The sequence below is a fragment of the Variovorax ginsengisoli genome (assembly GCF_030811835.1).
Classification (GTDB): domain Bacteria; phylum Pseudomonadota; class Gammaproteobacteria; order Burkholderiales; family Burkholderiaceae_C; genus Variovorax; species Variovorax ginsengisoli_C.
The window spans coordinates 169,477-225,863 of record NZ_JAUSRO010000003.1 but is presented as its reverse complement, the minus strand read 5'-3'; the positions used below and the strand labels follow the sequence as shown (position 1 = coordinate 225,863).

General features: G+C 66.2%; 54 protein-coding genes and 1 riboswitch (2 of these 55 only partly in view). Of the genes, 24 read left to right on the top strand and 30 right to left on the bottom strand.

The features are described 5' to 3' along the window. From J2W36_RS05340 to J2W36_RS05325, 4 genes are all read left to right on the top strand, one after another. Window positions 1-2,512: the 3' portion of a [protein-PII] uridylyltransferase gene (locus tag J2W36_RS05340; RefSeq protein ID WP_307688642.1), read on the top strand. It extends 95 nt beyond the left edge of the window; the window shows 2,512 of its 2,607 coding nt (coding positions 96-2,607); its start codon lies beyond the left edge, outside the window; the stop codon is at window positions 2,510-2,512. 46 nt (window positions 2,513-2,558) lie between these two features. Further along, window positions 2,559-3,263 carry an HAD family hydrolase gene (locus J2W36_RS05335; protein WP_307688641.1) on the top strand — a complete coding sequence of 235 codons (705 nt, stop codon included), beginning with the start codon at window positions 2,559-2,561 and terminating at the stop codon, window positions 3,261-3,263. After that, window positions 3,260-4,912: a phosphoglucomutase (alpha-D-glucose-1,6-bisphosphate-dependent) gene (pgm, locus tag J2W36_RS05330; RefSeq protein ID WP_307688640.1), complete on the top strand. Its 1,653-nt coding sequence runs from the start codon at window positions 3,260-3,262 to the stop codon at window positions 4,910-4,912. The genes J2W36_RS05335 and pgm overlap by 4 nt, the downstream gene beginning before the upstream one ends. A 95-nt stretch (window positions 4,913-5,007) precedes the next feature. Then, window positions 5,008-5,412, top strand: coding sequence for a DoxX family protein (locus J2W36_RS05325; RefSeq protein ID WP_307688639.1), 405 nt, complete (start codon window positions 5,008-5,010; stop codon window positions 5,410-5,412). Between the two features lie 21 nt (window positions 5,413-5,433). On the opposite strand, the gene def is transcribed toward J2W36_RS05325, so the two are convergent. From def to smc, 5 genes are all read right to left on the bottom strand, one after another. Beyond that, a complete protein-coding gene (gene def, locus J2W36_RS05320) occupies window positions 5,434-5,973 on the bottom strand; it encodes a peptide deformylase (RefSeq protein WP_307688638.1) in 540 nt (179 codons plus the stop codon). Between the two features lie 58 nt (window positions 5,974-6,031). Next, complete coding sequence (locus J2W36_RS05315) at window positions 6,032-6,442, bottom strand: hypothetical protein (protein WP_307688637.1); 411 nt, start codon at window positions 6,440-6,442, stop codon at window positions 6,032-6,034. 118 nt (window positions 6,443-6,560) lie between these two features. After that, window positions 6,561-8,642, bottom strand: a complete 2,082-nt coding sequence (gene ligA / locus J2W36_RS05310; RefSeq protein ID WP_307688636.1) for an NAD-dependent DNA ligase LigA — start codon at window positions 8,640-8,642, stop codon at window positions 6,561-6,563. A 6-nt stretch (window positions 8,643-8,648) separates the two neighbouring features. Next, window positions 8,649-9,743 (bottom strand): cell division protein ZipA C-terminal FtsZ-binding domain-containing protein, encoded by a 1,095-nt coding sequence (locus J2W36_RS05305; protein WP_307688635.1) that lies wholly within the window; start codon window positions 9,741-9,743, stop codon window positions 8,649-8,651. A gap of 13 nt (window positions 9,744-9,756) precedes the next feature. Beyond that, the gene (gene smc, locus J2W36_RS05300; protein WP_307688634.1) at window positions 9,757-13,269 is read right to left on the bottom strand and encodes a chromosome segregation protein SMC; all 3,513 of its coding nucleotides are present in this window, start codon (window positions 13,267-13,269) and stop codon (window positions 9,757-9,759) included. A gap of 215 nt (window positions 13,270-13,484) precedes the next feature. Between smc and J2W36_RS05295 the strand changes: the two genes are divergently transcribed. From J2W36_RS05295 to bla, 3 genes are all read left to right on the top strand, one after another. Further along, window positions 13,485-13,922 carry a hypothetical protein gene (locus tag J2W36_RS05295; RefSeq protein ID WP_307688633.1) on the top strand — a complete coding sequence of 146 codons (438 nt, stop codon included), beginning with the start codon at window positions 13,485-13,487 and terminating at the stop codon, window positions 13,920-13,922. A 108-nt stretch (window positions 13,923-14,030) separates the two neighbouring features. Beyond that, on the top strand, window positions 14,031-14,723 hold the full coding sequence (locus tag J2W36_RS05290; RefSeq protein WP_307688632.1) for a P-loop NTPase family protein: 693 nt from the start codon (window positions 14,031-14,033) through the stop codon (window positions 14,721-14,723). Between the two features lie 69 nt (window positions 14,724-14,792). Next, window positions 14,793-15,659 (top strand): class A beta-lactamase, encoded by an 867-nt coding sequence (gene bla, locus J2W36_RS05285; protein WP_307688631.1) that lies wholly within the window; start codon window positions 14,793-14,795, stop codon window positions 15,657-15,659. A gap of 22 nt (window positions 15,660-15,681) precedes the next feature. Here bla and J2W36_RS05280 read toward each other — a convergent pair whose 3' ends face one another. The 8 genes from J2W36_RS05280 to J2W36_RS05245 form a co-directional block, all read right to left on the bottom strand. Continuing rightward, window positions 15,682-16,179 carry a disulfide bond formation protein B gene (locus tag J2W36_RS05280; protein WP_307688630.1) on the bottom strand — a complete coding sequence of 166 codons (498 nt, stop codon included), beginning with the start codon at window positions 16,177-16,179 and terminating at the stop codon, window positions 15,682-15,684. Next, entirely contained in the window at window positions 16,176-17,270 is a 1,095-nt protein-coding gene (locus tag J2W36_RS05275; protein WP_307688629.1) for a sulfate/molybdate ABC transporter ATP-binding protein, read from the bottom strand. The genes J2W36_RS05280 and J2W36_RS05275 overlap by 4 nt, the downstream gene beginning before the upstream one ends. Before the next feature lie 16 nt (window positions 17,271-17,286). Beyond that, a complete protein-coding gene (gene cysW, locus J2W36_RS05270) occupies window positions 17,287-18,192 on the bottom strand; it encodes a sulfate ABC transporter permease subunit CysW (protein WP_307688628.1) in 906 nt (301 codons plus the stop codon). Continuing rightward, a complete protein-coding gene (gene cysT, locus J2W36_RS05265) occupies window positions 18,192-19,082 on the bottom strand; it encodes a sulfate ABC transporter permease subunit CysT (RefSeq protein WP_307688627.1) in 891 nt (296 codons plus the stop codon). The genes cysW and cysT overlap by 1 nt, the downstream gene beginning before the upstream one ends. Window positions 19,083-19,200: 118 nt before the next feature. Next, window positions 19,201-20,205, bottom strand: coding sequence for a sulfate ABC transporter substrate-binding protein (locus J2W36_RS05260; protein ID WP_307688626.1), 1,005 nt, complete (start codon window positions 20,203-20,205; stop codon window positions 19,201-19,203). Next, window positions 20,202-20,789, bottom strand: a complete 588-nt coding sequence (locus J2W36_RS05255; RefSeq protein WP_307688625.1) for an RBBP9/YdeN family alpha/beta hydrolase — start codon at window positions 20,787-20,789, stop codon at window positions 20,202-20,204. The genes J2W36_RS05260 and J2W36_RS05255 overlap by 4 nt, the downstream gene beginning before the upstream one ends. Then, window positions 20,786-21,427: a peroxiredoxin gene (locus J2W36_RS05250; protein WP_307688624.1), complete on the bottom strand. Its 642-nt coding sequence runs from the start codon at window positions 21,425-21,427 to the stop codon at window positions 20,786-20,788. The genes J2W36_RS05255 and J2W36_RS05250 overlap by 4 nt, the downstream gene beginning before the upstream one ends. A 108-nt stretch (window positions 21,428-21,535) precedes the next feature. Beyond that, window positions 21,536-22,480, bottom strand: coding sequence for a LysR substrate-binding domain-containing protein (locus J2W36_RS05245; protein WP_307688623.1), 945 nt, complete (start codon window positions 22,478-22,480; stop codon window positions 21,536-21,538). Between the two features lie 160 nt (window positions 22,481-22,640). On the opposite strand from J2W36_RS05245, the gene J2W36_RS05240 reads away from it, so the two are divergent. Continuing rightward, a complete protein-coding gene (locus J2W36_RS05240) occupies window positions 22,641-23,276 on the top strand; it encodes an FMN-dependent NADH-azoreductase (protein WP_307688622.1) in 636 nt (211 codons plus the stop codon). 24 nt (window positions 23,277-23,300) lie between these two features. On the opposite strand, the gene J2W36_RS05235 is transcribed toward J2W36_RS05240, so the two are convergent. From J2W36_RS05235 to J2W36_RS05215, 5 genes are all read right to left on the bottom strand, one after another. Then, window positions 23,301-23,855 carry an NADPH-dependent FMN reductase gene (locus tag J2W36_RS05235; protein ID WP_307688621.1) on the bottom strand — a complete coding sequence of 185 codons (555 nt, stop codon included), beginning with the start codon at window positions 23,853-23,855 and terminating at the stop codon, window positions 23,301-23,303. Between the two features lie 128 nt (window positions 23,856-23,983). After that, window positions 23,984-24,919, bottom strand: coding sequence for a serine O-acetyltransferase EpsC (gene epsC, locus J2W36_RS05230; RefSeq protein ID WP_307688620.1), 936 nt, complete (start codon window positions 24,917-24,919; stop codon window positions 23,984-23,986). Between the two features lie 143 nt (window positions 24,920-25,062). Next, window positions 25,063-25,890, bottom strand: coding sequence for a MetQ/NlpA family ABC transporter substrate-binding protein (locus J2W36_RS05225; RefSeq protein WP_307688619.1), 828 nt, complete (start codon window positions 25,888-25,890; stop codon window positions 25,063-25,065). Window positions 25,891-25,923: 33 nt separating this feature from the next. Continuing rightward, the gene (locus J2W36_RS05220) at window positions 25,924-26,586 is read right to left on the bottom strand and encodes a methionine ABC transporter permease (RefSeq protein WP_307688618.1); all 663 of its coding nucleotides are present in this window, start codon (window positions 26,584-26,586) and stop codon (window positions 25,924-25,926) included. Beyond that, entirely contained in the window at window positions 26,579-27,442 is an 864-nt protein-coding gene (locus J2W36_RS05215) for a methionine ABC transporter ATP-binding protein (RefSeq protein ID WP_307688617.1), read from the bottom strand. Before J2W36_RS05215 ends, J2W36_RS05220 begins: the two co-directional genes overlap by 8 nt. Window positions 27,443-27,672: 230 nt before the next feature. Between J2W36_RS05215 and J2W36_RS05210 the strand changes: the two genes are divergently transcribed. Continuing rightward, window positions 27,673-28,482: a MetQ/NlpA family ABC transporter substrate-binding protein gene (locus tag J2W36_RS05210; protein ID WP_307688616.1), complete on the top strand. Its 810-nt coding sequence runs from the start codon at window positions 27,673-27,675 to the stop codon at window positions 28,480-28,482. A 21-nt stretch (window positions 28,483-28,503) separates the two neighbouring features. Here the strand turns inward: J2W36_RS05210 and J2W36_RS05205 are convergent, their stop codons facing one another. The 9 genes from J2W36_RS05205 to J2W36_RS05165 all read right to left on the bottom strand — a co-directional run bounded on the left by J2W36_RS05205 (window position 28,504) and on the right by J2W36_RS05165 (window position 36,924). Beyond that, complete coding sequence (locus tag J2W36_RS05205; protein ID WP_307688615.1) at window positions 28,504-29,847, bottom strand: LLM class flavin-dependent oxidoreductase; 1,344 nt, start codon at window positions 29,845-29,847, stop codon at window positions 28,504-28,506. 194 nt (window positions 29,848-30,041) lie between these two features. Then, entirely contained in the window at window positions 30,042-30,257 is a 216-nt protein-coding gene (locus J2W36_RS05200; RefSeq protein WP_183026473.1) for a TOBE domain-containing protein, read from the bottom strand. Between the two features lie 35 nt (window positions 30,258-30,292). Next, on the bottom strand, window positions 30,293-31,129 hold the full coding sequence (locus J2W36_RS05195; protein ID WP_307688614.1) for an ATP-binding cassette domain-containing protein: 837 nt from the start codon (window positions 31,127-31,129) through the stop codon (window positions 30,293-30,295). Further along, a complete protein-coding gene (locus J2W36_RS05190) occupies window positions 31,126-32,091 on the bottom strand; it encodes an aliphatic sulfonate ABC transporter substrate-binding protein (RefSeq protein ID WP_307688613.1) in 966 nt (321 codons plus the stop codon). Before J2W36_RS05190 ends, J2W36_RS05195 begins: the two co-directional genes overlap by 4 nt. A 17-nt stretch (window positions 32,092-32,108) precedes the next feature. Continuing rightward, window positions 32,109-32,984 carry an aliphatic sulfonate ABC transporter permease SsuC gene (ssuC, locus tag J2W36_RS05185; protein ID WP_307688612.1) on the bottom strand — a complete coding sequence of 292 codons (876 nt, stop codon included), beginning with the start codon at window positions 32,982-32,984 and terminating at the stop codon, window positions 32,109-32,111. Window positions 32,985-32,986: 2 nt separating this feature from the next. Next, window positions 32,987-34,156, bottom strand: coding sequence for an FMNH2-dependent alkanesulfonate monooxygenase (ssuD, locus tag J2W36_RS05180; protein ID WP_307688611.1), 1,170 nt, complete (start codon window positions 34,154-34,156; stop codon window positions 32,987-32,989). A gap of 17 nt (window positions 34,157-34,173) precedes the next feature. Next, on the bottom strand, window positions 34,174-35,130 hold the full coding sequence (locus J2W36_RS05175; RefSeq protein WP_307688824.1) for a sulfonate ABC transporter substrate-binding protein: 957 nt from the start codon (window positions 35,128-35,130) through the stop codon (window positions 34,174-34,176). A gap of 150 nt (window positions 35,131-35,280) precedes the next feature. Beyond that, window positions 35,281-35,865 carry an NADPH-dependent FMN reductase gene (gene ssuE, locus J2W36_RS05170; RefSeq protein ID WP_307688610.1) on the bottom strand — a complete coding sequence of 195 codons (585 nt, stop codon included), beginning with the start codon at window positions 35,863-35,865 and terminating at the stop codon, window positions 35,281-35,283. A gap of 36 nt (window positions 35,866-35,901) precedes the next feature. Then, the gene (locus J2W36_RS05165) at window positions 35,902-36,924 is read right to left on the bottom strand and encodes a sulfate ABC transporter substrate-binding protein (RefSeq protein WP_307688609.1); all 1,023 of its coding nucleotides are present in this window, start codon (window positions 36,922-36,924) and stop codon (window positions 35,902-35,904) included. Between the two features lie 151 nt (window positions 36,925-37,075). On the opposite strand from J2W36_RS05165, the gene J2W36_RS05160 reads away from it, so the two are divergent. The 3 genes from J2W36_RS05160 to J2W36_RS05150 all read left to right on the top strand — a co-directional run bounded on the left by J2W36_RS05160 (window position 37,076) and on the right by J2W36_RS05150 (window position 40,120). Beyond that, window positions 37,076-37,351 (top strand): oxidative damage protection protein, encoded by a 276-nt coding sequence (locus J2W36_RS05160; protein WP_307688608.1) that lies wholly within the window; start codon window positions 37,076-37,078, stop codon window positions 37,349-37,351. Between the two features lie 20 nt (window positions 37,352-37,371). Next, window positions 37,372-39,114: an FAD-dependent 5-carboxymethylaminomethyl-2-thiouridine(34) oxidoreductase MnmC1 gene (gene mnmC1, locus J2W36_RS05155; protein ID WP_307688607.1), complete on the top strand. Its 1,743-nt coding sequence runs from the start codon at window positions 37,372-37,374 to the stop codon at window positions 39,112-39,114. A 112-nt stretch (window positions 39,115-39,226) separates the two neighbouring features. Further along, window positions 39,227-40,120 carry a transglutaminase family protein gene (locus J2W36_RS05150; protein ID WP_307688606.1) on the top strand — a complete coding sequence of 298 codons (894 nt, stop codon included), beginning with the start codon at window positions 39,227-39,229 and terminating at the stop codon, window positions 40,118-40,120. A 62-nt stretch (window positions 40,121-40,182) separates the two neighbouring features. Here J2W36_RS05150 and J2W36_RS05145 read toward each other — a convergent pair whose 3' ends face one another. Beyond that, window positions 40,183-40,617 carry a DUF4174 domain-containing protein gene (locus J2W36_RS05145; protein WP_307688605.1) on the bottom strand — a complete coding sequence of 145 codons (435 nt, stop codon included), beginning with the start codon at window positions 40,615-40,617 and terminating at the stop codon, window positions 40,183-40,185. A gap of 168 nt (window positions 40,618-40,785) precedes the next feature. Between J2W36_RS05145 and J2W36_RS05140 the strand changes: the two genes are divergently transcribed. From J2W36_RS05140 to J2W36_RS05130, 3 genes are all read left to right on the top strand, one after another. Further along, on the top strand, window positions 40,786-41,577 hold the full coding sequence (locus J2W36_RS05140; RefSeq protein WP_307688604.1) for an extensin-like domain-containing protein: 792 nt from the start codon (window positions 40,786-40,788) through the stop codon (window positions 41,575-41,577). A gap of 242 nt (window positions 41,578-41,819) precedes the next feature. Then, window positions 41,820-43,613 (top strand): nitrite/sulfite reductase, encoded by a 1,794-nt coding sequence (locus tag J2W36_RS05135; protein WP_307688603.1) that lies wholly within the window; start codon window positions 41,820-41,822, stop codon window positions 43,611-43,613. A 55-nt stretch (window positions 43,614-43,668) separates the two neighbouring features. Then, window positions 43,669-44,070, top strand: coding sequence for a DUF934 domain-containing protein (locus J2W36_RS05130; protein WP_307688602.1), 402 nt, complete (start codon window positions 43,669-43,671; stop codon window positions 44,068-44,070). A 13-nt stretch (window positions 44,071-44,083) separates the two neighbouring features. On the opposite strand, the gene J2W36_RS05125 is transcribed toward J2W36_RS05130, so the two are convergent. Continuing rightward, on the bottom strand, window positions 44,084-44,908 hold the full coding sequence (locus J2W36_RS05125; protein ID WP_307688601.1) for a DUF7822 domain-containing protein: 825 nt from the start codon (window positions 44,906-44,908) through the stop codon (window positions 44,084-44,086). Window positions 44,909-45,127: 219 nt separating this feature from the next. Here J2W36_RS05125 and J2W36_RS05120 point away from each other — a divergent pair, with 219 nt between their 5' ends. The 9 genes from J2W36_RS05120 to J2W36_RS05080 all read left to right on the top strand — a co-directional run bounded on the left by J2W36_RS05120 (window position 45,128) and on the right by J2W36_RS05080 (window position 56,340). Further along, window positions 45,128-45,748: a phosphoadenosine phosphosulfate reductase domain-containing protein gene (locus J2W36_RS05120; protein WP_307688600.1), complete on the top strand. Its 621-nt coding sequence runs from the start codon at window positions 45,128-45,130 to the stop codon at window positions 45,746-45,748. Window positions 45,749-45,775: 27 nt separating this feature from the next. Then, on the top strand, window positions 45,776-46,729 hold the full coding sequence (gene cysD, locus J2W36_RS05115) for a sulfate adenylyltransferase subunit CysD (protein ID WP_307688599.1): 954 nt from the start codon (window positions 45,776-45,778) through the stop codon (window positions 46,727-46,729). After that, on the top strand, window positions 46,729-48,048 hold the full coding sequence (locus J2W36_RS05110; protein ID WP_307688598.1) for a sulfate adenylyltransferase subunit 1: 1,320 nt from the start codon (window positions 46,729-46,731) through the stop codon (window positions 48,046-48,048). Before cysD ends, J2W36_RS05110 begins: the two co-directional genes overlap by 1 nt. A 66-nt stretch (window positions 48,049-48,114) precedes the next feature. Next, entirely contained in the window at window positions 48,115-48,444 is a 330-nt protein-coding gene (gene fdxA, locus J2W36_RS05105) for a ferredoxin FdxA (RefSeq protein ID WP_307688597.1), read from the top strand. After that, complete coding sequence (locus tag J2W36_RS05100; protein ID WP_307688596.1) at window positions 48,402-49,466, top strand: NAD(P)/FAD-dependent oxidoreductase; 1,065 nt, start codon at window positions 48,402-48,404, stop codon at window positions 49,464-49,466. Before fdxA ends, J2W36_RS05100 begins: the two co-directional genes overlap by 43 nt. 89 nt (window positions 49,467-49,555) lie before the next feature. Further along, entirely contained in the window at window positions 49,556-49,939 is a 384-nt protein-coding gene (locus tag J2W36_RS05095) for a hypothetical protein (protein ID WP_307688595.1), read from the top strand. A gap of 377 nt (window positions 49,940-50,316) precedes the next feature. Next, window positions 50,317-51,999: a ShlB/FhaC/HecB family hemolysin secretion/activation protein gene (locus tag J2W36_RS05090; protein ID WP_307688823.1), complete on the top strand. Its 1,683-nt coding sequence runs from the start codon at window positions 50,317-50,319 to the stop codon at window positions 51,997-51,999. Between the two features lie 22 nt (window positions 52,000-52,021). After that, window positions 52,022-54,820, top strand: a complete 2,799-nt coding sequence (locus J2W36_RS05085) for a two-partner secretion domain-containing protein (RefSeq protein ID WP_307688594.1) — start codon at window positions 52,022-52,024, stop codon at window positions 54,818-54,820. Window positions 54,821-54,824: 4 nt separating this feature from the next. Next, a riboswitch (TPP riboswitch) is annotated at window positions 54,825-54,927 on the top strand. A gap of 84 nt (window positions 54,928-55,011) precedes the next feature. Next, window positions 55,012-56,340: a purine-cytosine permease family protein gene (locus J2W36_RS05080; RefSeq protein WP_307688593.1), complete on the top strand. Its 1,329-nt coding sequence runs from the start codon at window positions 55,012-55,014 to the stop codon at window positions 56,338-56,340. Here J2W36_RS05080 and thiD read toward each other — a convergent pair. Then, window positions 56,282-56,387, bottom strand: the 3' portion of a protein-coding gene (thiD, locus tag J2W36_RS05075; protein ID WP_307688592.1) for a bifunctional hydroxymethylpyrimidine kinase/phosphomethylpyrimidine kinase. 755 nt of this gene lie beyond the right edge of the window; the window shows 106 of its 861 coding nt (coding positions 756-861); its start codon lies off the right edge, out of view; it ends in the stop codon at window positions 56,282-56,284. The two genes, J2W36_RS05080 and thiD, sit on opposite strands and share 59 nt — an antisense overlap.

The following is a 56,387-nucleotide window of genomic DNA, read 5'->3' as shown; positions in this document are numbered from 1 at the left end:
GCATTCGGTGCTGCGCCAACTCGCAGCGCTGGCGGACGAAACGCTCCATGCCCTGTGGGCGGACGCAGGTTTTGGCACCGAACTGGCCCTGGTGGCCGTGGGTGGCTTCGGCCGCGGCGAGCTGTTCCCCTATTCCGACGTCGACGTGCTGCTGCTGCTGCCCGACGGCCATGCGCAGGCCATCGACCCTGCACGGCTCGAAGCCTTCATCGGCCAGTGCTGGGATGCGGGCCTGGAAATCGGATCGAGTGTGCGCACGGTCGAGGAATGCCTCGCGGAAGCCGAAAAAGACCTGACTGTGCAGACCTCGCTGCTCGAATCGCGCCTGGTGGTCGGCGACAAGAAGCTGCATACGGCTTTCTGCAAGCGCTTCTACGCCAGCATCGATCCGAAGGCCTTCTTCGCGGCCAAGTCGCAGGAACTGCGCCACCGCCACCAGAAGTTCGACGACACCCCGTACGCGCTCGAACCCAACTGCAAGGAATCCCCCGGGGGCCTGCGCGACCTGCAGACCATCCTCTGGATGAGCAAGGCCGCGGGCTTCGGCAAGCGCTGGGACGACCTGTCCAAGAGCGGCCTGGCCACACCGTTCGAGGTGCAGCAGATCAAACACAACGAGGCGTTGCTCAGCCTGATCCGCGCGCGCCTGCATGTGACGGCTAACCGGCGCGAAGACCGGCTGGTGTTCGACCTGCAAACCGCCGTGGCGGCGACCTTCGGCTATGAGGGCCACGCGGAGGGAGGGCGGCGCAAGGCCAGCGAAGCGCTGATGCGACGCTACTACTGGGCGGCCAAGGCGGTCACGCAGCTCAACCAGATCCTGTTACTCAACATCGCCGAGCGGCTGAAACCCGAAGCGGAAGTGCCCACGCCCATCAACGAGCGCTTCTTCGAAAAAGCCGGGCTCATCGAGGTGGCCAGCGACGACCTGTACCTGCGCGATCCGCACGCGATCCTGGAGACCTTCCTGCTCTACCAGAAGACCATCGGCGTGAACGGCCTGTCGGCCCGCACGCTGCGCGCGCTCTACAACGCGCGCTCGGTCATGGACAGCAAGTTCCGCAACGACCCGGCCAACCATGCGATGTTCATGCGCATCATGCACGAGCCGCGTGGCATCACGCACGCCTTCCGGCTGATGAACCAGACCTCCGTGCTCGGGCGTTATCTGCGTGTCTTTCGCAGCATCGTGGGCCAGATGCAGCACGACCTGTTCCACGTCTACACGGTCGACCAGCACATCCTGATGGTGCTGCGCAACGTGCGGCGCTTCTTCATTGCCGAGCATGCGCACGAGTACCCGTTCTGCTCGCAGCTCGCCGGCGGCTGGGACAAGCCATGGATCCTCTACGTGGCCGCGCTGTTCCACGACATTGCCAAGGGCCGGGGCGGCGACCATTCCACACTGGGCGCGCGCGACGTGCGACGCTTCTGCCGCCCGCATGGCATCGACCGCGAAGACAGCCGGCTCATCGAGTTCCTGGTGTCCGAGCACCTGACCATGAGCACGGTCGCACAGAAGCAGGACCTGAGCGATCCCGAAGTCATCGCTGCCTTCGCCAAGCGCGTGGGCACCGAGCGCTACCTGACCGCGCTCTATCTGCTGACCATTGCCGACATCCGCGGCACCTCGCCCCGCGTCTGGAATGCGTGGAAAGGCAAGCTGCTCGAAGACCTCTACCGCGCCACCTCGCGGGCACTGGGTGGGCACATGCCCGACCCCGATGCCGAAGTCGAGGCGCGCAAGCGCGAGGCGCTGGTCAAGCTGGCCCTGCATGCCGTGCCCTTCGAGTCGCACAAGGCGCTCTGGGAAACGCTCGACGTGAGCTATTTCATGCGCCACGATGCCTCCGAGATCGCCTGGCACACCAAACAGCTGTCGCGCTATGTGCCGGCGCGCGGCGTACCGATCGGCCCCTCGTCGCCCTCGCTGGTGCGCGCACGCCTGTCGCCCGTGGGCGAAGGCCTCCAGGTGGCCGTGTACACCCCTGACCAGCGCGACCTGTTCGCCCGCATCTGCGGCTACTTCGACCAGGCATCCTTCAGCATTCTCGACGCCAAGGTGCACACCACGAGCAACGGCTATGCCTTGGACACCTTCCAGGTCGTGACCACCTTCGAGCCCGAACACTACCGCGACCTGATCAGCATGGTCGAGACCGGCCTCACCAAGACGCTCGCCGAAGCCGGCGCGCTGCCACCACCCAGCAAGGGCCGGGTGTCGCGCCGCGTCCGCAGCTTTCCGATCCAGCCGCGCATCAGCCTGGTGCCCGACGACAAGGCACAGCGCTGGTTGCTGAGCATCTCGGCCAGCGACCGCGCCGGCCTGCTGTATTCCGTGGCACGGGTGCTGGCGCGCCATCAGCTCAACCTGCAGCTCGCCAAGGTCACGACATTGGGCGAGCGCGTGGAAGACACCTTTTTGATCAATGGCCCCGAGTTGCAGGGGCAGCGTGCGCAACTGGCCATCGAGACCGAGCTGCGGGACGCGCTGAGTGCCGCCGTGGCATGAGTCCTGCATCACAGCCACAACCCTCTCCCGGAAGACAGCGACACCGATGAATCCACCTGCCGAGAACGTCGTTTTTCTGGTCGACGTTGACAACACGCTGCTCGACAACGACCGCGTCATTGCCGACCTCTACACGCATCTGGGCAACACGCTTGGTGCCACGGCGGCCGAACGCTATCGCACCATCCTCGAGACGCTGCGCGAAGAATTGGGCTACGTCGACTATCTCGGCGCCTTGCAACGCTATCGCCTGCAGGAGGCCCCCCTCGGCATGAGTTCGCCGTGCCTGCTGCAGGCCTCTCGCTTTCTGATCGACTACCCGTTTGCCGACCGCCTGTATCCGGGCGCGCTCGATGGGCTGCAACGGCTGCGCAGCCGCGGGCGCACGGTGATCCTGTCCGACGGCGACGTGGTGTTCCAGCCGCGCAAGGTGGAACGCTCGGGCCTCTGGGATGCCACCGAGGGCGAGGTGCTGATCTACGTGCACAAGGAACTGGTGCTCGATGCGGTGGCGCAGCTTTACCCGGCGCGCCACTACGTCATGATCGACGACAAGCTGCGCATCCTGAGCGCGATGAAGGCCACCTGGGGCGACCGCCTCACCACCGTTTTCGTGCGCCAGGGCCACTACGCGATGGACACGCAAGCCATCGCCGCCTATCCCGACGCGGACATGACCATCGACCGCATCGGCGATCTCGTTTCCATGGAATGGCCTCAGGGCCTTTTTGACGCCGGAGCTTCGACATGAGCCAAAACATCCACCCACTCGCCGGCCAACCGGCCCCCTACGAACAACTGGTCAACGTGCCGCGCCTGGTCTCGGCCTACTACAGCGGGCAGCCTGATCCCGGCGTTGCCAGCCAGCGCGTGGCCTTCGGTACGTCCGGCCATCGGGGGTCGTCTTTCGACCATTCGTTCAATGAATGGCATGTGCTGGCCGTCACGCAGGCGATTTGCGATTACCGGCGCGACAAGGGCATCGATGGCCCGCTGTTCCTGGGCATCGACACCCATGCGCTGTCCACGCCCGCCGGCAGCAGCGCCATCGAAGTGCTCGCCGCCAACGGCGTGGAATTGATGCTGTCCAAGGACGACGAATACACCCCGACACCCGCCGTCTCGCACGCGATCCTGGTCTACAACCGGGGCCGCACTGGCGGCCTGGCCGACGGCATCGTGATCACGCCCTCGCACAATCCGCCCGAAAGCGGCGGCTTCAAATACAACCCGCCCAACGGCGGACCGGCGGGCACCGACATCACCTCGGCGGTCGAAGCAGCGGCCAACAGGATGCTGGCCAACGGTCTCGAAGGCGTCAAGCGGCTGCCGCTGGCCCGGGCACTCGCGCTGCCGACCACCCATCGCCACGATTACCTCAACGCCTATGTCGAGGATCTGGCCCAGGTCATCGACATGGATGCGATCCGTGGCGCCAGCATCGAACTGGGCGTCGACCCGCTGGGCGGCGCCGGCGTCGCCTACTGGCCCGCCATTGCCGACCGCTACAAGCTGAACCTGACGGTGCTCAACCGCGAGGTCGATCCGACCTTCCGCTTCATGTCGCTCGACTGGGACGGCCGCATCCGCATGGACCCGTCGTCGCCCTATGCGATGCACAGCCTGATCGCGCTGAAGGACCGTTTTCCGATCGCCTTCGCGTGCGACACCGACCACGACCGCCACGGCATCATCACGCGCAGCACCGGCCTGATGCAGCCCAACAGCTACCTGGCCGTGATGGTCGACTACCTTTTCACCCACCGCCCCCAATGGCAGGCGAACGCCGCCGTGGGCAAGACGCTGGTCAGCAGCCAACTCATCGACCGCGTGGCGACGAGCCTCGGGCGGCGCCTGCATGAGGTACCGGTGGGCTTCAAGTGGTTCGTCGATGGGCTGGTCGACGGCTCGCTGGGCTTTGGCGGCGAAGAAAGCGCCGGCGCCACCTTCCTGCGGCGCGACGGCACGGTGTGGACCACCGACAAGGACGGCATTGCCGCCGCGCTGCTGTCCGGCGAAATCCGCGCCCGCACCGGCCGCGATCCGGGCGAGCGCTATGACGAGATCACCGAGGCGCTGGGCCGTCCGGTGTCTGACCGCGTCGATGCGGCCGCCACACCCGCCCAGAAAAAGCGCCTGTCGACGCTGTCGCCAGAACAAATCACATCGACCGAACTGGCGGGCGAAAAAGTGCTGCAGGTGCTCAGCCATGCGCCAGGCAACGGTGCGGCCGTGGGTGGCGTCAAGGTGGTGACCGCCAACGGCTGGTTCGCCGCACGCCCCTCGGGCACGGAAGATATCTACAAGATCTACGGTGAGAGCTTTCTCGGCGCCGACCACCTCCAGCGCATCCTCGGGGAGGCGCAAGGTGTCGTCGACCAGGCACTCGGCACGGCCTGAAGGTGCGCGCCCAATTGAAAGCCGAAAGCGGGCATGCCTGGCTGGCGATTCATGGCTGACAATCGCGCGTCTTCTTCACACAAAGGATTGAAACCATGACCCGCTCCGACGACACCGGCAAACTGATTCTGCGCCTCGCCCTGGGCATCCTGATCCTGCTCCACGGCATCGCCAAGCTCAGCTCCGGCGTGGGCTTCGTCTCGGGGATGCTGGCCTCGCATGGCCTGCCGAGCGCGCTGGCCTATCTGGTCTACGTCGGTGAGATCGTCGCGCCGGTGCTGGTGATCGTTGGCGTTTTCACGCGACCGGCTGCTTTGGTGATCGCAATCAACATGCTGTTCGCCTTCTGGCTGGTGCACATGAAAGACCTGTTGGTCATCGGCAAGACCGGCGGCTGGGCGCTGGAATTGCAGGGGATTTTCCTGTTCACGGCCATCGCCGTGGCTTTCCTGGGTGCTGGCCGGCTGAGCCTGGGCGGCACCTCAGGCAAATACAACTGAGCGACTGAGCCGCTACCGCCCTCAGTCGTCAGCCGATGCGTCCAAGCCCGGAAACAGGACCTCGGTGAAACCAAAGCGCGAGAAATCGCGCACCCGCATCGGGTAGAGCACGCCCAGCAGGTGATCGACCTCGTGCTGCACCACCCGGGCATGAAAGCCGCTGACCGTGCGGTCGATCGGGTCACCGTAGAGGTCGAAGCCGGTGTAGCGCACATTCGCAAAGCGCGGCACCACGCCACGCAGGCCGGGCACCGACAGACAACCTTCCCAGCCCTCTTCCTCGTCTGGGCCGATGGGCGTGATCACCGGATTCAGCAGCACGGTGCGCGGCACCACCGGGGCGTCGGGATAACGGGGGTTGGGCGCATCGGTGCCGAAGATGACCAGCTGCAGGTCCACCCCGATCTGCGGTGCGGCCAACCCGGCACCGTTGACCGCATGCATGGTCTCGAACATGTCGCGCACGAGCAGGTGCAGCGCGTCGGTGTCGAAGGCATCCACCGGCTGCGCCACGCGCAGCAACCGCGGATCGCCCATCTTCAGGATTTCACGAATCGTCATGCGGCGATTATCGCGAGATGGCGGGAACCAAGCAGTGCCCTGAACGCACGCAGCGCACTCAGCGCACTGGCACCATCGAGTTGGGCGGCTGCACGTAGCCTTCGGGGCGCGGCGATGGACGAGGCGCCGGAGCCGGAGGGCCGCCGCCGGGGCGGCCACCGTTGTAGCCGGGACGACCACCACCGTTGTCGGGTCGCCAGCCCGGGCGTGGACCATAGCCGGGACGCGGGCCGCCGTAGTAGCCCGGACGACCGTAGTAACCGGGGCGTTCGCGGTAATAGCCGCCGTCGTAGTAGTCCCCATGGATGTAAACCGCCGGTGGCGGCGCAATCACCGTCGGGCCGGAAGAATAGTAGGGGTCGGCATAGACCGGGCCGCTGTCGTAGACACCGGGGTAAGCCACGCAACCGCTCAGGACGGCCAGGCCGCCCGCGGCGATGCAGGTACCGAGCAATCGAATCTTGTTCATGGTCATGGGACTCCTGGAGGCATGTGTCAGTTCAACGTCTTTACAGAGCGCGCGGACTGACTGCGGGGATGTGAAGTACGGTAACGCGCGGTAAGCGTGCGCACCGGGCTCCCTCCTCTCAAAGGCCGTTTTCCAGGATTTCCCGCATGCGCGCCTCGTCGATCACAGCCACGCCCAGCGCCTGGGCCTTGTCCAGCTTGCTGCCTGCATCGGCGCCCGCCACCAAGAAATCGGTCTTCTTGCTGACCGATCCGGCCACCTTGGCACCCGCGGCCTCCAGCTGCTCCTTGGCATCGTCGCGACCCATGGTCGGCAAGGTGCCGGTGATGACGAAGGTCTTGCCGGCGAGCGGACGTGGCGCGCGCACCGCCGGTTCACCCTCTTCCCAGCGCAACCCACAGGCACGCAGTTGCTCCACCACCTCGCGGTTGTGCGGCTGGTCGAAGAAGGTGCGCAGGCTCTTTGCAACGATCGGCCCCACGTCGTTGACTTCGATCAACTGCTCCTCGCTCGCATCCATGATGGCGTCGAGCGTGCCGAAATGCCTGGCCAGGTCCTTGGCCGTGCTTTCGCCCACATTGCGGATGCCCAGCCCGAACAGGAAGCGCGGCAACGTCGTCTCCTTGGACTTTTCCAGCGCCTCGATGAGGTTGGCGGCCGATTTATCGGCCATGCGCTCGAGCCCGGCCAGCGTGGTGAAGCCGAGCTTGTAGAGGTCAGGCAGCGTACGGATGAGCTGAGCGTCCACCAGCTGCTCGACCAGCTTGTCGCCGAGTCCATCGATGTCGACCGCGCGCCGCGCGGCGAAATGCAGGATCGCCTCCTTGCGCTGCGCCGCACAAAACAGCCCACCCGTGCAGCGGTGATTGGCTTCGCCCTCCTCGCGCACCGCGTCGGAGCCGCAGACCGGGCAGTGCGTCGGCATGGTGAAGACCGGGCCGCGCGCCTCGGGCGGCCTGGCTGCACTCTCCGGCACCACACCCACCACCTCGGGGATCACGTCGCCCGCGCGCCGGACGATCACGGTGTCGCCCACGCGGACATCCTTGCGACGTGCTTCGTCCTCGTTGTGCAGCGTCGCATTGGTCACCGTCACGCCACCGACGAACACCGGTGCCAGCTTGGCGACCGGCGTCAGTTTGCCGGTGCGGCCGACCTGCACCTCGATGGCCAGCACCTGCGTCAGCTGTTCCTGCGCCGGGTATTTGTGGGCGACGGCCCAGCGAGGCTCGCGCGAGACAAAGCCAAGCTGGCGCTGCAACGCGACGCTGTCCACCTTGTAGACCACGCCGTCGATGTCATAGGGCAAGGCGTCGCGCTGCGCCCCCATCGCCAAGTGGAATGCCACCAGTGCATCGGCGCCCGATGCGCGCTGCGTTTGGGCGGCCACTGGAAAACCCCAGGCCAGGAACTGTTGGAGCCAGTCGAACTGCGTGGCGCAATCCGGGCCACCCTGCTCAGGCGGACTCACCTCACCCAGGCCGTACGCAAAGAAGCTCAGCGGACGGCTTGCGGCAATGGCCGGGTCCAGCTGGCGTACGGCTCCCGCAGCCGCGTTGCGCGGATTGACGAACACCTTCTCGTTCTTCTGGCCCGCCGCGATCTTCTCGCGCTGGCGTTCATTGAGCGCATCGAACTGGTCGCGACGCATGTAGACCTCGCCGCGCACCTCGACCACGGGCGGCAGCGTCTCGCCATGCAGGCGCAATGGAATCTGACGCTGGGTGCGCACATTCTGCGTCACGTCCTCGCCGACTTCGCCGTCGCCGCGCGTGGCCGCCTGCACGAGCACGCCGTGCTCGTAGCGCAGGTTGATGGCCAGGCCGTCGAACTTGAGCTCGCACACGTAGTCGATCGGGGGCGCATCGGCCGACAGGCCCAGCTCGCGGCGGATGCGTGCATCGAAGGCACGGGCACCTTCCTCGGTGATGTCGGTCTCGGTGCGGATGGACAGCATCGGTACCCGATGGCGCACCTTCACGAACCCCTCGCGCACGGCACCGCCCACGCGCTGGGTCGGCGAATCGGCCGTGCGCAGCTCGGGATACGCGGCCTCCAGCGCCTGCAGGCGCTGGAAGAGCTTGTCGTACTCGGCGTCCGGCAGGGTTGGCTGGTCGAGCACGTAATAGAGGTGCGCGTGATGGCGCAGTTGCGCACTCAGTGCCGCGACTTCGCGCGACGCGTTTTCAAGGGAATCCATGGCTGTCTAGCTGAACAAGCGTCGCGCGAGAGGAGAACCCGCCGGCAGATCGCGCAGGTCGAGCGTGTCATAGAGCTGTTCGAGGTCGCCGCCGATCACATCCATGGTCTCCTCGCGCAGCAACTGGCCATCGCCATCGGTCACCACGCCGTCCATCTCGCGCGCCAGCGTGGCGGCGGTTTCGCGCATGCGCTCGAACGGGCGCTCGTTGCGGTCGACCTGGGGCACGTCCAGGCTCAGGGTGAGTTCGCGGATGGCGGACTGGGCCGGATCGTCGGCCAGCGCAGCCTGCGTGTCAAACGACAGGCCGATGATCGGCGGCAGGCCCGCCTCGGCCGTCGGCAGCATCATGCGGCCCGGAATGATGCCCTGCACGAAGCCCAGCCGCGCCGCGTTCTGCTGCACGTAGCCGGGACTCCAGGCAGCGTGGCGCGCGCGCAGCACGAAGCCGAGCTGCGCATCGTGCGCACTGGCGAACTGGTCGAGCTCGCGGGCCCGCGCGACCTCGTCGAGCATTTCCGGGAATTCGGGTGCGCCGTTGATGGCATCGGCAAAGGCCTGCGCCTTGACGACGAATTCGGAATACTCGATCTCGTTGAGCGCCCCGGTGCGGTTGGCCAACTGCACGCCGATCTGGAACGCGCCGTAGCGCTGGCCCGGTGCAGGCTGCTCCCACTCGCCGGTGTGCTCGTTCAGGCCTTCGACCGCCACCGGCTTGCTGCCGGCACGGCGCGTGGCGGGCATGGCCGCCAGGGCGGCATCGCCCGACACCAGGCCATCCAGCGAGACCGGCGCGATCACGTCGATCAGCGGATCGAGCCCGCCGCGGCGCTCGGCCGACGGCACCGGCAACGCGGTGGGCGCCGGAAGGTCGGGGTCGAACAGGGGTTCGTGGCGCGCATTGCCGGGCGTGGGGTGTGGCTCGACATGAAGCACCGGCCCGTCGTCACCGAGGCGGGAGGCCACGGGTGCGGGCGCGTCGGCATCAGGTGCATCGGGCTGCCGGGGCGCATTGCGGCGCGACATCCAGGTGTTGTAGGCAACCAGGCCCGCGAGGACCAGGCCACCGAGGATTGCAAGGGCGACGGTGAGACTGCTCATGACCGCTCCCGCTTCAGGCGTCGACCATCGAGGCGGCCGACTCCATGTCCACCGCCACGATGCGCGAGACGCCCTGCTCCTGCATGGTCACACCAATGAGTTGCTCGGCCATTTCCATGGCGATCTTGTTATGGCTGATGAAGAGGAACTGGGTTTCACGGCTCATGGCGGACACGAGTTTGGCATAGCGCTCTGTGTTGGCGTCGTCCAGCGGCGCATCGACCTCGTCAAGCAGGCAAAAGGGCGCAGGATTGAGCTGGAAGATGGCGAACACCAGCGCAATCGCGGTGAGCGCCTTCTCGCCGCCCGACAGCAGATGGATTGTCTGGTTCTTCTTGCCAGGCGGCTGGGCCAGCACCTGCACGCCGGCATCGAGGATTTCGTCGCCCGTCATCACCAGCCGCGCATTGCCGCCACCGAAAAGCTCGGGGAACATGCGGCTGAAGTGCTCATTGACGATCTTGAAGGTGCCGCCGAGCAGCTCGCGCGTCTCGCCGTCGATCTTGCGGATGGCGTCCTCCAGCGTGCCGATGGCCTCGTTCAGGTCGGCCGACTGTGCGTCGAGGAAGGTCTTGCGCTCGCGCGCGGATTCCAGCTCGTCGAGCGCTGCAAGGTTGACCGCACCGAGCGCTGCCACCTCGCGGTGCAGCCGGTCGATCTCTCCCTGCAGGCCGCCCAGGCGCACCTTGTCGGTCTCGATGGACAGCGCCAACGCTTCGAGGTCGGTGCCGGCGTCGGTCAGCAGCTGATCGTATTGCTCCACACCCAGTCGTGCGGCCTGCTCCTTGAGCTGGAATTCGGTGATGCGCTGGCGCAGCGGATCGAGCTCGCGTTCGAGCTGCAGGCGCCGCTCGTCGCTGGCACGCAGCTTGAGCGTGAGGTCATCGTACTGACTGCGGGCGGCGCCCAGCGCCGTTTCACGGTCGAGCTTGAGCGCCAGCGCGTCCTGCAGTCCGCCCTGGGCCGCTGCGTCGGACAACCGGCCGAGTTCGGCGACTGCGCGCTCCTGCTCGTCGGCCAGCGCCACGGCCTGCTGCGATGCGGTGTCGATCGCGCGGCCGAGTTCGGCACGGCGCGCCTCGACCGAGCGCTGCGTGAAGGTTGCCTCCTGCGCCTTTCGCTCGAGGCTGCGATGCTGCTCGCGGCTGGCCGCCAGCGCACGGCCGGCTTCGATCACGCGCTCGTCGAGCTGCGCATGCCGCTCCTGGCTGTCTGCGAGCTGCAGGTCGAGCTCTTCGAAACGCCCTTCGGCGGCGATGCGGCGCTCCTGAATGTCTTCGAGCTGCGCATCGACCTCGGCCAGATCGGCCTCCAGCTGCTGGCTGCGGGCCCGCGTCTGCTCGGCGAGCTGGTTCAGGCGCATCGACTCGACCTCCAGGGCATGCGAGCGCGACTGTGTCTCCGCCGCCTCCCTGCGCACCTGCACCAGCCGCTGCGCCGCCTCGGCGTAGGCCGCCTCGGCCCGCACCAGACCGGCTCGCGCTTCTTCGTTGAGCAGCGTCTGGGCACGCAACTGGCGGCCCAGGTTTTCCATTTCCTGCTGCCGCGCGAGCAGGCCGGCCTGCTCGGAATCCTGCGCGTAGAAGCTCACGCTGTGCGCAGACACGGCATGGCCGCTCTGCACATAGATCACTTCACCGGGCTGGAGCTGCCCGCGCTGGGCCAGTGCTTCCTCGAAGCTGCCGGCCGTGTAGCAGCCGGTGAGCCAATCGGTCAGCAGGGCCTGCTGGCCCGCATCGCTCAGTCGCAGCAGGTCGGCCAGACGCGGCAGTGCGCTGGCGCCCGGCAGTGCGCCGGCCACCGGTGGGCTGTAGAAGGCGAGTTTGGCCGGCGGCGCATCGTTGCCGAACGCGCGGACCATGTCCAGGCGCGACACCTCGAGTGCGCCCAGGCGCTCGCGCAAGGCCGATTCCAGCGCATTTTCCCAACCTTGTTCGATGTGGATGCGGCTCCACAAGCCCTGCAGGCCCTCCAGCCCGTGCTTGGCCAGCCAAGGCGCGAGCTTGCCGTCGGTCTTGACTTTTTCCTGCAGCGCCCTGAGCGCGTCGAGCCGGGCCGACAGCTCGGCCTGGCGCGCGCCTTCGGCGTTGACGGCCTGCTGACGGGTGCGCCGGTCATCGTCGAGTTGCGGCACCGATTCCTGCAGGTCCTGCAGCCGCGCGTCGGCCTCTTCAGCCGCTTCCCGCGCGGCGGCGGCCTGCGCCTGCAGGTCGCGCAATTGAGCTTCGTCGGGTGCGGCCAGCGCATTCCGGTCGCCCCGCAGACGCTCGCTGCGCTGGGTGAACTGGCGGCTCAGTTCTTCAATGTTGCGCTGGTCGGCCGCCAGCACCTGGATCTGCTGCTGCACCTGCACGACCTTCGTGCGTTGTGCGTTCGCCTCGTCCTGCGCGCGTTGCTGGGCGTCTTCCAGCTCGGGCAGGCGCGCCTCGTACTCTTCGATCTGCGCGGCCAGCAGTTCGGCCTGCTCTTCGGCATCGAAGCCCTGGCCAGCCAGCGTTTCGAGCTCCGTTTCGGCATCCTGGCGACGCGTGCCCCACTGGCCGATCTGCTCGCGCAGTTGCACCATGCGCTGCTCCACACGCTGCCGCCCTTCGATCACGAAGCGAATCTCGGCCTCCAGCCGGCCGACTTCGGCGCTGGCTTCGTAGAGCTTGCCCTGCGCCTGGTTGACCTGGTCGCCGGCCGCGTAATGGGCCTGGCGGATTTTCTCGAGATCGGCCTCGATGTGGCGCAGGTCGGCCATGCGCGACTCGAGGTCGTTGACGGCCTTGTCGGCGTCTGCCTTGATCCGCGCCTGGTCCGCACCGCTCTCGGCGCGCTTGAGGAACCACAACTGGTGCTGCTTGGTTGTCGCGTCGGCCTGCAGCGCGTTGTAGCGCTTGGCGACCTCGGCCTGCTTTTCCAGGCGCTCGAGGTTGGCGTTGAGTTCGCGCAGGATGTCTTCGACGCGGATCAGGTTTTCGCGGGTGTCACCCAGGCGGTTCTCGGTCTCGCGGCGGCGCTCCTTGTATTTGGAGACGCCGGCGGCCTCCTCCAGGAACAGGCGCAGTTCCTCGGGCTTGGATTCGATGATCCGGCTGATCGTGCCCTGGCCGATGATGGCGTAGGCGCGCGGGCCGAGGCCGGTGCCCAGGAACACGTCCTGCACGTCACGCCGGCGCACCGCCTGGTTGTTGATGTAGTAGCTGCTGGTGCCGTCGCGCGTGAGCACGCGCCGCACGGCGATTTCGGCGAACTGCGACCACTGGCCGCCCGCGCGGTGGTCGGCGTTGTCGAACACCAGCTCGACGCTGGACCGGCTGGCCTGCTTGCGCGTGGTCGTGCCGTTGAAGATCACGTCCTGCATCGACTCGCCACGCAGTTCGCTGGCGCGCGACTCGCCCAGCACCCAGCGCACGGCGTCCATGATGTTCGACTTGCCGCAACCGTTCGGCCCCACCACGCCCACCAGCTGGCCTGGCAGGAGGAAATTGGTGGGTTCGGCGAACGACTTGAAGCCCGAAAGCTTGATGGAATTAAGACGCACGAGGGGTCGTTCCGTCCTGGCTTGAATGCCAAGGTATTGATTTGTAAGGAAAATTGCACAGTCTCACGACTGCCACCCGAGGCCGTGATGATAACGTGCGCCGCATGCGCGCTTCCCTTGTCCCCCCTGTTCCACTTGCACCGACATGCGGCGAGACGCACCGGTTCTCTCGAAGCCGCATCCCTTTCGTCACAGCGTTTGCCGGGGCTGCCGTCGTGGCCCTGCTGTCGGGCTGCGCCGCCCCCCACGAGACTCGCCGTGCCGAGCCCTATGCGAGCCACGAGTGGCTGCAGTCCAGCGCCAACCGCATCGCCAACCTGTCGCTGCGCGAGGCCAATGGTGGTACCTGGGAGCAGACCGTGCTCGACGGCGTGAATGCCGAAAACAGCTACCGGGCGGCGCGCAACATCGAAATCTCCCTGTGGCTGATCGGCTCGCGCACAGCGCCCGACGGCCAGCCGCTCCTGCTTTCCACGGAAATCAGCGACCGGGGCCGCAACCTGGTCGTCGACCGCGAGCTCTCCAAGGTGGTCGCGCGGCTCGACCTGCTGGCTGCGCAGGCCGACGAGAAATACCGACGGGCCGCGCTGGACTTCAGCCAGGGCTGGCTGTTGGGCAGCCTCGGGCCTTTCCTGCAACTGGCGAAGCCCTGAAGGGCTACCGGAGCCGCGCGGCGGCCGCGTTCTTTCAGGAAAGTTTCACGGCACGCGACCTAGAATGAAATCCACCTTCGTTTCTCCTCTACTTCATCCAGGGTCTTCATGAGCTCCATCAATTTCATCGGCGGCGAAAAAGGCGGCGTTGGCAAGTCGGTCACCGCACGCGTGCTGGCGCAGTATTTCATTGACCACAACCGTCCATTCACCGGTTTCGACACCGACCGCTCGCACAGCTCGTTCACCCGGTTCTACGAGGGCTACGCCTCGCCGGTCGTGGTCGACAGCTTTGAAGGGCTCGACACCATCGTCAACGGCTTCGAATCGAACCCCGAACAGAACGTGATCGTCGACTTGGCCGCGCAGACGCTCGCGCCGCTGGCACGCTGGATCAAGGAATCGGAACTGCTCGATGTGTTCGACGAACTCGGCGTGGCGGTTAACTTCTGGCATGTGCTTGACGACGGGAAGGACTCGAGCGAACTGCTCGGCACGCTGATCGACACCTTCGGCGCGCGGCCGAACTACATCGTGGTGCAGAACTATGGCCGCGGCAGCGACTTCGGCATGCTGCTCGCATCGCAGTCGCTCGCCAAGGCGACCTCCGCAGGTGCCCACGTCATCACGCTGCCGCGCCTGCACGAAGCCAGCATGCGCAAGATCGACGCCAACAACACCAGCTTCTGGAAGGCTGTCAACGACCGCCAGGGCGAACACGCGCTGGGCCTGCTCGAACGCCAGCGCGTGAAGTCGTGGCTGGCGACGACCTACGCGGCGTTCGATACGCTGCCGCTCTGAGTCGGGCCTCCCCCTTCCACTGCCACCATGGCCGTCTTGGCCCTGAACGACCGGACGCTTCCATCCCGCATGCAAAGACGACGATTTTCCATCGCCCTCGGCGGCAGCATCGCTGCCTTGGCTTGCGGGGCCCGGGCGGGCGATGCGCCAGACGCCGTGCTGCAACACATTGAAGCCGCCAGCGGCGGCCGGCTGGGCGTGAGCATCCTGGACACGGCAAGCGGCCGGCATGTCGGCTACCGCGCCGACGAGCGCTTTCCGATGTGCAGCACCTTCAAATGGCTGGCCGCAGCGCTGGTGCTCCAGCGCGTGGACGCAGGCCAGGAACAGCTGGCGCGGCCGGTCGCCATCGAGGCCGCCGCCATCCTCGCGCATTCACCGCTGACCGAACCCAACGTCGGCAAGCGAATGACGATGGGCGCCCTCTGCAAGGCCGCCATCGTGCAAAGCGACAACGCGGCCGCCAACCTGGTGCTGGCGAGCTTCGGCGGCCCACCCGCACTCACTGCGTTTGCCCGGTCCTTGGGTGACGACGTGACGCGGCTCGACCGAACGGAGCCCACGCTCAACGCAGCCGAGCCCGGCGACCCGCGCGATACCACCTCGCCCGCGGCGATGCTCGGCCTGATGCGTCAGGTGCTGACCGGCCACGCGCTCCAACCGGCCTCGCGCGAACAGCTGCTCGACTGGTTGCTGCTCAACGAAACGGGCGGCGACCGCCTGCGCGCGCGCTTGCCCGCAGGCTGGAAGATCGGCGACAAGACCGGCGCGGGCGCCCATGGCACCCACAACGACGTGGGCATCATCTGGCCGCCCAGCCGGCCACCCTGGCTGGTCTGCGCCTACCTGACGCAGACGAAGGTGCCGCTCGCACAGCGCAATGCCACGCTGGCAACCGTCGGCGGCCTGCTGGTCGACCTGGCGCAAGCCGCCTGACGCTGCGGCAAAGGGCGTGCGCTCAGCGCGCGCGCCGGACGATCAGGCCGATCAAGAGCAGCGCGAAGCCAACGAAGCAGATGAACGACCAGTTCGCGATCGACAGGCCCAGGAAGGTCCAGTCGACCTGCGAGCAATCGCCGCCGCCACGAAAGATCATCGGCAGCGCGCGTTGGAGCGGGAAGGTCTCGATCATTCCATAGAGGTCACGCCCGCAGGACATGACTTCCGGCGGATACCACTGCAGCCAGCTCTGCTGGGCCGCGGTGTAGGCGCCTCCAGCGGCAGCGACCAGCGCGAGGACCGCGCCGGTCTGCCGCAAGCCCCGTCGCGCCGACAGGCTGCCGACGATGGCAAACACCGCAACCAGGATCAGTGCGTAGCGCTGGACGATGCACATCGGACAGGGCTCGAGCCCCACCACATGCTGGAGATACATACCGAACGCCAGCATGGCGACGCAGACCAGCGCGATGAGCGCCAGGGCACGTCGAGGCGCGCCAAAATACCAATTGATCAAGGAGAAACCCAATCTTCCACGAAGACCCTGGCCTTGCGCGGCGTGGCGACCACAGTGTCGCCCTCGCTCAAGCCCAGTTCCCGGAACTGTTGCGCAGGGAGTTGCGCTTCGATGATGGTTCCGGAGCCTGGATTATCTGGATTCGATTCGACCGGTTCAAGTTCCAGCCGCGCGATCGGTCCGACCACGATGGCCCGCGTGAGCTTGGCGACGATGCCGCTCGCGCCGGGTGCGTAGCGTTCGACCGCCACGTCGTGCGGACGCACGTAGGCGAGCGCCCTGCTGTCCTTGACCTGGCCATGCTCGGGCGCATCGATGCGAATGCCCTCGACCTGCACCTCGCCGTCCCGGGCGCGGCCGTGGAACAGGTTCACGTCACCCAGGAAGCCGTAGACGAAGGGGCTTGCCGGATGGTCCCACACGTCCTGCGGCGAGCCGACCTGCTCGATCTGGCCCTTGTTGATGACGACCACACGGTCGGCCACTTCCAGCGCCTCTTCCTGGTCGTGCGTGACGAAGATCGAGGTCACATGCAGTTCGTCGTGCAGCCGACGCAGCCAGCGGCGCAGTTCCTTGCGCACCTTGGCATCGAGCGCGCCGAAGGGCTCGTCGAGCAGCAGCACCTTCGGCTCCACGGCCAGCGCGCGTGCCAGCGCGATGCGCTGGCGCTGGCCGCCTGAGAGTTGCGACGGATAGCGGTCGGCCAGCCAGTCGAGCTGCACCAGCTTGAGCAGCTCGGTGACCTTCTGCTTGATCTGCGCGTCCGAGGGGCGCTGGCTGCGCGGCTTCACGCGCAGGCCAAAGGCCACGTTCTCGAACACCGTCATATGGCGAAACAACGCGTAGTGCTGGAACACGAAGCCGACCTGGCGCTCGCGCACATGCACGTCGGTCGTGTCCTCGCCGGAGAACAGGATGTTGCCCGCGTCGGCCGTCTCCAGCCCCGCGATGATGCGCAGCAGCGTGGTCTTGCCGCAGCCCGACGGGCCGAGCAGCGCGACCAGTTCGCCCGACGCGATGTCGAGGTTGACGTTGCGCAGGGCCTGAAAGTCGCCGAACTGCTTGCTGATGTTGCGGATTTCGATGCTCATGTCTTGTTCTTTCTCTTCAGGCAACCGTCGCGGGTGTCGGCGGCCGCTCAGGCGGCAGGTCGGCAATGGCCTTCATTTCACGCTCATGGCGCCACTCGATCACCGACTTGATCACCAGCGTGACCAGCGCCAGGATGGCCAGCAGCGACGCCACAGCGAAGGCAGCCACCGACTGGTACTCGTTGTAGAGCACCTCGACGTGCAGCGGCATCGTGTTGGTCTGGCCGCGGATGTGGCCGGAGACCACCGACACCGCGCCGAATTCGCCCATCGCGCGCGCATTGCACAGGATCACGCCGTACAACAGACCCCACTTGATGTTGGGCAAGGTCACGCGCCAGAAGGTCTGCCAGCCGGTCGCACCCAGCACGATCGCAGCCTGCTCCTCGTCCGTGCCCTGGGCCTGCATCAGCGGCACGAGTTCGCGCGCGATGAAGGGAAAGGTCACGAACACGGTCGCCAGCACGATGCCGGGCACGGCAAAGATGATCTTGATGTCGTGCTCGGCCAACCAGGGGCCGAACCAGCCCTGTGCACCGAACACCAGCACGTAGATCAGGCCCGCCACCACCGGCGACACCGCGAACGGCAGGTCGACCAGCGTGGTCAGCAGCGCCTTGCCGCGGAACTCGAACTTGGCGATGGCCCAGGCCGCAGCCACGCCGAACACCAGGTTCATCGGCACGGTGATGGCCGCGACGATCAGCGTCAGGCGGATCGAACTCCAGGCGTCGGGCTCCTTGAGCGCCTCGACATAGGCGCCGAAGCCCTTGCGCAGCGCTTCGGTAGCCACTGCAGCGAGGGGCAGCACGAGAAACAGGAACATGAAGGCGAGCGCCAGGCCAATGAGCGTGCGGCGCACCCATGGCGACTCGGTAGTGCCGGCCCTGGCGCGACGGGCGGTGCGATGGTTGTCGCTCATCAGTTGCCTCCCGAGCGGCGGCGCTGCCAGCCTTGCAGCGCGTTGATGACGAGCAGCATGGCGAACGAGATCACCAGCATGACCAATGCGACCGCCGTGGCACCCGCGTAGTCGTATTGCTCGAGCTTGCCGATGATGATCAGCGGGGTGATCTCGGAGATCATGGGCATGTTGCCCGCGATGAAGATCACCGAGCCATACTCACCGATGGCGCGGGCGAAGGCCATGGCGAAGCCGGTCAGCAGCGCCGGCATGATCGACGGCAGGATCACCTTGACGAAGGTCTGCAGGCGGGTGGCGCCCAGGCTGCTTGCCGCCTCCTCCAGCTCGCGCTCAGTGTCCTCGAGCACCGGCTGCACCGTGCGCACCACGAACGGCAAACCGATGAAGATCAGCGCGATGACGATGCCCGCCGGCGTGAACGCCAGCTTGATGCCGTGGGGCTCCAGGAACTGGCCGATCCAGCCGTTGCCCGCCAGCAGTGCGGTCAGCGAAATGCCGGCCACGGCCGTGGGCAATGCAAATGGCAGGTCGACCAGCGCGTCGACGATTCGCTTGCCTGGGAACTGATAGCGAACCAGCACCCAGGCCACGAGCAGGCCGAACACGAGGTTGACCAGTGCCGCCAGCAGCGAAGCGCCGAAGGTCAGGCGGTACGAGGCCATCACGCGCGGCGAGGTCACTGCGCTCCAGAAGTGCGACCAATCCAGCGTGAAGGTCTTGAAGACCAGCGCCGACAGGGGAATCAGCACGATCAGGCACAGGTAGAACACCGTGAAGCCGAGCGTGATGTTGAAGCCGGGCAGGACACGCTTGGAAGCGCCTCGTCCTGCCGGACGCGAAAGCGGCGCTGCCGCGGACGACAGCGCCGAAGAAGCAGCACCACTCATGATTCAGTACGACTTATTCGGGAAATACCGCGGAACCGGCTTTGCCGGGTCGCTGGTATTGCCCCCGGCGAGGGGGTAGGCGCAGCGACACGAAGTGCGCGAAGACGGGGGGAGGACATTATTTCGCGCCAGGGGTGTAGAGCTTGTCGAACTGGCCGCCGTCGTTGAAGTGCACCTTCTGTGCTTCCCCCAGGCCGCCGAACAGTTCCTGCACGGTGAACAGCTGCACCGGCTTGAAGGTGCTGGCGTACTTCTTGAGCACGGCAGGCGAACGCGGACGCAGCGCATGCTTGGCCGCAATCTCCTGGGCTTCGTCCGAATACAGGTAGTCGAGGTAGGCCTTGGCCAGCTCGCCGGAGCCCTTCTTGTTGACCGTGCGTTCAACCACAGCCACCGGGTTCTCGGCCAGCACGCTGATCGACGGGTACACCGCGTCGACCTTGCCGGCGCCGAACTCGCGGTCGATCGACAGCACTTCGGATTCGAAGGTGATCAGTGCATCGCCGATGTTGCGCTGAAGGAAAGCGGTCGTCGCGTCGCGGCCGCCGCGCGCGAGGATCGGCACGTTCTTGAACAGCTTGCCGACGAACTCGGCCGCCTGCGCGTCGGTACCACCCTTCTTCTTGACGTAGCCCCACGCAGCCAGATAAGCGTAACGGCCGTTGCCGCCGGTCTTGGGATTGACCACCACGACCTGCACGCCGGGCTTGATCAGGTCGTCCCAGTCCTTGATGCCCTTCGGATTGCCGTTGCGCACGAGGATCAGCATGGTCGAGGTGGTCGGCGATGCGTTGTCGGGAAACTTCTTCGTCCAGTCCTTGGCGACCACGCCGGCACCGGCCAGAAAGTCGATGTCGGTGGAAGTGTTCATGGTGACCACGTCGGCGTCCAGCCCGTCGGCCACGGCACGTGCCTGGGCGCTGGAGCCGCCATGCGCCTGATCGATCTTCACGTCCTTGCCGGTCGTCTTCTTGTAGTGGGCGACGAAGGCCGGGTTGTAGTCCTTGTAGAACTCGCGCGCCACGTCATAGGAAGCATTCAGCAACGTGCTGGTCTGCGCCACGGCAGCAGAGCCCGCCACGAGGGCGAGGCCGGCGAGAAGGATCTTGGTCTTGGAAATCATGAGCTAGCCAAAGGTTCGAGGGAATCGGTGCGCGCCGCCGTCAGAATCGGCGCATCGCGCAAGGATGGGTACAGCGACTGGAGCAGTGCCAGGCCCAGCGGCCAGTCGCCGTGCCCCGAGTCGACGTTGATGTGACCCGCATTCTGCATGCGGACGAATTCGCTGCCCCATGCGCGGGCATAGGCACCAGCGAGCCGCACGGGGCAGAAGGGGTCGTTGGTGCTGGCCACCACCACGCTCGGGTAAGGCAGCTTTTCGTAGGGCACGGGCGCGAAGTCCGACAGCACTGCGCGGCGCTCTGGATCGGCCGGCGCCACCAGCAACGCGCCGGCGATGCGCGCTGTCGCCTCAGCGCCCATATGCGTCGTCGCGATGCATCCCAGGCTGTGCGCCACGATCACCACCCGCTGCGGCGCGGCCAGCACCGTGCGTTCGAGTGCGGCCACCCAGGCGGCGCGCGTCGGTGTGATCCAGTCGTCCTGCACCACGCGCGTGGCCCCCGGAATGCCGTCGCACCACAGGCTTTGCCAATGGCCCGGCCCGGAATCTCGCCAGCCGGGGACGATGACGACCTGGAGGCTCACTTGTTGGGCTGCGGCGTCACGCGCAGGTAGGGGCGCACGGCGTTGAAGCCCTTCGGAAAACGCTCGGCGAGTTCAGCCGGGTCCTGGATGCTCGGCACGATCACCACGTCATCGCCGTCCTTCCAGTTGGCAGGCGTCGCCACCTTGTGGCTGTCGGTGAGCTGCAGTGAATCGATCACACGAAGGATTTCGTCGAAGTTGCGGCCGGTGCTCGCCGGGTAGGTGAAGGTGGTGCGAAGCACATGCTTCGGGTCGATGATGAACACGCTGCGCACCGTGGCGGTGGTCGAGGCGTTCGGGTGGATCATGTCGTAGAGGTCGGCCACCTTGCGATCGGCATCGGCCAGGATCGGAAAGTCGACCGTGGTCTTCTGCGTGTCGTTGATGTCTGCGATCCATTCGTGGTGCTTGCCCACCGGGTCGACGCTGACAGCGATCGGCTTGACGCCGCGCTTGGCGAACTCCCCGGAAAGCGCCGCCGTCTTGCCCAACTCGGTCGTGCAGACAGGCGTGAAATCGGCCGGATGTGAAAACAGCACCACCCACGAATTGCCAGCCCACTGGTAGAAATCGATGGGACCTTCGCTGGAATCCTGGGTGAAATTGGGGGCGATGTCGCCGAGTCTCAGTCTGGCCATGGTGATTCCTCGATGTTCGGATGGATCGGAACACCGATTGTGGAAACAACCGCTTGGATCACAAACGAATATCTACTTGTTTGGTTATGGCATTAAAGGAATAAGAGATCAACCAGGCCGCGCGCTGGAGAGTTTTTCACGGCAAGGTTCGTGCGGCTCGTCGCCGTCCAGGTGCATGGCCAGGAAATCGAGCAGCAGACGCACGGCCGGCACCAGTGCGCGCCGCGGCGGGTACATCGCGTGCGTGATGGTGGGCGGCGGCCCCCATCCTGGGAGCACCTCGACCAGCAACCCGGCCTTCACCTCTTCACGGCACATGTAGTCAGGCAGCACCGAGGCACCCACACCGCGCATGACCGCGAACTTCAAGGCCAACAGGTCGTCGACCACATAGCGCGGATGGTGTGTATGAACAAAGACGGCCTTGGCCGGCCCGGCGAGCTGCCAGCTTGAACGGCCATCTGCGGCAGACATGGCCACCGTGGGCAGCCCAGCCAGGTCCGCGGGCTGTGCCACCTTTTTTTGGCCCGCCAGCAGCGCGGGCGCGGCGACCAGCAGCCCGCGGCTCTTGCCGAAGCTGCGTGCGGCCAGGGTTGCGCTGTCCTCGATGACGGGCCGCACGCGCAGCGCGATGTCGACACCCTCCTCGACCGGATCGACCGGTCGATTGAGCGCGCGCATCTCGACGCGCACGCCCGGGTAGCGCGCCATGAACAACGGAAGGACAGGTCCCACGCTGCTTTGTGTCAGCGTGACAGGACAACTCAGCCGTACCGTCCCGCGCGGTTCGGTCTGCACCTGGGCCACGGCCTCGGCCGCAGCCTGTGCAGCATCTCGCATGGCGCTGCTGTGACGCAGGAACAGCTCGCCCGCGGAGGTGAGCGACAGGCTGCGGGTGCTGCGCTGGAGCAGTTGCACGCCCAGCCGCGCCTCCAGGTCGGCCACGCGCCGCGACAGGCGCGATTTCGGCACCCCCAGCGCCCGCCCGGCAGCGGCAAAACCGCCCCGCTCGGCCACTTCGGCAAAAAACACCATGTCGTTGAGATCCTGCACGCCGTTGCCTTCCGCCTTTGGAACTGCCCATTCGCCTCGGGATTCGATCCATGAACGGGACAATGAAACGCGATTTTAGCTACTTATCATCAATTAGACACAAAAATAGAATTCATGCCATCGGTCCCAGTGAGGGCCAGTCATCTCAAAGGAATTCATCGTGAAGCTGCTGCATATCGACTCCAGTGTCCTGGGCGCCCACTCCGTGTCACGCCAACTGACGGCCGAAGTGGTTGCGCAATGGCGCAACGCGCATCCGGACACCACCGTCGAATACCTCGATCTCGCGGCCAACGCGCCGGCCCATTTCGGCGCCGATGCCCTTGGCATCAAAGTCGGCATACAAGCCGAGCCGACGCCTGCACAGCGGGCTGAGAATGCCGTGTCGGAACAATTGATCACACAGTTCCTCGCGGCGGATGTGATCGTGGTGGGGGCGCCGCTTTACAACTTCTCGGTGCCCAGCCAGCTCAAGGCCTGGATCGACCGCCTTGCACAGGCCGGCCGCACCTTCAAGTACACCGAAAAGGGCCCGATCGGCCTGGCTGGCGACAAGACGGTGATCGTGGTGTCGACACGCGGCGGCATGTACGCGACCTCCGAAGCCGGTCAGGCGCTGGAGCACCAGGAAAGCTACCTGAAAGTCGTGTTCGGCTTTTTCGGCATCAGCGATGTGCGCATCGTGCGTGCCGAAGGTCTGGCCATGGGCGAGGCAGGCAAAACAGCCGCGCTGGCAGCCGCACGCAGCGACATCGCCGCCGTCCTGGCTGACACGCCGATCGCGCAGTCAGCCTGACGGGCGCTGGGCTCCAGCGCTCTTTCAGGCGCTGTGGGCCTTGACCCACGCCGCATAGGCGTCGACCCAGGTCTGCAGGAATTTCTGCGTCGATTCGTTGCCGACGTGGCCCTTGTCGTCGAACAGGTCGTCCTTGTTCTGGATGAAGGCCTCGGGCTGGCCCAGCGTCGGCACATCGAGGTAGGCCAACACGTTGCGCAGGTGCTGCTGCGCCAGCGCCGTTCCGATGGCGCCGACGGACACGCCGATCACGCCAGCGGGCTTCCCACCCCACACGCTCTGGCCATAGGGCCGCGACCCATGGTCGATCGCGTTTTTCAGGACGCCAGGGATCGAGCGGTTGTACTCGGGCGTGATGAACAACAAGCCTTGCGCCGCGGAGACTTCGCTCTTCAGGCGCAGCACTTCGGCCGCCTGGTGGCCATCGTCGTCCTGGTTGTAGAGCGGCAGGTCGCCGATCGCAATGTGCTCGAAAGTGAATTCAGGCGGCGCGAGATGGGCCAGCGCCAGCGCCAGTTTGCGATTGAAGGAATCCTTGCGCAGGCTGCCGACAAAAACGGCGATCTTGTACGAACTCATGGTGCGAATCTCCTGTAACGAATCAGTGGGGTACGGCGCGTGCCGGACAGCGAACGGATCATCATGGGAGCGCCCGGCGCGATGACCTGTACGCCAACGCCGCGCTTGCCTGTCGACGCAACCCGCGGCTAGCCCAGATTGGCGTCACCCAGGCACGGGTCGCCGCGCGGCGCTTTCTGCAGGCTGGCCTGTGTGACGCTGGCGCCTGCCGGCACGTCGTTCGTCACCCAGACATTGCCGCCAATGGACGCCCCCCTGCCCAGGGTCACGCGTCCGAGGATGGTCGCACCCGCATAGATCACCACGTCGTCCTCGACCAATGGGTGCCGCGGCAGCCCCTTCTGCAGATTGCCGTGCGCATCGGTCGGAAAGCGCTTGGCACCGAGCGTGACGGCCTGGTACACCCGCACGCGCTCGCCGATCACCGCGGTTTCCCCGATCACGACACCCGTGCCATGGTCGATGAAAAAACTGGCGCCGATCTGCGCGCCGGGATGGATGTCGATGCCGGTCTGCGCGTGCGCACGCTCGGCCACGATGCGCGCGAGCAGCGGCAGCTCCAGCCGGTAGAGCTGGTGCGCCAGGCGGTGATGGATCATCGCCTGCACGCCCGGGTAGCACAGCAGCACCTCGTCGACGCTGCGCGCCGCCGGGTCGCCGTGGAACGCGGCCAGCACGTCGGTGTCCAGCAGCGCGCGAATGCCGGGCAACGCCGTGGCAAAGGCGCGCACCCGCTGCTGCGCTTCGGCGCTGAGCACGGCCTGCTCGGCGAGGGTGCGGCGACGTTCGTGACGCAATTCGAGCGTTGCCTGCCCATGCAATTGGTGCAGTGCCGCGTCGAGCGTGCGAGCGACGTAGAAGTCCTCGCTTTCCTGGCGCAGGTCGGTCGGTCCGAGCCGCATCGGAAACAGCGCGCCCGTCAACGCCTGGACCACCTCACCGATCACCTCGCGCGAAGGCAACTCCCGCTCACCGCCCTCCTGCGAGCGTTGCTGCGACTCGCGCCAATCGCGCCGAACCTGATGCAGCGCAGTGACGATCTCGTCCACCTGGAATCCGGCCATCTTGTGCCTCCGTTGACTGTTGCCTGTTCCGAAAGCCCGAGCATCGCACCATTCCAAAGACTGTGCGAGGGCAAGGCAAACCGGTACGAGCAAGAAAAAGCCACCGTGAAGGTGGCTCTTGTCAGGTCGTCTCGGTGCCCCGTTTACTGCAGGAAAGCCGGCTTGGCGTAGCCCGGAAACTTGCTGTCGACCACGGCCTTGAATTCCTTCGACTGGAAGGCTTCGGCGATGTCCTTGGCCCACGGTGTGTCCTTGTCGGCACGCTTGACCGCCACCACGTTCAGGTAATGGTCCGCCGGCTTCTCCAGCGCCACGGCACCGGTCAGCTTCAGACCCGACGAGATCGCGAAGTTGCCGTTGATGATCGCGTACTCGGCATCGCCCAACGTGCGCGGCAGTTGCGCGGCTTCGAGCGGCAGGAACTTCAGCTTGCGCGGGTTCTCGGCCACGTCCTTCTCCGACGCGCGGATCGGGTCGATGCCGGGCTTGAGCGTGATCAGCTTGTTTTGCTCCAGCAGTAGCAGTGCGCGCGCCAGGTTGCTCGGGTCGTTGGGCAGCGTGACGCGGTCGCCTTCCTTGGCCTCGGCCAGGGTCTTGCGGGTGTTGGAGTACACGCCCATCGGCGCGATCGGGCCCTGCACCAGTTCGACGATGTCGAGCTTCTGGTCGGCCGCGAACTTCTTCAGATAGACCAGGTGCTGGAAGAAGTTGGCGTCCAGCGACCCCTGGGCCAGGGCGAGATTGGGCTGCACGTAGTCATTGAATTCGACCAGCTTGACCTTGTAGCCCTTCTTCTCGAGCAGCGGGACGATGCCAAACTTGAGCTGGTCGGCGTTCGAGCCGGCAGTGCCGCCGATCACCAGTTCCTTCTTGGTGGCGGGCTGAGCCTGCGCCTGGAGCGACAGGCCGCCCAGCGACAGGGCCGCGAGCGACAGGACCAGAACGGAACGGCGGAGCAAGGATGTCTTCATAGGTTCACAGAAAAAAAGAGGAAAGGAAAAAGATCAACGTTTGTCCAGGCGGCGGGCGACCGTATTCCCGACAAACTGGATCACCTGCACCAGCACGACGAGCACGGCCACCGTGAGCACCATCACATCGGTTTGGAAACGGTAGTAGCCGTAGCGGATCGCAAGGTCGCCGATGCCGCCGCCGCCCACCACGCCCGCGATGGCGGAATACGACAGGAAGCTCACCGACAAGACGGTCAGCGCCAGCACCAGACCCGAACGCGCCTCGACCACCAGCACGCGCCAGACGATCTGCAGCTCCGACGCGCCCATGGCGTGCGCCGCCTCGATCACCCCGCGTGGCACCTCGCGCAGGCACTGGTCGACCAGCCGCGCGAAGTACGGGATCGCGGCGATCGACAGCGGAACGGCAGCAGCAAGCGGGCCGATCGACGTGCCCGCGATGATGCGCGTGAACGGCACCAGCGCCACCAGCAGGATGATGAACGGGAAGGAACGCACCGTGTTCACGAGCCAGTTCAGGATCAGGAACGCGGGCTTGTTCTGCAGCGACTGGCCCGGGCCGAGCAGGAACAGCAGGATGCCCAGCGGACCGCCGATCAGCACAGCGGCCGACAGGCCGATGGCCAGCATCAGGAAGGTCTGGCCGATGGCCGTCCAGAGTTCGGGAAGGATGGGCAGGATGTTTTCAAACATAGTTCACCTCGGCCGCTCGGGCTGCGCCGGCATCCTGGGCCTCCTGGGCCTCGCGTTCGTCGCGCTCGCGGCGACGCACCAGCGCGTCGAGCTCGCGCCCGAGTGCCGACAGACGCGGCGCATCGCTTGCAGAATCGACCGCAAACCGTTCGACCACCCGGCCGTGCTCCATGATCGCCACCTGGCGGCAGAGCAGTTCGACGACCGACAGCTCGTGCGTCACGATAACGATGGTCACACCGATTTTCTCGTTGATGTCGCGCAGCGTCTGCAGCAGGGCACGCGTGGTCTCGGTGTCGAGCGCGGAGGTCGGCTCGTCGCACAGCAGCACCTGAGGACGTGGTGCGAGCGCACGAGCAATCGCCACGCGCTGTTTCTGGCCGCCCGAGAGCTGGGCCGGGTAGGTGTCGATCTTTTCGGCCAGGCCGACGAGCGCCAGGCACTCCCGCACACGCGCATCGATCTCGTTGCGCGAATGCTTGCCGTGGATCTTCAGCGCAAAGGCGACGTTGTCGAACACGCTGGCGTTTTGCAGCAGGTTGAACTGCTGGAACACCATGCCGATGTTCTGGCGCATGTCGCGCAGCTCGCTGCGCGAGAGTTGCGTGAGGTCGCGCCCGCCGACCAGCACGCGGCCCGCATCGGGCCGCTCCAGCAGGTTGATCAGGCGCAGCAGCGTGGACTTGCCAGCGCCGCTGGTGCCGATCAGGCCGAACACATCACCCTGGGCGATGTCGAGCGAGACCGAGCGCACGGCGTCGAACACCTCGCCGTTAGGGAGGGAGAAGGATTTCTGGACGGCGTCGAGACGGATCACGGGGCCATCGGCGACCGTGTCGCGGGAAGAAAGGCTCATGGGAAAGTGGTCAGGCAGAGCGCGCTCGTGGCGCGGCTGCAAAGCTGCAGGGTTGGCGAGTATGGGGAAAAGCCAAACGAAAGGGAACGAACAATTCGGCGTCTAGTTATATCCAAATATACATAAGCACTGCATGCAGGGTCCGACATATCCATATGAGGATTGCGTCGTTCCCTTTTTTGGTGCGCAATGAGACAGTCGCAACTCCTTATTTTCCCTGATTGACTTCCATGCGTATCTCTCAAGCACGCCGTACCCTGGTGCTCGCCCTTTCCGCTGCCCTGCTGACTGCCGGTGCCGCTCAGGCCCAGGACAAGAACAGCATCAAGGTGGGCGTGTCGGTCGGCAACGGCGAACAGATTTTCGAGGTCGTGAAGAAGGTCGCAGCGCGCGACGGCCTGAACGTGCAGGTGATCGTGTTCAACGACTACCAATTGCCCAATGCGGCGCTCGCCTCCGGCGATCTCGACGCGAACGCGTTCCAGCATCAGCCCTTCCTCGACAACCAGATCAAGGCGCGCGGCTTCGACCTGGTGCCGGTGGCCTTGACGATCACCGCCCCCCTGGGCTTCTACTCGCACAAGATCAAGGACATTTCGGCACTGCCCGACGGCGCCTCGGTCGGTATCCAGAACGACCCGTCCAATGGCAACCGCGCGCTGTTGCTGCTGCAGTCGGCAGGCCTGATCACGCTCAAGCCCGAGGCCGTGAAGAACAACACGGCTACACCGCTCGACGTCGTGACGAACCCGAAGAAACTCAAGCTGGTGCCGCTGGACGCAGCCCAACTGCCGCGTTCGCTCGATGACCTCGCGATCGCCGCCATCAACAACGACTACGCCGAAAAGGCGGGACTGTCCTTCACGAAGGACGCCATCCTCAAGGAAGCGCCGAAGGGACCGTATGCCAACTTGATCGCCGTGCGCCGCGCCGACAAGGACAAGCCCTGGGTACAGCGTCTGGTGAAGGCCTACCACTCGCCGGAAGTGAAGACCTTCATCGAGACCAAGTTCAATGGCTCGCTGATTCCAGCGTTCTGAACGGCGCCCCGGACGGCGCGCTCATTCGCGCGCCGGCTGGCTTTCGAAGAAGCGATTGCCCGGTCGCGGCAGCCCAAGGTTTTCGCGCAGGGTGCGGCCCTCGTAGGCGGTACGGAAGATGCCGCGGCGCTGCAGTTCGGGTACGACCTTGTCGACGAAATCGTCGAGCCCGCCGGGCAGCCACGGAAACATCACGTTGAAGCCGTCGCAGCCCTCGGTCTCCAACCATTCCTGCATCTCGTCGGCGATGGTCTGTGCGGTGCCGACAAAGGCCTGGCCGCCATAACCGCCCAGGCGCTGGGCCAACTGGCGCACCGTGAGCCCTTCGCGCAGGGCCAGGTCGATCACGCGTTCGCGGCTGCTCTGGCTTGCGTTGGTCGGAGGAATTTCAGGCAGCGGCCCATCGGGGTCGAACAGGGACGCGTCATGGCCCAGCGCGATCGACAGCGACGCGATCGCACTGTCGTAGTGCACCAGGCTGTCGAGACGGGTGCGAATGGCATGCGCCTCTTCAACGGTGTCGCCCACCACCACGAACGCGCCGGGCAAAATCTTCAGATGGTCCGGATCGCGGCCCAGCCTGCGCATGCGCCCCTTGACATCCGCATAGAAGGCCTGGGCATTGGCCAGCGTGCCGGCGCCCGCGAAGACCACCTCGGCCGTCTCGGCAGCGAGCTGGCGCCCGGCCTCCGATGCACCGGCCTGAACGATCACCGGCCAGCCCTGAACCGGCCGCGCGATGTGCAGCGGCCCGCGCACCGACAGGTGCTTGCCCTTGTGGTCGAGCACGTGGAGGCGGTCCGTGTCGAAGAACAGGCCGCTGTCGGCATCGCGTATGAAGGCGTCGTCGGCCCAGCTGTCCCACAGGCCGGTGACCACGTCGTAGAACTCGCGGGCGCGGGCATAGCGCTCGTCATGTTCCATGTGGTCGTCGCGGCCGAAGTTGAGCGCAGCGTCGGGGTTGGAGGTGGTGACGATGTTCCAGCCGGCGCGCCCTTGGCTCAGGTGGTCGAGCGACGCGAAGCGCCGCGCGATATGAAAAGGCTCGTCGAAGGTGGTGGAAGCGGTGGCGACCAGGCCGATGTGCGTCGTGTGCTGCGACAGGGCCGACAACAGCGTGAACGGCTCGAAGGAGGTGACCGTGTGGCTGCGCTTGAGCGCCTCGACCGGCATGTTGAGCAGCGCCAGGTGATCGGCCATGAAGAAGGCGTCGAAGCAGCCGCGCTCCAGCGTCTTGATGAGTTGCGTGAGGCGAGGCAGATTGAAGTTCGCATCACGCCAGGCACCGGGATAGCGCCAGGCGCCGGTGTGGATGCTGACCGGACGCATAAAGGCGCCGAGCCTGAGTTGCTTGGTGGAGGCCATGGTCCGAGGTCCTGGGAAAGATCGTTGCATTCTGCGGCGATCCTTTGAGCGAGTCCGAACGTCAAGTAAACATCCTTAGCTCAGCACAGGGCCCAAGCCAAAAACACCGCGGAACCGGCTTAGCCGGGCCGCTGGTGTTGCCCCCGGCGAGGGGGAAGGCGCAGCGACACGAAGTGCGCGAAGCCTGGGGGAGCTTAAAGTTTCGCGATCGACACCTCGGTCGACTTGACCAGCGCGACCACGTCCGACCCGGGCTTGAGCTGCAGTTCGTCGACCGAGCGCGTGGTGATCACCGAGGTGACGATGCCCCACGGTGTCTCGACATCGACTTCGGAGACGACGTCGCCGCGAATGATCTCCTTGACCTTGCCTTTGAACTGGTTGCGGACGTTGATGGCTTGGATGGACATGAAAGACTCCTAGGGTTGAAAGTGACAGATGGCAATCAGAGCGCCCAGCGCAGGGCGTGCGCGGGGCCGTCGGCCCAGCGCGTGTCGTTGGCGGGCTCGGCAGGTTCGTCCAGATCGGCACCAGGCTTCTGAAGCACGCGGTCGAGAATGCGTTTCTCGATCGCTGCGAAGGCTGGATCGCCCTGCGAACGCGGGCGTGCCAGCGCGATGTTTTCGTCGAGCGCGATGCGGCCGTCCTCGATCAGGATCACCCGGTCGGCCAGCGCGACCGCCTCCTGCACGTCGTGCGTGACCAGCAAGGCGGTGAAGCGATGGCGCTGCCACAGGTTCTCGATCAGCCGATGCATCTCGATGCGCGTGAGCGCGTCGAGCGCGCCCAGAGGCTCGTCGAGCAGCAGCAGCCGCGGGTGGTGCACCAGCGCACGGGCCAGGGCCACACGCTGGCGCTGGCCGCCAGACAGGCGCGCCGGCCATTCGTTCTCGCGGTCGGCCAGGCCGACCTGCGCGAGCACATCCCTGCCCCGCTGGCGCAGGCCCGCCGGCAGGCCGAGCGTGACGTTGTCGAGCACCCGGCGCCAGGGCAGCAGGCGCGCCTCCTGGAACATGATCCGCGTGTCGTCATGCAGGCCGGCGATGGCCTTGCCGTCCGTGTAGAGCGCGCCTTCAGACGTGGACTCCAGTCCCGCCACCAGTCGCAGGAGCGTGCTCTTGCCGCAGCCGCTGCGCCCGACGATGGCGATGAACTGGCCCGGCTCGATGGTCAGCTGTGTGTTGCGCAGCACTTCGCGTTCGCCGTAGCGCTTGTGCACGCTGCGGATCTCCAGCTTGACGCCGCCGGCAATGGCGGGGCGGTCTTCCAGTACGGCACTCATGCGTGGGCTCCCGGTTTGAACAGGTCGATGTCGAGCGCGTTGATCTTTCGGGGCAGCAGCTTTTCGGCGAAGAAGGCATCGGCGATGCGCTGCTGCTCCCTCAGGCCTTCGGCGACAGCCGGGCGCACCGCATAGCTGCGGCGGCCATTCGCCTGCTCGACCGTGGCAGCGTCGATGCCCCAGACCGGCGCGAGCAGTGCCGCCGCATCCTTGGGGCTCTGCTTGACCCACCGGCCGGCCTTTTCGAGCTCCGCGTAGATCACGTTGAGCACTTCGGGCCTCGCCTGCGCGAAGCGCGTGGCAGCCAGGTAGTAGCGCTGGTACGACGCGATCCCGGTGCCATCGGCCAGCACGCGCACCTGCGACTGGCGCTGCGCCGCCGAGAGGAACGGGTCCCAGACCACCCACGCATCGATAGCGCCTTTCTCGAAGGCGGCGCGGCCATCGGCCGGCGTGAGGTAGGCCGGCTCGATGTCCTTGAGCGACAAACCTGCCTGCTCGAGCGCAGCAATCAGCAGGTAATGCGCGCCAGCCGCCTTGGCGAAGCCGACCTTCCTGCCCTTGAGATCGGCGACCGACTTCAGCGGCGATTCAGCCTTCACCACGATGGCCTGCGCAGCCGGCGACGGTGCCTCTTGCGCCACGAAGGTGAGCTTGGCACCCGCCGCCTGCGCGAACACCGGCACGGTGTCGGCCACGTCGGCACTGAAGTCGAGGTTGTCGAGGTTCAACGCCTCGAGCAACGGCAGGCCGCTGGTGAATTCATGCCAGCTGGGTTTGACGCCCAGCGGCGCGAGTTGCCGTTCGAGCGTGCCCTGGGTCTTGAGCACCACGATCAGCGTCGACGACTTCTGGTAGCCGATGCGCACGGTCGACGACGCCTGCGCGAAGGCAGAGGCAGCGCCGAGCGCGGCCAGCGTACCGAGCGCACCGCGGCGCGTGAGGGAAAGCGATGAGGTCATGGTGTTTCTCACGGGAATCACTTGGCTTGATAGCCGGGGTGCCAGCGCAGCCACCAGCGTTCGAGTCCGCGGGCGAACAGGTCGGCGAGCTTGCCGAGCAGCGCGTAGAGCAGGATGCCGACCAGCACGATGTCGGTCTGGAGGAACTCGCGGGCGTTCATCGTGAGATAGCCGATGCCGGCCTGCGCCGAGATGGTCTCGGCCACGATCAGGATGACCCACATCAGGCCCAGCGAGAAACGCAGGCCGACCAGGATGGACGACAGCGCGCCCGGAAGGATCACCTCGCGATACAGCTGCCAGCGCGTGAGCCCGTAGGTGCGCCCCATCTCGATCAACTGAGGGTCGACGTTGCGGATGCCGTGGAAGGTGTTGAGGTAGATCGGGAAGAACACCGACACGCTGATGAGGAACAGCTTGGCCGTCTCGTCGATGCCGAACCACAGAATGACCAGCGGGATGAGCGCCAGCGCCGGAATGTTGCGCACCATCTGGATGGTCGAGTCCAGCAGCGTCTCGAAGAACTTCACCGAGCCGGTCAGCAAGCCCAGCGCGAGGCCGAGCCCGCCGCCGATCGCCAGGCCTGCCAGCGCCCTGCCCGCGCTCACCTTCACGTGCGTCCAGAGTTCGCCCGAAGCGGCCAGCGTCCAGGCGGCCTTGATCACATCGAGCGGCGCCGGCAGCACGCGCGTCGACAGCCAGCCGAGCGACGACGCGATCTGCCAGACGACAATGAGCGTGACCGGCACGAGCCATGGGATCGACCGCTGCGCGATGGAGGCACAGAGTCGTGAAATGCCGCCGAACCGGCTTTGCCGGGCCGCAGGCGTTACTCCCTGAGAGGGGGTTGGCGCAGCGACACGAAGTGCGCGAAGACTGGGGGTGTACGACATTTCTAGCTCTGGGAGACGAGACGCGATGGCGCATCGAGATTGGCGACGACTTCGCCGAACGGCCCGGTCAGCGTCTGCCCCGGCAGCCCGGGGCGCTGCTTGCGAGGCAGCAACGGGAAGACGAGTTCGGCGAAGCGGTACGACTCTTCAAGATGCGGATAGCCCGAGAGGATGAAGTTGTCCAGGCCAAGCGCGGCGTATTCCTCGATGCGCGCCGCCACCGTTTTCGCATCCCCCACCAGCGCCGTGCCGGCACCGCCGCGCACCAGGCCGACGCCGGCCCAGAGGTTGGGCGAGATCTCGAGGTCTTCGCGCTTGCGCTTGGCGCCGCCGGCATGCAGCGCGGCCATGCGACGCTGGCCGACCGAATCCATCTTGGCGAAGGCCGCCTGCGCGCGGATCACGGTCTGGTCGTCGACACGGCTGATCAGTTCTTCCGCAGCCTTCCAAGCCGCGTCTTCCGTCTCGCGCACGATGACGTGCAGGCGGATGCCGAACTTCACGTCGCGGCCCTTGCGCGCCGCCCTCGCCTTCACGTCGGCAATCTTCTTCGCGACTTCCGCGGGCGGCTCGCCCCACGTCAGATAGGTGTCGACCTGCTCGGCCGCCAGCTCATGCGCCGCTTCGGAGGAGCCGCCGAACCACACGGGCGGATGGGGCTGTTGCGTTGGCGGGAACAGCAGCTTGGCGCCCTTCACGCTCAGGTGCTTGCCCTCGTAGTCGAAGGCCTGCCCGTCGTGGCTGCGCGCGATGATCTCGCGCCAGATGCGGATGAACTCGGCCGACTGCTCGTAGCGCGCCGCATGGTCGAGGAACACGCCATCGCCCTCCAGTTCGGCCTGGTCGCCGCCCGTCACCAGGTTCACCAGCACGCGCCCGCCCGAAAGCCGGTCGAAGGTCGCGGCCATGCGCGCGGCCAGGCTCGGCTGGTGCAGGCCGGGCCGCACGGCGACCAGGAACTTGAGCTTGCTCGTCGCGCCGATCAGGCTCGACGCGATGACCCATGGGTCTTCGCACGAGCGGCCGGTCGGGATCAGCACGCCTTCGTAGCCGAGCCGGTCGGCCGCGCCGGCGATCTGCTGCAGGTAGGCCAGGTCGACCGTGCGCGCGCCTTCGGTCGTGCCGAGGTAGCGGCTGTCGCCGTGCGTGGGAAGGAACCAGAAAACTTGCATGGAAACCCTTTGGTGAATCAGGCGATGCCCGCGCCGGCCGCTTCGAGCAGGTTGATCTTTTTCGGGATCAGCTTGAGCTGGAAGAAGGTGTCGGCGATCTGCTGCTGCTCGGCCAGGATGGCCTTGGTGATCGGGGCGGTGCCGAACGCCTGGCGCCCGACGGAGGCATCTGCCACCGGCTTGGGCAGGCCCCAGATGCCGGCCAGTTCGGTGCCGAAAGCGTCCTTGTTGGCGGCACCCCACTGGTCGATGCGGTTGATCTCGTCGATGACGAGGTTCAACACGTCCTGGTTCTTTGCCACGTAGTCGAGCGACGAGAAGTAGTAGCCGCGGTTGCCCACCACGCCGGTGGCATCGGCCAGCACGCGGGCTTCCAGCGTCTTCTCGGCGGCGGCGAGGAACGGGTCCCAGATCACCCAGGCGTCGACCGAACCCTTCTCGAATGCGGCGCGGGCATCGGCCGGCGGCAGGTAGACCAGGTTCAGGTCGCTGTAGGGCAGACCCGCTTTCTCGAACAGCTTGACGATGAAGTAATGGACATTGCTGCCCTTGTTGAGCGCAATCTTCTTGCCGCGCAGGTCGGCCACCGTCTTGACGGCCGAACCCTTGGGCACCAGCACCGCCTCGGCCGCGGGCCGGGGGACCGTGGCCGCGACATAGGCCAGCGGCGCGCCGGCGGCCTGCGCGAAGATCGGCGGCGCTTCACCGACATCACCGAAGTCGATGGCGCCGACGTTGAGGGCTTCCAGTTGCACCGGACCGGCTGCAAACTCCGTCCACTTGATCGATACGTTGAGCGGTGCGAGCCGCTTCTCCAGCGTGCCGCGGCTCTTGAGCACGCTCAGCACGCCCTTCTGGTGGCCGATGCGCAAAGTGCGCGCAGGCGCCTGGGCCCACGCCCCCATGGAGGTCGCGAGGACGGTGGCAGCCGCCGCCTGGATCCACTGGCGGCGTGCCGAGGAATGAGGCGTCATGATTTCGGATGATTGATGCATGGGGACACCCTGTGAGTGCTTTGAATTCGGACGCGGCTCTCCCGCGCCGCTCGTCACGGCAGGAAGGCAGGAAAAAAGAGAAGAAATGCTGCGTGACCGCAGCAGCCGTGGCGACGGGCGCAGCGCCCGTCAGAAGCTACATCGCACCGATGAGAAGGCCACCGGCTCGAAGCCCTGCTGCGGCGCCAGTTTCAGGCCGTCGGTTGCCAGCGCTTGCGCTGCGTCGTCCAGGCGCAGTGCCAGGTCGGCGTGCACCTGGTAGGCACCTTCAGGCGTCAGCGTGACCTGCGCGTCGGTCGCGTACACGCCCGGCAGGATGTGACGCGCCGCGAGCGACTGCAGCACCGGCCGCAGCGTGTAGTCGAGTGCGAGCATGTGGTGCGGGCTCCCGCCCGTGGCCAGTGGCAGCACGGTCTTGCCGCGCAGCCCGTCCTGAGCCAGCAGGTCGAGAAAGACCTTCAGGATCCCCGCGTAGGCCGCCTTGTAGACCGGCGTGGCGACCACCACCACCTGCGCCGCGGCCACCTGGGCAATGGCGCGCTCGATGGCCGGGTGCGACCACTGGGCGTGGAGCAACGGCTGCGCAGGCAGGTCACGGATCCACAGGCGATCGATCGCGGCGCCGCGGCGCGCCAGGCGTTCACCCACGCTTTCGAGCAGCGCCGTCGAGCGCGAGGGGGCCGAAGGGCTTCCGGCAATCAGCAAAACAGTCACAAGGTGCTTTCGTTCGGACAGGCGCCGGGATGCGTCTTACTTGTTCACGTAGATCTGGTCGAACGAGCCGCCGTCGGCAAAGTGCGCTTTGTCCGCCTTGGCCCAGCCACCGAAGGCCTGGTCGATGGTGAACAGTGTCAGCTTCGGAAACTGGTTGTCGTACTTGGCCTTGGCCTTTTCACCGGTCGGCCGGTAGTAGTTGCGCCCGGCGATGTCCTGGCCTTCATCGGAATACAGGTACTTCAGGTACTCCTCGGCCACGGCACGCGTACCCTTCTTGTCGACCACCTTGTCGACCACGGCCACGGTGGGCTCGGCCAGGATGCTGATCGACGGCGCGACGATGTCGAACTTGTCGTCGCCGAACTCTTTCTTCGCCAGGTAGGCCTCGTTTTCCCAGGCCAGCAGCACATCGCCCACACCGCGCTGGACGAAGGTGATCGTCGAGCCGCGCGCGCCCGTGTCGAGCACCGGCACGTTCTTGTAGAGCTTGCCGACGAAGTCCTTGGCCTTGTCGTCACCGCCGTACTTGCGCTTGGCGAATTCCCAGGCCGCCAGGTAATTCCAGCGCGCGCCGCCCGAGGTCTTCGGGTTGGGGGTGATCACCTGCACGCCGGGCTTGATCAGGTCGTCCCAGTCCTTCAGGCCCTTGGGGTTGCCCTTTTTCACCAGGAACACGATGGTCGATGTGTAGGGCGCCGAATTCTGCGGCAGGCGCTTCTGCCAGTCGGCCTTGATCAGCCCGCCGTGCGATGCGACCGCGTCGATGTCGCCTGCCAGCGCCAGCGTGGCGACGTCCGCGTCGATGCCGTCGATGATCGAGCGCGCCTGCTTGCCAGAACCGCCGTGCGACTGTTTGATGACCACGTCCTGGCCGGTCTTGGCTTTCCAGTACTTCGCGAAAGCGGCGTTGTAGTCCACGTACAGCTCGCGCGTCGGGTCATACGACACGTTGAGCAGGTTGACGGTCTGGGCCATGGTCGGCAACGCCGTGAGGGCGAAACCGGCGCTGAGGGCGACGCCCATGGAAAGCTTGATAAAGTCGCGGCGAAGGCTCATGGGGTTCTTTCGAAAAAGGATCTGCGGTGACAAGCTGCAGATTCTGAAAGTTGCCCCTTCAAACTGGAACTACCGTTTCATCAGTTCTAAATAGCCAAATCAACTAAGGGCGCATCCCGCTGCGTCATAACCCACTACAAAGGCAATCCAAATGGCACGCATGGTCCAGTGCATCAAGCTCGGCAAAGAAGCAGAGGGTCTCGATTTCCCGCCCTACCCTGGCGACCTCGGCAAGCGCCTGTGGGAGAACGTGAGCAAGGAAGCCTGGGCCGCCTGGCTCAAGCAGCAGACGATGCTCGTCAACGAAAACCGGCTGAACCTGGCCGACCTGCGCGCACGCCAATACCTCGCACGCCAGATGGAAAAGCACTTCTTCGGCGAAGGCGCAGACATGGCGCAGGGCTACGTTCCACCGCCCGCGGCCTGAGGGGCATCGAGCGCACACACGTGTTGCGTTCCGGCTGCAGCCCCGCCGAGGCCTGGGCCGATGCGCCTCAATGGCGGATTCTCGAAACCGGCTTCGGTGTCGGCGCGCATTTCCTGAGGGTATGGCACGCGTGGCGCGGCGATGCGCGACGCCCGCGCATGCTGCATGTCGTGTCGATCGACGCGAATCCGGTCGCGCGCGATGCGCTGGTGCAAGCCGCTGCCGGCGCCGGCGCGGACATCGAGGCGCTGGCCGGGCAACTCGCTGCGCAATGGCGCGGGCTGCTGCCGGGATTTCATCGGCTGTCGTTCGAGGAGGGCCGTGTGTTGCTGACGCTGTGCATCGGCGACGTGCAGGCGATGCTGCGCACGCAGCGGTTCGACGCCGACAGCGTGTATCTTGACGGCGATGGGGCGCTGGCTTCGCCGGACACGCTCAAGGCGGTCTCCCGCTTCGCCCGACGCGGCACGCGTCTCTTCGCTGCGACGGGTGCGCGTGACATGCGCGATGCGCTCACGCAATGCGGCTTCCAGATTCAGCCGGCGACAGACATGCCCGCAGGGCAGCAGGCTCTGACCGGCATCTACGACCCGGCCTGGACCCCTCGGCGACGCGTGCCGGAAGCCCAACCCGCGGTCGCCGGACATTGCGCGGTGATCGGGGCCGGCCTGGCGGGCGCCGCGGTCGCGGCCAGCCTCGCGCGGCGTGGCTGGCAGGTCACCGTGCTCGACGCGGCGGCGCAGTCTGCCACGGGCGCCTCCGGCGTGCCGGTCGCGGTGATGGCGCCGCATGTGTCGCCCGACGATGCCCTGCTCTCGCGCCTGACCCGTGCCGGCATCCGCATGACGCGCCAGCAGCTCGCTCAATGGCTGGTCGAAGGCGAGGACTGGCGCGACAGCGGCGTGCTGGAGCGTCGCGCGCCGGACGATCTGCGCGTGCCGAGCGGCTGGACGGCAAACGGGCCGAACGACTCCTGGCCGGCGTCCGAGGCCCAGCGTTTCGCGGCCATGTGGCCCACAGGTGCCGCCGCGCTCTGGCACGCCAGCGGCGCCTGGGTCAAGCCCGCACGGCTGGTGCAAGCCTGGCTCGCGCAGCCCGGCATCACGCTGCGCACCGGCTGCCACGTCGCGCGCATGCAACGGGCGCCCGACGGCTGGGCCCTGCACGATGGCGATGGTCATTGCCTGCTTCAGGCCGACCGCGTGGTCCTGGCCGCAGGCTTCGGGAGTGGCCCGCTGGCGCCTGGCCAGCCGCTGCAACCCGTGCGCGGGCAGGTCAACTGGGGCCGTATGGACCAGGCACCCACGTTGCCCGCGACACCGCTGAACGGCGACGGCCACCTGATCGCGCAGGTGCCGCAGAGCGACGGCGCGATCTGGCTCACCGGCGCCAGCTTCGGCCGGGACCAGACCGACGTCAGGCCGAATGCGCAGGACAGCAGCGACAACCTCGCGCGGCTGGGGCGGCTGCATCCCCAGGCCGCGGCGCTGCTCGCCCCCCACTTCCACGGCCCAAGCGTGCAGGCTTGGGCAGGCGTGCGTTGTGCATCGGCCGACCGCCGGCCACTGGTGGGCCCTTTGATCGGCCCACTCGACGGCATCGACGATCCTGGCGGCGCCTGGCTGTGCAGCGCGCTGGGCTCGCGCGGGCTGAGCTTCGCCGTGCTGTGCGCCGAACTCCTGGCAGCCCGTTGGCATGCCGAACCGCTGCCGCTGCCCACGCGCCTGGCCGCCGCCCTGGACACAGGCCGCCCCCGGGCCTGAGCGCCCTGCAGTCTGGCGTGCGGGCGCCCAGGTCGTTCGCGCGGTGCCGTCCCGACGCAGGACCTGACGCCGACTTTCACGCCAATGACGCGCACCGGCCGCACAATGAGACATGCCAGTTCGTTACGCCATCACCCACACCACCGTCTACAAGTACAGCAAACCGGTGACCTTCGGCGAGCATCGCTTGATGTTCCGCCCGCGGGACAGCCACGATTTGCGTGTGTTGGCCACGGACCTGAAGGTCAGCCCCGACGCCATCGTGCGCATGTTTCAGGACCCCCATTCGAACTCGGTCGCGCTCGTGCAGCCGATCCAGCCGGCGCTGGAGCTGCGGCTCGAATGCTCCTTCACCATCGAGCGCGCCGACACGCCGATCGACCTGTCGCTGCTCTCGCCGTCGGCCGAGTACCTGCCCTTCGCCTATTCGCTGCAGGACCGGCTCGACCTCGAACATTACCTGCGGCCGCATCACGACGACCCGGAGGGCAAGCTCATTGCCTGGGCGCATCAGTTCCTCAAACATGAAGGCCAAACCCCCACGCGCGACCTGCTCGAGCGCATGAACCAGTTCATCAACCAGAACTTCCGCTACGAGGCGCGCGACGAAGAAGGCACGCAGACGCCCCTGCAGACGCTGGCCTACGGCAGCGGCAGTTGCCGCGATTACGCCCTGCTGATGATGGAAGCCGCACGCCGGCTCGGCGTAGCGACCCGTTTCGTCTCGGGCTACCTCTACGATGCCGCGCTCGACGTGGGCGGGGGCGTCGGCGGCGCCATGACCGGCGCGGGCGCGACCCATGCATGGCTACAGGCCTACTTGCCGGGCGCCGGTTGGGTCGCCTACGACCCGACCAACAACCTGCTGGGCGGCAGCCAGCTCATTCGCGTCGGCGTGGCGCGCGACCCCGCCTTTGCCGCGCCCGTTTCGGGCACTTGGTATGGGGACCCGGACTCCTATGTCGGGCTGGAGGCGACGGTCGAGGTGCACCGCCTCCCGGTGTGAGAGCCGCGAGCGCGGCACAGGCACCTCTTCGCGCGCCGCTGACCTGACAAAAAATCGTCCGCTCAGCGTCGGCGCATCGGCATGCGGTCGATCTCGGCGAACACCGCCTGCAGATCGACATCCGGGCCTTCGGTCATCTTGATCCCGCCGTCCTTGCCGATCAGCAGGAACGTCGGCGGACCTGCGGGGTCGAGTTGGAGCGCATTGAGCAGAGCGCCGGTGTGCGTCGCACTCAATGCCCTGCCGTTGCGACGGCCCTTGCCGCCCACCACGGTATATAACACCATCTCGCGGTCGAGGAAGGCCTCACGCGTGGCGGTCTGCCTGAGCGCGGACTCGACACGGGCCAGCAACGCATCGCCAGGCGCCGGCACGACCACCACCACCGGCCGAGTCTTCCAACGTTCGGCAACCAGCGGGTTGCTCTCGACGGCCGCGGCGGCCAGGGGCACGGCAAGCCAAAGGGCGAAGACGGCGAACTTGAGGCGCTTGGACATAGAGATTCACCTGCGAGGACGAGAGGGCTTGCCCTCATTTGTAGCGCGGCTGCAGCCCACCGCCTGCCGGACAGCGCCCCGCCCTGTCTTCGGAGGCGATGAATGCGTCGGTTCAGGGCGCGTCCTGTCCTGCACCCACCAGCATGCGCACGGTCTATACCGTGCGCCATGCCGTCCCCGCATCCGACCGAAGCACCCCGCCGCCTGCCATGGAGACGGTGGGCCACCCTCATCCTGCTCTTGCTGCTCGCTGGCACAGGCATGGCGCTGTATCGCGGCGCGCTCACCGTACCTGATCGCTTCAATCCCTGGGCGCCGCTCGACGTGCAGGCACCGCCCGATCTGCTGACGGGCTTCAAACTGTCGCGCGCACGGGCGGACCCGCTGCGCTGCATGCAGGCGCTTGCGCGCACCGGCATGCAGTTCGATGTTTTGCCCGATCGCGTGACGGGGCCAGGCTGCGGCTTCGAGAACGCGGTCCGCTTGCGCACGGCACCGGTGCGCCTGGGCACGCCTTTGGCGCTGAGTTGCCCGGTCGCGCTGTCCTTCTTCCTGTGGGAGCGGCATGCACTGCAGCCTGCAGCGCAGGCCCACTTCGGTGAGCGCGTGGCGTCGATCGACCACCTGGGCAGCTATGCCTGCCGCAATGTGAACCGCGGCGAAGGCGCAACGCCGGGCGCCTCGCGCAGCCGGCACGCCACTGCCAACGCCGTGGACATTGCAGCCTTCACACTGACCAGTGGACGGCGGATCAGCCTGGTGCGCGATTGGAAGGCCGCCGAGACAAGCCCCAGGGTAGACAGCGCGACGAATCCGCCGACAGACGCGGCAGCCGGCCTGCTGCACGATGCGCACAAGGGTGCCTGTCGCTACTTCACCGGCGTGCTCGGCCCCGACTACAACGCCGCACATCGCGACCATTTCCATCTGGAGACGGGCGGCTACCGCATGTGCCGCTGACCTGTCGCGCGCAGCGAGTCCCGCAACGCGCGACAATCAAGAGGCCGTCGCGGTGCCCATCGCCGCAGGCCGCCTTATCTGGAAAACGTCTTTGACCGCCCTGAAACCCGCATGGGCATTGGTGAATAAGCTTATCCGCATAAGGCGCGAACCAAAAAATAGTTTGCTTCCATAAGGCTCGGTTCTACAGTTCTCGGCTTCCTGCTGCCGGCGTGGACCCACGCTTTCTCGCCAGACACACGATGTACCAATACACAGATTTCGACCGTCAGTTCGTGCGCCAACGTGCCGCGCAATTTCGCGACCAGCTCGAACGCTGGCAGGCCGGCACGCTTGCCGAAGACGAATTCAAGCCGCTGCGCCTGCAGAACGGCTGGTATGTGCAGCGCTACGCCCCCATGCTGCGCGTGGCCGTGCCCTACGGTGAACTGTCGAGCCGCCAGCTGCGCGTGCTCGCCCGCATTGCCCGCGAGTACGACGAACCCGAAGCCGAGGTCTACCGCCGCGCGACCGAGAAGCAGGGCCTGCTGGGCACCAAGCACCTGCCCACGCACTACGGCCACTTCACCACGCGCCAGAACGTCCAGTTCAACTGGATTCCGCTGGCCAAGAGCGCCGACGTGATGGACCTGCTCGCCACGGTCGACATGCACGGCATCCAGACCAGCGGCAACTGCATCCGCAACATCACCAGCGACGAGCGTGCCGGCGTTGCGCACGACGAGATCGCCGACCCGCGCCCCTTCGCCGAGATCATGCGGCAGTGGAGCACGCTGCACCCCGAATTCGCCTTCCTGCCACGCAAGTTCAAGATCGCGATCACCGGCGCCGCCGAAGACCGCGCCGCCACGGGCTGGCACGACGTGGGGCTGCACCTGATCAAGAACGAGGCCGGCGAGCTCGGCTTCCGCGTGCAGGTGGGCGGCGGCATGGGCCGCACGCCGATCATCGGCACGGTGCTGCGCGAGTTCCTGCCGTGGAACCAGATCATGAATTACCTGGAAGCCGTGGTGCGGGTCTACAACCGCTACGGCCGCCGCGACAACATCTACAAGGCCCGCATCAAGATCCTGGTGAAGGCCGAGGGCCAGCGCTACATCGACGACGTCGAGGCCGAATACAAGCAGATCATCGAGCACGACGGCGCGCCGCACACCATCACGCAGGCCGAGTTCGACCGCGTGGCCGCGTCCTTCGTGCCGCCCGCGCTCGCCACCCGCGTGCTGCAGAGCGCCGAGCAGACCGAGGCCGCGCTGCGCCAGCACGCGGCCGACGACGTGATGTTCGCGCGCTGGCTGGCGCGCAACGTGGCGCCGCACCAGAACCCCGCGCTGCGCGCCGTCACGCTGTCGTTCAAGCGCCTGAAGCAGGCGCCCGGCGACGCGTCGGCCGACCAGCTCGACACGGCCGCCCACCTGGCCGACCGCTTCAGCGCCGGCGAGGCCCGCGTCACGCACGACCAGAACCTGCTGCTGCCCTGGGTACACGCCGAAGACCTGCATGCGCTGTGGCTGGCCGCGCGCGAGGCCGGCTTCGCGAGCGCCAACGTGCGCCTGCTCACCGACATGATCGCCTGCCCCGGCGGCGACTTCTGCGACCTGGCGAACGCCCGCTCGATTCCCATCGCGGAGGCGATCACCGAGCGCTATCAGGACCTCGATGAACTCGACGACCTGGGCGAAATCGATCTGCACATCAGCGGCTGCATTAACAGCTGCGGCCACCACCACAGCGGCCACATCGGCATCCTCGGCGTCGACAAGGACGGCAAGGAGTGGTACCAGGTGTCGCTCGGCGGCTCGGACGGCTCCGACCTGAGCGGTGCGCCGCTGGCCGGCAAGGCCGTCGGCCCGTCCTTCACCGGCGCCGAGGTGCCTGAGGTGATCGAGGCTGTGCTCACGACCTACCGCGACACGCGCCAGGTCATCGACGGCAAGCGGGAGACCTTCATCGACACGCTGCGCCGGGTCGGGCCCGACCCGTTCAAGGCCGCCGCCAACGGTGCGCGATTCAAGGCTGAAGAGGTGGCAGCATGAGCCGCCGGGCCGCTCCCAAAGCGAATATCGCAGCGCGTAGCGCGGAGATTTCCGAATGAACAAGACCCTGCAACTGATCGCCGCCGAAGACCATGTCGACGACGGCAACCCCAAGGTACTGCAGCTGGCGAACGACGCCGACCCGCTCGCCATCGAAGTGTGCCTGCAGGACATCGAGCGCATCGACCTGCACTTCCCGAAGTTCACCGATGGCCGGGCCTACAGCCAGGCCTTCCTGCTGCGCCGGCGCATGGGTTTCACGGGCGAGATCCGCGCCACGGGCGACGTGCTGATCGACCAGCTGGTGCAGATGCAGCGCATGGGCTTCACCAGCGCCGTGCTGCGCGAAGGCGTCGACGCCTCGGCGGCCCAGCGCCAGTTCGACCGCTTCGCCGCGTTCTACCAGGGCGATGCCGTGAAGGCCGAGCCGCATTTCGCGGCATCCACCGGCGCTTGAGGACGACGCCGCGTCAGTTCTTGGCTTCGTGGGCCTCGAACTCGGCGCGGTTGAACAAGCCGAAGTAGAGCACCTCGGACCAGTTCGTGAGCCCCAGGGGCTTGTCGGTCGCACCGGTTCGCGTGCTGTCGCAGTCGTCGTCGAAGCGCAAACCGAAGAAGGCGTCGAGCGGCGGCGCAGCTTCCTCGGCAGCCGCCAGCCTCAGCAACTGCGCCGCCTCGTGGAGGTCGGCCGGCAACGCGTCGAAGGCAGCGCCGACCTGGCGGCAGGTTTCGATTTCAGCCTCGACGCATTGACGCAGGCCGTCCTCCTCGCCTTCCGTCATGGTGTCGAGCTCAATGGTTTCGAGCAGCAGGAACTCGTCGCGATGCGCCTCCAGGAAAGCGACGGCTTCGTCCAGCCAGGCAGGGAAATACGCCATCGCTGCGGATGAGTCGGCGGACGCGGGGGCAGGCGTTGCGGCGCGCGAAGGGGCGTTCGAAAAGATCTGCTTGAAACGCCCCACGATGGATGCAGGTGGCTCTGGCGGCGCTGGCTGAACGGGCGGCGCAGACACCGCAAGAATCTTCAGTATCTCGGCGAAGCGCGTGACCCGCTCCAGGCCCGGTGCGAACGGGCTGCTGATCGCATACAAACGGGTTTCCTTGTCGCTTTCTTCGTCGTGGTCCAGGCCATCGGCCACGAGCGACGCGCACAACTGCGGATCGGCCGACATCAGGAGCCGGTAGATGAAGGGCACGTCGTAGGCCCATTCCGAGAGGCCCGCAATCGTCTCAGGCCGATCGTCGTATGAGGTCGGCCGGTTGCTCAGGCTGTAAAGGTAAGACCGGTTGGCCATGCAATCTCCTTGTCTTCCCGCACCGCCAATGCGGCAGGTACAGGCAGTCTACCGTTTCAACGGCCGCACCAGCCTTATCCGGATTGGCGTGGAAATCGCCCCGCAAGCCGCATGAACACTGGTGCATTTGCTTATCCGAATAAAGCGCGAACTAAAAGATCGTTTGCATTCATAAGGCACCTGCCTAAAGTTCAGTTCCACACCGAAATCTTTCGCCACATGAGCATCGACCTCGAACACGTCAACGCCGAACTCGGCCGCAATGCGCAGGGCCTGGTGGACTGGGCCATCGGCCTGGGCCAGACCCCGATCGTCACCACCAATTTCCGCCCTTTCGAGGCGGTGATCCTGCACATGGTCGCGCGGGCGAAGCCCGACGTGCCCGTCGTGTGGATGGACAACGGCTACAACACCGAGGCCACCTACCGCTTCGCCGACGAGGTGACCCGGCAACTCGGCCTGAACCTGCACATCTACCTGCCGCGCCGCTCGCGTGCGCATCGCGAAGCCGTCGAAGGGCCGACACCGGCGCTGGACGACCCGCGCCACGCCGCGTTCACCGAAGAGGTCAAGCTGGAGCCCTTTGCCCGGGCGCTGCGCGAGACGGCACCGAAGGTCTGGTTCACCGCATTGCGGGCGACCGACACGGCCGTACGCGCGCAGATGGAGCCGGTCAGCATCAACCCGGACGGCCTGATCAAGGTGGCGCCGCTGCTGCACTGGTCGTCCAAGGACCTGCACGCGTACTGCCAGACCCACGGCCTGCCCAACAACTTCGACTACGTGGACCCGACCAAGGGCGAAGACAACCGCGAGTGCGGCCTGCACATTGCGCACTGACGTCCGACACCACTCCAACGCCCTCCGATGAACGCTCGAACCGAAGCCGAACGCCTGCTGCCCGACATGCACTCCCCCGCGCGCCTCTCCAACACCCACCTCGACGCCCTGGAGGAAGAAGCCATCTTCATCCTGCGCGAGGTCGCTGCCGCCTTCGAGCGCCCGACCCTGCTGTTCTCCGGCGGCAAGGACTCGCTGGTGCTGCTCAAGTGCGCTGAAAAGGCCTTTGGTACCGGCCGCATCCCCTACCCGCTGCTGATGATCGACACGGGGCACAACTTCCCCGAGGTCACCGACTTCCGCGACCTGCGCGCGAAAGAACTGGGCGCGGAACTCATCGTGCGCAGCGTCGAAGACTCCATGGCGCGCGGCACCGTGCGCCTGGCGCATGCCGGCGAGTCACGCAATGCGCATCAGTCGGTCACCCTGCTCGAAGCCATCGAGGAGTTCCGCTTCGATGCGCTAATCGGTGGCGCCCGCCGCGACGAGGAAAAGGCGCGTGCCAAGGAACGCATTTTTTCGCACCGCGATGCCTTCGGCCAATGGCAACCCAAGGACCAGCGTCCCGAACTCTGGACGCTGTTCAACACGCGCCTGGCGCCGGGCGAGCATTTCCGCGTGTTCCCGATTTCCAACTGGACCGAACTGGACGTGTGGCAGTACATCGAGCGCGAGCACATCGCACTGCCTTCGATCTACTACACCCACAAGCGCGAAGTGGTCGAGCGCCGCGGCCTGCTGGTGCCGGTGTCGCCACTCACGCCGGCACGCGACGGCGAGCAGATTCAGGTGCGTGACGTGCGCTTTCGCACCGTGGGCGACATCACCACCACCTGCCCGGTCGAGAGCCTGGCCGCTGATGCCGGCGACGTGGTCATCGAAACGCTCACGGTCGACGTGAGCGAGCGTGGTGCCACGCGCATGGACGACATGACCTCTGAAGCTTCGATGGAGAAGCGCAAGAAAGACGGGTACTTCTGATGACCTCCACCACCCTCGAATCCAACGTTGCCGCCGACACCGGCGCTGCCCTGCGCTTCATCACCTGCGGCTCGGTCGACGACGGCAAGAGCACGCTCATCGGCCGCCTGCTGGTCGACAGCAAGACGGTGCTGCAAGACCAGCTCGCGGGTGTGCAGCGCGGCGGTGAAACCGACCTGGCGCTGTTGACCGACGGCCTGTCGGCCGAGCGCGAACAGGGCATCACGATCGACGTGGCCTACCGCTACTTCGCCACCGCGCAGCGCAAGTTCATCATCGGCGATGCACCAGGGCATGAACAGTACACGCGCAACATGGTCACGGCCGCTTCCAGCGCCGATGCGGCCGTGGTGCTCGTCGACGCGACCAAACTGCCTTGGGCTGCCGAAGTCGGCGACGGCGAAGTGGTTCGCCGCGAACTGCTCGCACAGACGCGCCGCCACACGCTGCTATGCAGTCTGCTGCGCGTGCAGTCGATCGTGTTCGCCGTGAACAAGCTCGACGCCATCGACAACGCGGCGCTCGCCTTCGAGCGCATCTCGACAGCGCTGCACGACTTTGCCGGAGCCGCGGGCGTCCAGGTCGCGGCCATCGTGCCGCTGTCCGCCCTCAAGGGCTGGAACGTAGTCACGCGCCATGCCGACTGGTGCGGCTACGAAGGCCCGAGCCTGCTCGAGCTGCTCGAACAACTGCCCGTGACCGCGCAGGACGAGGCTGTGCCCTTCGCCTTTCCCGTGCAGTGGGTCGAGAAGTTCTCGTCCTCGTCGGACACGTCTCAGGGCCGCCGCGTGTTCTGGGGCCGCGTCGCGGCGGGCCAGGTCGCACCGGGCCAGACCATCGCCGTGATGCCCAGCGGAAAGACCGCGACGGTGGCGCAGGTACTGAACCATGTGCGCGAGCCGATGGCCGTGCATGCGGGCCACAGCGCCGGCATCGTGCTCGACCGCGAACTGGACGTGTCGCGCGGCGACTGGCTGCTGGCCCCCGACGCCTTCGAGCCCGTGCGGGAGATCACGGCCACGGTTGCATGGCTCGACGACGAACCGCTGGTGCCAGGCCGGATTTACTGGGCGCTGCAAGGCCACCGCTGGGTGAAAGCCAAGGTCGCGCGCATCGTCGACCGGGTCAACATCACGACGCTGGCTTCGGAGCCTGCGACCCAGCTCGAAGCCAATTCGATTGGCGACGTGGTGCTTGCGCTGCAACAGCCGCTGGCCGTCCTGCCCTTTGCGCAATCGCGCACGCTGGGCTCGCTGGTGCTGGTCGACACGGCATCGCACAAGACCTCGGCGGCCGTGCTCGTGCGCCCCGCCGCCTGAAGCCCTAAAATACAGGGTTTCCTCTCTTCGATTCACTCTGCGCCCGCGCATCCCGGCCCCAAGAAAATGACCCACGTCGTCTCCGATTCCTGCATCCGCTGCAAATACACCGATTGCGTCGACGTGTGTCCCGTGGACTGCTTCCGCGAAGGCCCCAACATGCTGGTGATCGATCCGGACGAATGCATCGACTGCGCCGTGTGCATTCCCGAGTGCCCGGTCAACGCGATCTACGCCGAAGAGGACCTGCCGGCCGATCAGCTGGTGTTCATCAAGCTCAACGCCGAACTGGCGCTGGCCGACGGCTGGAAGAGCATCACCAAGCGCAAGCCCGCCCTGCCCGACCATGAAGAGTGGAAGGACAAGACCGGCAAGCTGTCGGAGCTGGTGCGCTGACCCCAGGCGCTGACGCCCCCATCCAGACCGACGCGCTGATCATCGGCGCCGGTCCGGTGGGGCTGTTCCAGGCCTTCCAGCTGGGCCTGCTCGAAATTTCCAGCCACATCGTCGACGCCCTGCCCCATGCGGGCGGCCAATGCGTCGAGCTGTACGGCGACAAGCCCATCTACGACATTCCCGGCGTGCCCGCGACCACCGGGCGCGGACTGGTGGCATCGCTGCTGCAGCAGCTGGCGCCATTCAAGCCGCATTTCCACCTTGGCCAGCAGATCGCGACGCTCGTGCAACGCGACGATGGTCGCTGGGCACTGGGCACCACGCGTGGCGCGCAATTCATCGCCCGCACCGTGTTCATCGCTGCCGGCGTCGGTGCCTTCGTGCCGCGACGGCTGACCCTTGACGGCATCGACGCGCTCGAAGGCGACCGCCTGTTCTATCACCCCGGAGCGCTCGACCGCTTCCACGGCCAGGCCGTGGTGGTGAACGGCGGCGACGACGCGGCGCTCGACACCGCGCTCGCGCTGACAGGCCATGCCGCCGAAGTCACGCTGCTGCACCGGCGCGACGTGTTCCAGGCGGACGAGGCCAAGGTCGAGGCGCTGCGCACCCAGGTGGCAGCGGGCACGCTGCAATTGCGGATCGGCCAGCCCACGGCCTTCGACGGCAGCCAGCTGACGGTGTCGACGCCGGAGGGCACGACCCTGACGCTGGCGCTCGACGCCCTTGTCGTCTGCAACGGCATCTCGCCCCGGCTCGGCCCGATCGCCGACTGGGGGCTCGCACTCGAACGCAAGCAGATCCCGGTCGACACCGGGAAGTTCGAAACCCAGCTGCCCGGCGTGTTCGCCGTCGGCGACATCAACACCTACCCGGGCAAACGCAAGCTGATCCTCTGCGGCTTTCACGAAGCCACCCTGGCAGCGTGGGGTGCCACCGCATACGTGTTCCCGGGCAAGGCGGTGCCGCTGCAGTACACGACCACCAGCCCACGCCTGCAGGCGCTGCTCAAGGGCGGCTGAACTTCACCACGCTTGCGCGGCGCCTGGTGTTCACCCGGAGAGGTCTTGAGAGACCGGCATCCGGCCCGATTTGGCCACGGATCGGATCATTGAGTGATCTCTTGCACGCCAAGGGCGGTGTGGCCAGCCTCTCCGCATCGCACCTGATGCCTCAGCACTTGCCGCCGAAGACGTCGATATCGGGCCAGCACTGGCAGAGCACGCCGGGCACACCGCTGATGTTGTTTCGCTTGATGCGCTGGGGCAAGCTCGCGGCGCTCCGGTTGTGGATGCCGATGGATCTGCTCATCGCGCCAAGCCCGGGCTTGCGTCAAGGCCACCTCGCGCCCGCCATGGGTGCTGAAGGCGAACGTCCTGGCAATGGCCTTGCCACCGCGCTTGAGATTGACGATCCACTTGATCGCGTGCTCGGTGACGCCGTACATCGCGTCTTGCTTACGGATCGGTCCAGACATCTGTGTCGACGGGAATAGCGGTTCTCTTGCGCGTTTTGCGCGCCGGTCCAGGCCGGGCCGTGAACCACATGCGCTCGTTCTGGCGCGTTCGTTCCTCGACATCAGACGCTCAGCCCCGCTGAAGGCCAACTCGAACTGCTGACGCGCCAGAACCGACGAAAGTTGTGAAGGTCTGCGAGTCCTCGTGGATTTCCAACGCACGACAAGCCGCGCGCGAGGCCTTTCACGCCATGCGCTAAAATGCCGCACCAGAAAATAGGATTACCAGCATCCACCAAATGCTTTCTTATTATCCACGAAAATAACAACCTGAGTTTGCATTTGTGTATTCAAGCAACAATAAATTCATATTTGGTGGAGATGCGCTGTATCGGGACGCCAGGTTGTGCCTGGCAGTGCTCGGCGCACTGTGCTTTTCGTTCTCGGCTCACGCGCAGTCCGTTTCAGCGCCACAACCCTTCGTTGAGGAGCAGCGCCAACAGGAGCGCGAGCGCGCCCTGCGTGAACAGCAGGAGCGCAGCGTGGATGCCCGCATCCCCGCCGATGCGAAACCAGCCGTTGCCCTCCTTTCCGCCTCGGAGAACCCCTGCTTTGTCGTGGACCGGCTGAGGCTGGACGGCGAACTTTCAGATGACTTCGATTGGAGCCTTGCTGCTGCCGGCGGCGATGCCGGCAAGGACTCGCCGCTCGGGCGTTGCCTAGGGGCCGAAGGCATCAACACCGTGGTTACACGTGTGCAGCAGGCCATTGTGGATAGGGGTTACACCACCACACGTGTGCTTGCTGGTCGGCAAGACCTTAGTAACAAAGTTCTTACGCTGACGTTGATCCCCGGGCGAGTTCCATCGGTCCGGTTCGCCGATGCGTCGGTCCTGCCGACGACTCTGCGCAATGCGATCCCCATCAAGCCAGGTGATCTGCTCAACCTGCGCGACATCGAGCAGGGCCTGGAGAACCTCAAGCGCCTGCCGACGGTCGAGGCCGACATCCAGATCGAGCCGTCCAAGGCGCCAGGCGCACGCCCCGGCGACAGCGACCTGGTCGTCAAGTACAGCCAGAAGGTTCCGCTGCGCACGACGCTAAGCCTGGACGACACGGGCACCGAAGCCACCGGCAAGACGCAGACGGGACTGACCGTGGCCTGGGATGGCCCGCTCGGCCTGAACGACCTGGCCTACGTCAGCCTGAACCACGATGCCTTCAATCACGAGGGTCAGGGCACCAGCGGGCAGACGGTTCACTACTCCGTCCCATTCGGATACTGGCTCCTTGGCTTCAATGGCAGCCAGAGCCGGTATCACCAGTCCGTCGCCGGCCTCAGCGAGAACTACGTCTACGCCGGAGAGACCCGAAATGCCGAGGTCAAGCTCTCCCGCCTGATCTACCGCGACCAGCGCCGCAAGACGACGGTGGCGATCCGAGGCTTCCGGCGTGCGTCGAACAATTTCATCGACGACACCGAAGTTGAAGTGCAGCGGCGTGTTGTGGGCGGATGGGAAGCGAGCCTCAACCACCGCGAGTTCATCGGCGATGCCACCCTGGACGGAACGCTGGCCTACCGACGTGGCACTGGTGCATTCGGGGCATTGCCGGCACCCGAAGAGTTCTTCGGCGAAGGGACCTCCCGTCTGAAGCTCTACACGGCCGACGTGAACCTCAATGCGCCCTTCCAGCTCGGCTCGCAGAAGCTGCGCTACACGGCGCTGTGGCGCACGCAATGGAACCGCACCCCGCTCACGCCGCAGGACCGGTTCTCCATTGGTGGACGCTACACAGTGCGCGGTTTCGACGGCGAGACCAGTCTCATGGGCGAACGCGGTTGGATCCTTCGCAACGACCTGGGCATCGCACTGGGGCAAAGCGGCGCGGAGCTCTATGCCGGGGTCGACTACGGCGAGGTCGGTGGGCCATCCACGCAGTACCTGCTGGGACGCCATCTCGCCGGTGGCGCCGTCGGCTTGAGAGGCGCCTTCAAGGGGCTGAACTACGACCTCTTCGTTGGGGCGCCGATCTCCAAGCCCGAGGGCTACCGCACGGCCAAGGTGACCGGCGGGGTCAATTTCAACTACAGCTTCTGAACGAGCACAGGGAGGCAACGCCATGAACAAGAATTTCCACCGCGTCATCTTCAACGCCGCACGCGGTGTTCGAATGGTGGTTCAGGAGACGGCCAAGAGCGCCGGCAAAGCCACCAGCGGCAGCACCGGTGCCGTTGTCAACGTGGCTGCGATTGCGGGCGCGCTGATGAGCGCTCCCTTGCATGCCCAGATCGTGGCTGATCCGAAGGCACCGGGCAGTCAACGACCCACAGTCTTGGTGGCTCCCAACGGTGTTCCCTTGGTGAACATACAGACTCCAAGCGCCGCAGGTGTGTCACGAAACGTCTACCGGCAATTCGACGTCAATAGCAATGGCGTCATTCTGAATAACAGCAGAACGAACGTCCAGACCCAGCTCGGCGGATTCGTGCAGGGCAATCCTTGGATGTCCGCCGGCTCGGCCCGCGTCATCGTCAACGAGGTCAACAGCGCCAACCCGAGCTATCTGCGCGGGTTCGTTGAAGTGGCCGGCCCACGCTCCGAAGTGGTCATCGCCAATCCCTCAGGCATTCAGGTCGACGGCGGCGGCTTCATCAACGTCAATCGTGCGACGCTGACCACTGGTACACCACAGTACGGCGCGTCGGGCAGTCTGGACAGCTACGTCGTGCGTGGTGGAACGATCGGCATCTCCGGCTCGGGCCTGGATGCGAGCAGCACCGAATCGCTGTCCATTCTTTCAAGGGCCTTCGAACTCAGCGGCGCACTCCACGCCACCGATCTCACCGTGGTCGCAGGCGCGAACCAGGTCGCTGCCGACCTGAGCGGCATCACGCCCATCGCGGGAAATGGAAGTGCGCCCTCCTATGCGATCGACGTCGCCCAGTTGGGCGGGATGTATTCAAACCACATCGCGCTCATCGTCAACGAACAAGGCGTCGGTGCGAGGAACACCGGCACCATCCAGACCTCCACAGGCTCCTACACCCTGGCGGGCGCTGGCAAGCTGACGCTCTCGGCGGACGGCGTGCTGGAGAACAGCGGGCTCATCCAGACATCCTCCGACGCCGACATCCGCGTGGCCGGCCTGGCGAACAGCGGAACGATCCAGAGTGGAGCAAGCCTGGCGGTCGCTACTCAAAGTGACCTCGCAAACCAGATCGGTGGCACCGGCGGCACGCTGGAAGGCCAGCGGGTCGAATTGAGCAGCGCAGCGGGCAACATTGACAACCGCGGCGGCACTATCCGCCAGACCAGCGCAGCCGCCCTCACAGTCACGGGACCGAACCTCAGCAACACGAACGCAGGTTTTATCGGCGCAGAACCGGTTGCGGCGTCAGGAAGTGGCAGCTCGGGCAGTAGTGGCTCGGGGAGCACTTCATCGGGCAGCGGAGCTTCGGAAAGTTCGGGCGCATCCGGGGGCACTTCTGGAACGACCACGGGTGGCAGCACCGGCGGTAGCACAACGACACCCGCAGTCGTCTCCCCTGGCTCGCTCACCGCTGCAGGCAGCATCCTCAATGACGGCGGCAAGCTCTACGCCGGTGGCGACATCGCCCTGCAGACCCCGAACGTCAACAACGACGGTGGCACGCTCAACGTCGCGAGCATGGCGCTGAGCGGCCCCTCGTTCAGCAACGCGGGCGGCACGCTCAATGTGAGCAACACCTTCACCGCGAACGTCGGCACGCTGAACAACACCGGCGGCAGTCTGAGTGCGGGCAGCATTGCCATCGTGACCACCGGTGACCTGAACAACCAGGGCGGCACGCTGGCGAGCGATAGCGCGGTGGATGTCACTGTCGGCGGCGCCGCGGACAACAGCAACGGCACCGTCTCGGCCGTCGGAGCGCTGAACGCCACCGTCTCAGGCGCCCTGGACAACACCTCGGGCAAGCTGCTCGGCAACACCACTGTGACCGTGGCGGCAGGTGCGCTGAACAATACGCAAGGTTCGGTGCAATCCAGCAGTGGCACGACGCAGCTCGTCGTCACCCATCAGCTCCTGAACGACAAGGGCAGCATCGGTGCAGGTACTGACCTGTCCGTTCAGGCCGGCAGCCTCGCCAACACCGGCACGCTGCGCGCCGAGCGCGACAGCACCGTCACCGTGGCAAGCGCGCTCACCAACGATGGGAGCGTGACCGCGGGCGGCAATACCACCGTCAGTGCGGGAAGCCTGACCGGCAATTCCAACGGCGTGCTGGGCGCAGGCATCAAGGCGGACGGCACGCTGGGATCTGCTGGCGATCTGACGATCACCACGACGGGTTCGCTCCAGGCGGCAGGGACTGTACTGGCCGCCGGGAACATCGCGGCTCAAGGTGCCAGCACCGATCTGTCGGGCAGCAAGACCAGCGGCGCCAACATCGCCCTGACCGCCGCCAGCGGCGATGTGACGACCAGCCATGCGACGGTGACGACGATGGGCACCCTCAGCGTCACAGCGAACACCTCCACAAGCCAGTCGCTGGTCAACGATGCCGGGGAGCTGAGCGCGGGCCAACTGGACCTCCATGCGTCCAACATCCAGAACACGAACGCGGGCCAGATCGTACAGACGGGCACAGGGCAGACCGCCATCGCCGTCACCGGCACCCTCGCAGCGCGGGAGCGCCTGGACATCGCAACGGACACACTGACCGATCAAGACGGCGCGCTCATCCTGAGCCTGGGTGACATGGCGGTCGGCGGCAGCCTGGACGCCAACCGCCATGCCATGGGACAGGCCAATGTGCTCACCAACAAAGCCGCCACCCTGCAGGCCACGGGCAACATGACCATTGGCGCCGGTACCCTGAACAACCTCAACGGTGGCGTGAGCTACCCGGGCAAACGCAAGCTGATCCTCAGCGCCTAGAATGACAACTCGCTAGGGGTGTTGGACCGGTTTGCCGGTTCGACTGAGAAAGTCCCTTTGAACCTGATTGAGGTAATCCTCGCGCAGGGAAGCTGGTCCAAACAGCCTTTGATCCACCACGCCTTTGCGCGTGCATCGGGTCCATGGCCGGGCCTCGCCCACCTGCCAAACGATTTGCATGGAGCAAATGGATGGCACAGACCCGTGAACTTTCCGCTGTCAACGAGGCGCTGACGCCGTTGGCGGATTCGCAGCGCGTGTTCGGCTGGCATGACCATGCCGCGCTGTGGTTCAGCCTGGGGGTCGGGCTGCTGGTGATGCAGATCGGCGCCTACCTGGTGCCGGCGGTCGGCACACGCGACGCAGCACTTGCCATCGTGCTGGGCTCCTGCCTGGGGGCCGGGCTGCTGGCCTGGACGGCGCGGTTGGGCTGCGAGAGCGGGCTGTCGAGCGCGGGCCTGATGCATGCGACCTACGGCAGTGCCTTCGCCCGCTTGCCTGTGCTGCTCAACATCGTGCAACTGATCGGCTGGACCACCTTCGAGATGGTGGTCATGCGCGAAGGCACGCAAGCCATCGGCAAGCAGGCGTTCGGCGTGGCGCTCGACGGCCCGATGGGCACCGTGCTGACCACCCTGCTCTGGGGTGCGGTGCTGCTCGCGCTCCTAGCCGGCTCCATGGTCAAGCTGGTGCGCCGCTTCGTGAGCCGTTTCGGGCTGCCGCTGGTGGTGTTGTCGCTGCTCTGGCTGACCTGGCAGTTCGCGACCCGACTGCACGCCGGTGGCTTCGCGGCCTTCTGGTCGCGCGCAGGCGATGGCAGCATGGGCACCTTCGGCGCACTCGACCTCGTGATCGCCATGCCCGTGTCATGGCTGCCGCTGGTGGCCGACTACGCGCGGCACGGCCGGCGCGGTGGCGCGGGTGCGGGCAACGCCTTCAACGGCACCTGGCTGGGCTACGGGCTGGCCAACATCTGGTGCTATGCGCTGGGGGTGATGGTGGTCAGCGTGGCCGCGCCAGGAACGCCACTGGTCGCGGCGCTGCTGCTCGCCCAGGGCGGCCTGCTGGCGCTCGGGCTGATCCTGATCGACGAACTCGACAACGCCTATGGCGACGTGTACTCGGGCGCCGTGTCCACGCACAGCCTGCTGCCGCGCTGGAGCGTGCGCCGTTGGGGGCTCGTGCTGGGCGCGGTGTGCATTGCACTGGCGATGGTGCTTCCGATGCACGCACTCGAACCGTTCCTGCTCCTGCTGAGCTCGGTGTTCGTGCCGCTCTACGGCGTGATCCTGGGCCGCCTTGGCACAGGCCGTGCGGCCCGCGTGGGTGCGCACCGCATCGACCTCGTGGCTGCGGGGCTTTGGGTGGCGGGCATCGCGGCGTACCACGCCTGCGCGGCCTGGGCTTCGCAGTGGGGCGCCGCGCTGCCGACCCTGGCGCTGACCTTTGCGCTGGCCTGGTTCACACGCCCGGCGGCAGGGGCAACCGACGCATCGGCACTGGTGCGAAACCGTGGTTGAGCGGCCCATGACCACTGCCGGTGCGGACATCGACGCCCGCACGCAAG

Excerpts from the sequence above, each read along its gene's own strand:
- J2W36_RS05335 (WP_307688641.1), top strand. The coding sequence starts at position 2,559 with ATGAATCCACCTGCCGAGAACGTCGTTTTTCTGGTCGACGTTGACAAC.
- pgm (WP_307688640.1), top strand. The coding sequence starts at position 3,260 with ATGAGCCAAAACATCCACCCACTCGCCGGCCAACCGGCCCCCTACGAA.
- J2W36_RS05325 (WP_307688639.1), top strand. The coding sequence starts at position 5,008 with ATGACCCGCTCCGACGACACCGGCAAACTGATTCTGCGCCTCGCCCTG.
- def (WP_307688638.1), bottom strand. The coding sequence starts at position 5,973 with ATGACGATTCGTGAAATCCTGAAGATGGGCGATCCGCGGTTGCTGCGC.
- J2W36_RS05315 (WP_307688637.1), bottom strand. The coding sequence starts at position 6,442 with ATGAACAAGATTCGATTGCTCGGTACCTGCATCGCCGCGGGCGGCCTG.
- ligA (WP_307688636.1), bottom strand. The coding sequence starts at position 8,642 with ATGGATTCCCTTGAAAACGCGTCGCGCGAAGTCGCGGCACTGAGTGCG.
- J2W36_RS05305 (WP_307688635.1), bottom strand. The coding sequence starts at position 9,743 with ATGAGCAGTCTCACCGTCGCCCTTGCAATCCTCGGTGGCCTGGTCCTC.
- J2W36_RS05290 (WP_307688632.1), top strand. The coding sequence starts at position 14,031 with ATGAGCTCCATCAATTTCATCGGCGGCGAAAAAGGCGGCGTTGGCAAG.
- bla (WP_307688631.1), top strand. The coding sequence starts at position 14,793 with ATGCAAAGACGACGATTTTCCATCGCCCTCGGCGGCAGCATCGCTGCC.
- J2W36_RS05275 (WP_307688629.1), bottom strand. The coding sequence starts at position 17,270 with ATGAGCATCGAAATCCGCAACATCAGCAAGCAGTTCGGCGACTTTCAG.
- cysW (WP_307688628.1), bottom strand. The coding sequence starts at position 18,192 with ATGAGCGACAACCATCGCACCGCCCGTCGCGCCAGGGCCGGCACTACC.
- cysT (WP_307688627.1), bottom strand. The coding sequence starts at position 19,082 with ATGAGTGGTGCTGCTTCTTCGGCGCTGTCGTCCGCGGCAGCGCCGCTT.
- J2W36_RS05260 (WP_307688626.1), bottom strand. The coding sequence starts at position 20,205 with ATGATTTCCAAGACCAAGATCCTTCTCGCCGGCCTCGCCCTCGTGGCG.
- J2W36_RS05250 (WP_307688624.1), bottom strand. The coding sequence starts at position 21,427 with ATGGCCAGACTGAGACTCGGCGACATCGCCCCCAATTTCACCCAGGAT.
- J2W36_RS05235 (WP_307688621.1), bottom strand. The coding sequence starts at position 23,855 with ATGAGTTCGTACAAGATCGCCGTTTTTGTCGGCAGCCTGCGCAAGGAT.
- epsC (WP_307688620.1), bottom strand. The coding sequence starts at position 24,919 with ATGGCCGGATTCCAGGTGGACGAGATCGTCACTGCGCTGCATCAGGTT.
- J2W36_RS05225 (WP_307688619.1), bottom strand. The coding sequence starts at position 25,890 with ATGAAGACATCCTTGCTCCGCCGTTCCGTTCTGGTCCTGTCGCTCGCG.
- J2W36_RS05220 (WP_307688618.1), bottom strand. The coding sequence starts at position 26,586 with ATGTTTGAAAACATCCTGCCCATCCTTCCCGAACTCTGGACGGCCATC.
- J2W36_RS05215 (WP_307688617.1), bottom strand. The coding sequence starts at position 27,442 with ATGAGCCTTTCTTCCCGCGACACGGTCGCCGATGGCCCCGTGATCCGT.
- J2W36_RS05210 (WP_307688616.1), top strand. The coding sequence starts at position 27,673 with ATGCGTATCTCTCAAGCACGCCGTACCCTGGTGCTCGCCCTTTCCGCT.
- J2W36_RS05205 (WP_307688615.1), bottom strand. The coding sequence starts at position 29,847 with ATGGCCTCCACCAAGCAACTCAGGCTCGGCGCCTTTATGCGTCCGGTC.
- J2W36_RS05200 (WP_183026473.1), bottom strand. The coding sequence starts at position 30,257 with ATGTCCATCCAAGCCATCAACGTCCGCAACCAGTTCAAAGGCAAGGTC.
- J2W36_RS05195 (WP_307688614.1), bottom strand. The coding sequence starts at position 31,129 with ATGAGTGCCGTACTGGAAGACCGCCCCGCCATTGCCGGCGGCGTCAAG.
- J2W36_RS05190 (WP_307688613.1), bottom strand. The coding sequence starts at position 32,091 with ATGACCTCATCGCTTTCCCTCACGCGCCGCGGTGCGCTCGGTACGCTG.
- ssuC (WP_307688612.1), bottom strand. The coding sequence starts at position 32,984 with ATGTCGTACACCCCCAGTCTTCGCGCACTTCGTGTCGCTGCGCCAACC.
- ssuD (WP_307688611.1), bottom strand. The coding sequence starts at position 34,156 with ATGCAAGTTTTCTGGTTCCTTCCCACGCACGGCGACAGCCGCTACCTC.
- J2W36_RS05175 (WP_307688824.1), bottom strand. The coding sequence starts at position 35,130 with ATGACGCCTCATTCCTCGGCACGCCGCCAGTGGATCCAGGCGGCGGCT.
- J2W36_RS05165 (WP_307688609.1), bottom strand. The coding sequence starts at position 36,924 with ATGAGCCTTCGCCGCGACTTTATCAAGCTTTCCATGGGCGTCGCCCTC.
- J2W36_RS05160 (WP_307688608.1), top strand. The coding sequence starts at position 37,076 with ATGGCACGCATGGTCCAGTGCATCAAGCTCGGCAAAGAAGCAGAGGGT.
- J2W36_RS05150 (WP_307688606.1), top strand. The coding sequence starts at position 39,227 with ATGCCAGTTCGTTACGCCATCACCCACACCACCGTCTACAAGTACAGC.
- J2W36_RS05145 (WP_307688605.1), bottom strand. The coding sequence starts at position 40,617 with ATGTCCAAGCGCCTCAAGTTCGCCGTCTTCGCCCTTTGGCTTGCCGTG.
- J2W36_RS05140 (WP_307688604.1), top strand. The coding sequence starts at position 40,786 with ATGCCGTCCCCGCATCCGACCGAAGCACCCCGCCGCCTGCCATGGAGA.
- J2W36_RS05135 (WP_307688603.1), top strand. The coding sequence starts at position 41,820 with ATGTACCAATACACAGATTTCGACCGTCAGTTCGTGCGCCAACGTGCC.
- J2W36_RS05130 (WP_307688602.1), top strand. The coding sequence starts at position 43,669 with ATGAACAAGACCCTGCAACTGATCGCCGCCGAAGACCATGTCGACGAC.
- J2W36_RS05125 (WP_307688601.1), bottom strand. The coding sequence starts at position 44,908 with ATGGCCAACCGGTCTTACCTTTACAGCCTGAGCAACCGGCCGACCTCA.
- J2W36_RS05120 (WP_307688600.1), top strand. The coding sequence starts at position 45,128 with ATGAGCATCGACCTCGAACACGTCAACGCCGAACTCGGCCGCAATGCG.
- cysD (WP_307688599.1), top strand. The coding sequence starts at position 45,776 with ATGAACGCTCGAACCGAAGCCGAACGCCTGCTGCCCGACATGCACTCC.
- J2W36_RS05110 (WP_307688598.1), top strand. The coding sequence starts at position 46,729 with ATGACCTCCACCACCCTCGAATCCAACGTTGCCGCCGACACCGGCGCT.
- fdxA (WP_307688597.1), top strand. The coding sequence starts at position 48,115 with ATGACCCACGTCGTCTCCGATTCCTGCATCCGCTGCAAATACACCGAT.
- J2W36_RS05085 (WP_307688594.1), top strand. The coding sequence starts at position 52,022 with ATGAACAAGAATTTCCACCGCGTCATCTTCAACGCCGCACGCGGTGTT.
- J2W36_RS05080 (WP_307688593.1), top strand. The coding sequence starts at position 55,012 with ATGGCACAGACCCGTGAACTTTCCGCTGTCAACGAGGCGCTGACGCCG.